Origin of the sequence: Methanofollis liminatans DSM 4140 (genome assembly GCF_000275865.1) — an archaeon.
In the GTDB taxonomy this organism is placed as follows: Archaea; Halobacteriota; Methanomicrobia; order Methanomicrobiales; family Methanofollaceae; genus Methanofollis; species Methanofollis liminatans.
In genome coordinates, this window is record NZ_CM001555.1 from 781,299 (window position 1) to 827,605 (window position 46,307).

Genomic DNA, 46,307 nt, shown 5'->3' on the forward strand with positions numbered 1-46,307 from the left:
CGCTCCAGCCTGGCGGCGAGATCGACCCGCACCTCTTCACGGTGGGCGAGGTCGCGCCGCTTTCCGGCAAGGTCCTCCCTGAGAGCGGCGCACCGCTCGGCGGCCCGCCGTCCCTCCTCCTGCACCGCCTGCAGGACGGCGGGATCGAAGCCGAGGGCCTGGATCTTCGCCACAATCTCCTGGAGCCGCTCCTCTGCCTCATGAAGCGCACCCTTTACCGCCGCCAGCTCCTCCTCCCGTGCCGGCAGGTGCCCGGTGGCGATCTTCACCTCGACATGGCGATCACGCCGCGCCCTGGCGGCCCCGGCCTCCTTCCTGAGGAGGGAGTGCCGCTCCTCGTCGTGGCCGATCTCCTCCATTGCGGTGCTGCACGCCTGCATGGCACGGCGCTGCTCCTCGAAGCGGGAAAGTGCAGCGGCTCTCTCCTCCTCGATCGCCGCTCGCCCGGCAAGGCGCGTCTCGGCCGCCAGGTACTCCTTCCACACCGCCTGGAGCCTGTCTTCCTCCTCCTGGAGAGCGTGCAGATTCCCGGCCTGAAAACCGAGGGCTGCACGCATGGCCAGGGCGCGCTCGATCGCGGCGCGGGCCGCCTCTGCCTCCTGGACGAGCCCTTCGCGCTCCCTGATCTTCTCCGGCAGGGCGGCGCACTCGCCAGAGAGACGGTCAAAGCGCCCCTTCATCGCTTCAAGGTCGGCGCACCGCTCCTTCACCAGCCGGTGCCGTTCAGTGTCATAGCCCGGTGACCCGAGGGCGGCGAGCCCCTCCTCCTCTGCGTCGACGGCCTGCTTGAGGGCCCTGATCCGCTCGCCCCTGGCTCGTACGCCCTCTTCGAGGACGGCGATCTCCCTGGCGCGCTCCCCTGCGGCCCGGGCCGCCGCGGCGAGGACCTTCTGGCGGGCCGCGAGGCGATCGCGCTCCCCTGTCAGGTCCCGGGCCCGCGCATCCAGGGCCCTGATCTCGGCGAGGGTCTCCCCGGCCTTCCCGTTAAGGTCGGCGAGGAGGCGGTCGTAGTGGTCGTGGAGTGGGCGGTGGCAGGTGGGGCAGGGCGAGTCGGGACCGATCGCCCTGAGGGCTTTGATCTCCCTGGCCAGGTCCTCGTGCGCCGCGTTGAGCCTCTCACTCTCGGCCACCGCCCTGGCCATTTCTTCGGAGACGGTGCCGAGGGCAGCCTGCACTCCCTCGATCGCCGCCTCGATCTCGCCGGGTGCCTCTCCCTCCCCCTGCAGCCTGCCGAGGTCCTCCCTGAGCCTTGCGATCGCCTGCTCCTCGGCCCCGATCTCGGGCAAGAGCCTGGCGATCTCCTGCATATGCGCCGCTACGGCGGAAAGATCCTCGTAGTCCGCAATCTGGGGGATCAACCGTTCGAGTTCGGTCTGCTTCCCGGCAAGGGCCGCGATACCGGCCTCGAGCGCGGCAAGGGAGTGCTCGATCCTGCGCACCCGCTCTTCTGCGGCACCGATTCCGGCCTGGAGATCGCGGTCCTGCGCCTCTCTCCCCCGCTCCTCCTCAAGGCACCGCCGCACCTCGCCCAGCCGCTCCACCGCGGGGCGCAGCCTCTCGAACCTCTCCCTCTCGACATCGAGCCGCGCCAGGGCGGCATCGAGCCCCTCGAGCCGCTGCTTCGTCTCCCCGGCCGCGGCGAGGAGGTTCTGGAACCGTTCGGCACAGCGCTCGTAGACCTGCCGCCGCTCTTCGGCGGCGTCGAACGCCTCCAGGATCTCATGGTCCCTCTCTTCCGCGGCGGCGAGCGTCTCGCACTCGGCAAGGAGTGCTGAACAGGCGCTGATCTCTGCCGAACGCCGCTCCTCATCACCCTTAAACCTCGCCACGTCGCGCTCTGCCGCCTGCCGCCCCTCACTGAGGCGGAGGTGGAGGCGCTCCTCTTCTTCGAGGGTGCGGAGGCGCTCGACGAGCACCCTCGCCTCCTCCTCCGCGCGGGAGAGGGCGGCGTCTGTCTCTGCAATGGCGACGACGGCCTCGCGCACCTGAACGCCGGTCTCCTCCAGCCGCACGGCCGTCGCCTCCTCGTCGACTTCGGCCAGCCGCCCGCCGATTCCGTCGAGGTCGCGCTCGACCAGATCGAGGCGCTCCTTCAGGGCAGCAAGCCCCTCGTCCCTGAGGTGGTCGATCCCGAGCACGCGCATGAACCATTCCTTCCGCTTGCCCGGCTGCCGGTCCAGGAGGGAGAGGAGGTCTTTCTGGGCGGCGAAGACCGTGTGCCTGAAGTCCTCCGGCCCCATCCCCAGGATCCGCCTCACCTGGAGGGCGACGTCGCTCACCCCCTCGGCGAGGTGCGCCCCCTCCATGAAAAGGGCGGCGTCGTGCTGGACCGAGGTCTCGGTCCGCCGGTAGGTCCGCGTCACCGCATACTCCACGCCGCCGACCGAGAAGTCCAGGCGGACCTCGCAGCGCTCCTTTTTGCCGGCGAACGAGGAGACGATATAGGCCCCCCCGCTCCCGCCCTGGAGGCCGTACAGGGCGAAAACGACCGCCTCCACGATCGTGCTCTTACCAGCCCCGTTGTTCCCGACGATCCCGGTGATCCCGTCGGCAAACCTGAGTTCCTCCTCGCGGTAGCGCTTGAAGTTGCGCATGACCAGCCTATGCAGGAGCATCGTCGCCCTCCGCGTGCCTGAGGATCGCCCGTCTCAGCGCCTCCCCGCCGGCCTTCAGGACGTAGTCCTCGGCCTCCTTCGGGAGGCCCTTTTCCCGCACGAACCGCCCGAACTCGCCCACATAATCGACCCCGATCAGGTCGTCCCCGGCGAACCGCCGGCGGTCCTCCTCCTGGGCGACCACCCGCAGCCTCAGGTCGAGGAGGCGGCCCGCGCACCCGGCCCGCGCCCGGCGGCCCAGCTGCCGCTGGCTCTCGCGCCGCATGCCGTCCAGGGTGAGTTCGCACATCGCATGCTCCTCCCTGACGCCCTCGACCCGTCCGGCGACGGCGTCGGCGATCTCTTCGGGCGAGAGATCGGCGCAGGCGATCGTACCGAGGTCGAGCATCGACGTCTTCTGCAGGTCGAGGTGCTCCACGCCCCCGGTGGCGGTGTCCACGATCAGAGCGCCTTTCACGTCCTTTCGTTCGCCGTAGGTGCAGTGCTCGATGGAGCCGCTGTACCAGGCGTTGTCGGCGATCTGCACCTGGCCGTGGTAATGGCCCAGGGCGATGTAGTCGAACTCGTCAGAGATCATCGCCGCGTCGATCTCGTGCTCGGCGACGGTGTGGAGGCGGTGCTCCTTCAGCATCGAGGCGAGGCCGTGGGTGACCAGGACATTCGCCGTTCTGGGGCGGCGCTCGATCCCGTCGAACGCCCGCCGGTAGTCGGACGTCTCCAGCATATTCGGGATGAGGTGGAAGGTCGCATCCCCGACCTCGACCGTCTCGTAGCGGTAGCGGTATGCGGCATGGACCTCGGCGCCGTGGTACTCCAGGACCGCGAACGGCGACTCGGTGTAGCGGGTCTTTGCCATCGAATGGTTGCCGGCAATGACGATGAGGGGAACTCCGGCATCCTGCAGGAGATCGAGGGCCGCAAGCACCGTCGTATAGGCGCGGGTCTTCGGCTTGACCGTATGAAAGAGGTCGCCGGCATGGACGACGGCGTCGGGCCGCTCCTGTATGATCCGCTCGATCCCCGCAAGAAAATTCTCATATATCAGCCGCTCCCTGAGGTTCATCCCGGTGGCGTCCAGTTTATTGAAGGCCGCAAGGCCCAGGTGCGTATCGGCGATATGGATGAATTTCATCTGATCGATCTCTCATCAGGCCTTATATAAAGGGCGCTCCGTGCGCCCCGAAAGTGAAGCGTCACCACTATCTATGGTTGGTGCGCACTATGAGGGTGGTGATTCTCATGACACAGCGGTCCGTGGATGCAATCTTCCAGGCCCTGTTCCTCCTGACCGATCTCCGGGCGCTGATGCGGGAGACGGCGCCCCTTCACGATCTCAACGAGGAACAGCGGGCTAAAGCCGCAAAGGCGGTAGAGAAACTGAAAAAGCAGATCGGGATCCTGGAGCAGGAGCTGGCCCGATGAAGTGCACGCCAGATATCGATCTCCGCGACGTCGAGGAGATGAACATCAATATCGACCCGATCCAGGCGGCCGGCCGCCTGACCGCCGACGCGATGAAGGCGGTGATCGCCTACGGCGACGGCTACTCGGTCTGCGACAACTGCCGGAAACCCTTCCGCCTCGACTATATCGAAAAACCGCCGATCGCAACCTTTCACGACGATCTCGCCGCCTTCGTCGGGATGGACGAGGCGCGGGTGGTCCCGGGGGCGCGCCGGGGGTTCCAGGCGGTCGCCGGTACCTATGTGCAGAAGGGCGACCCGGTGATCCTCACCGCCCTCTCGCACTACACCGAGTTCATCGCCGTCGAGAACGCCGGCGGGATCCCGCACGAGATCCCGAAGGACACAAACAACATCATCAGGGCCGATGCCGCCGCGGAGCGGATCGAGGAGGTGACCCGCGCCTCAGGACGGCCGCCGGTCCTGCTCTTCATCGACCACGTCGACTACCAGTTCGGCAACCTCCATGAGGTGCAGGAGATCGCGCGGGTGGCGCACGGCTACGACATCCCGGTCCTCCTCAACGGCGCCTACACCGTCGGGACGATGCCGGTGGACGGCAAAGCCCTTGGCGTGGACTTCGTTGTCGGCTCCGGGCACAAGAGCATGGCAGCGCCCGCCCCTTCGGGCGTGCTGGCGACGACCGCCGAACGGGCGGAGGAGGTCTTCAGGACGACGCAGATCAAGGGCGATCTCACCGGTCGGACCTTCGGGATCAAGGAGGTGGAGATGATGGGCTGCACCCTGATGGGCGTGACCCTCATGGGCATGATGGCCTCCTTCCCGCACGTGCGGGCGCGGGTGGGCCGCTGGGACGAGGAACTGGCGAACGCCCGGATCGTCCTCGACGCCCTGCGGTCGATCGAGGGCACGGTCGTGAAGTCCGAGATGCCCCGCCGCCACACCTTAACCCGCGTCGATACCTCGGCGTCGTTTGATCGGATCGCCGAGACGCACAAAAAGCGCGGCTTTTTCCTCTCCTCGGCCCTGAACAAGAAGGGGATTGTCGGCGTGATCCCGGGGGCGACGAAGGTATGGAAGTTCAACACCTACGGGATCTCCCGGGCGCAGGCGGAGTACGTGGCCGCCGCCTATATCGAGATCGCAGAGGAGAACGGGCTTCCGGTCGTCTCCCCCTGAAGGGGGTCTCTTTTTTGGGCGCCCCGCCGTGCCCGCGGCAGGGCCAACGATAATATACCGGTATGCCGTCCCATCATGCCATGGGAATTATGACCGTTCCGGCTGATTCCGGCGACCTCCTCCGGCTCAAAAAGGAGCAGATCGGCCCTGCCGCCGAGATGCTCGCCCGGGCATTCGGGCAGGACCCGAAGATGGGCTATTTCGTTCCGGACGAAGGGAAACGCCTGGAGATCACACGCCATCACTTCGAGTTCCTGCTCAGGTACGGCCTGATCTACGGGGAGGTCTATGCGACATCGCCGCGGCTGGAGGGTGTCGCGGTCTGGCTCCCGGCAAAAAAGGTGGAGATCACCCTCTGGAGGGCCCTTCGGGCCGGGCTCTTCCAGTTCAGGAAGGGCGTCGGAAAAGAGGCCCTGGAACGCATCCTCTCCTTCTCAGACTACCTCGACACCCTCCACCGCCGGCATATGCCCGGCCCCCACCACTACCTCTTCTTCATCGGCGTCGACCCGGCCTGCCAGGGAAAAGGATATGCGAGCCGGCTGATCCGCCCGGTGCTCGCCCGCCTGGACGGGAAGGGGCTCCCCTGCTATCTCGTCACCCAGAACGAGCAGAACGTGGCGCTGTACGAGCACTACGGCTTCCGGGTGATCGAAAAGAGTCTCGTCCCCGGAACAGAGGTGGAGAGCTGGGCGATGGTGCGGGAGGCAGGACTCAGCCGGTCCTGATGATCTCCCCGTTGATCGCCCTGACGAAGCGCAGCGATCCAAGGGCTCCGGCGACGAGGCCGTCGAGATCGATTTTTGCCTCGTTCTCTTCGATCGCCGCGATATCGGCCTGTGTCGCCGGGCGTTTCGGCACGGCACGGCAGGAGAGGTCGCCCGCGGCCTCGTCGAAGGTGCCGATCCGCCGGGCAATCTCGACCGCCTCGGCCTTCTCGTAGGTGATCAGGGGGCGCAGCACCGGCATGGTGGCGGCCGACTCGATCACGCCGAGGTTCACCAGGGTCTGGGAGGCGACCTGCCCCAGGTTGTCGCCGGTGACGATGGCGAACGCTCCTTCACGCCGGGCGACGGCGTCGGCGACCCTGAACATGAAGCGCTTGCAGAGGAGACAGCGGTACCTGGGCTCGGCCACCGCGGTCATGGCGTCGAAGAACGGCTCCATGTCGGCGACGATCAGGTCGAGGGGGTGGCCCATGCACCAGGTCGAGAGGGTGGCGTGGTGCCTGAGCACGGCGTCTCTCACCTCCTCGCCCTGCCATCGCCCGGCGTCGAGGGTGAGGTGGGTGAGGGTGCAGCCCCGGCGCATCACCAGCCAGCCGGCCACCGGCGAGTCGATCCCCGCGGAGAGGAGGGAGAGCACTCGCTCCTGCGTCCCGAAGGGAAGGCCGCGCGGCGCCGGGATCCGCTCGTCGTAGACCAGGCCGCCGTACGGCCTGGCCTCGACAAAGACCTCGTAGTCCGGGTGCGTGAGGTCGACGGAAAGCCCGGGGATCGCCTCGTAGATCACGCTCCCGACCTCGGCCCCGATCTGCTGGCTCGTATACCCCTCCACACCCTCGCGCCGGGCCCGGACCGCGAAGGTCATCCCCGCCCGCAGGTGCCGGCGCGCCCGTTCGAGGGCCGCCTCTCCCATCTCCTCGATGCTCGTCCCGGTCCGGGTGCAGACGGCGACATCGACGATCCCGAAGGTCCTGGCGGCGACGCCGGCGATCCCCTCGGGGTCCGGGCCATGGACCAGGACCCGGTCCCGGCGCACCTCGACCTCGTGTACAATATCTGACGCCGCCAGCGCCTTTTCCAGGTTCCTCCTCAGCGTCTCCATGAAGATCCGCCTGACGCTCTCGCTCTTTAAGAACAACTCCCCGAACCGCAGCAGCACTGTGCCCATCTATCCACCTCCAATTGTTATGTCGTCAAAGCCGAGCGCCTGGATCCGTGGAACCAGCGCCCTCGCCCGCTCCTCGAAGCCCGCCGGCACCTCGACCCGCGCCGTTCGCCCCACGACCCTGACCCGCACCCGCCCGGGCACCTCCTCCCTGAGGATCGCCTCGGCAAGGGCGACCTGCCGCAGCGCCGCCGGCGTCACCTCGACGCCTTCGGGCAGGCGGGTCGCAAGACAGGACGATGAGGGGCGGACCGGAATCTCCCATGCCCGGGCGAGGGCGACGATCTCCTCCTTTCCCATCCCGCAGGCGGCAAACGGGCTGACGACGCCGAGTTCCCGTAGCGCCCGGACGCCGGGCCGCTCGCCGGGATCGTCGCCGGCATGCGTCCCGTCGGCGACGAAGGCATAGCCGTGCGCGCGCGCCCACCCGGCGACCTCCTCCATCATCCGCCGCTTGCAGACATAACAGCGGTCAGGGGCGTTGAACCGCACCGCCGCTGTGGCGAGCATATCGACGTGCAGGAGAGTGTGCGAAACGCCGAGCGCCGCCGCAATCTCCGCGGCCTGCACCGCCTCCTCTGGCGGCGCAAGCCCGGTCTCCACGGTCACCGCCGCCACCCTCGCCCCGGCCCTCGTCGCCGCCGCCAGCAGGACGGCGCTGTCCGTCCCTCCCGAGAGGGCGACGACGATCGGAGCGTGTGCGACGAGATAGGCCCGGAGGCATTCGGGCATCTGACCTGGGATCATGCACCTTTCAGATGTGCGAGATACCGCTCCACCGCCTCTCTCGCCGTCACCTTCGGGATATAGACGAGGTCGATCCCCTCCTCTCTGAAGATCTCCTCTCCATGGGGGCCGAAGTGGCCGCCGGCGACGGCGTCCACTCCCTCCTCCAGCACCTGATCGGCGGCGGCGATCCCCGCGCCCTGTGCCATACGCCTCCCCTCGTTTGCGACGACCCGCACGGCGGCGATCGCCTCTCCCTCGACCTCGACCAGGGTGAAGGTCTCGCCCCGCCCGAAGTCCGTGGCCACAATCGCATCAAGCCCCCCCTCCCCGTCGGTGGCGACTGCAATCTTCATGCGTACCTCATTTCTGTCCATCGGATAAAGGGGTTGTGCCGCCCAAAGCCCGGGAAAACCATCTGTGCTCGCCGATCCTGTATAGAAAATTCTTTAATTCGAGGTATTCAACCTCTATGTCAATGGCGAAGAAGAGCGCGAAAGCAGAAGAGCCGATGAAGCTATTCTATATTTTTTACAGCGAAGAACGCTGGAATAACTGGCTTTCCTCCCTCAGGGAGGCGGACTTCGAGGGCGATCCGGACGCAGAAGAGATGCCGCCGGGCTTCCAGACCCTCCAGAGTTTTGCCGAGGACATCACCATCTCGGTGCTGAAGATCGTCAAACTCTACCAGAACGAGCGGTTCTCAAAGGAGGAGGCCCTCGAAAAGCTCGGCGTGGTCGAGGGGATCGTGATGCGGGAGCTCCCCGAGGACGACGACCTTGCCGAGTTCGTAGGTGGGGTGCAGATCTCCCTGCTCGCGCTCTTTGCCTCGTGCCGCTCCTATCTCGAGGGCGGTTATGAGGGCGATCCAAAGGCCCTGGTGAAGGAAGGAAGAAAAGTCGCCGAGGACGATCCCGAGGCGGCGCTCGAGGCGGCGGCAAAACTCGGCGCCCAGATGATCGCCGGCGGCAAGTGGAGCGCCACCTTCCTCAAGAGCAAGGACGACCCGACGATCTTCGACGAGTGGCTCGCCGAGATCGAGACGATCTCTGAGGCGGTCGCCTCCCTGAAGAACTTCGACGAAGAGCCCGGTGAAGTATAGTGATCGCCGATCGGGCCAGGTTCAGATCCTCCCGCAAGATCGAGAGGGTCACCGGCCTTCGCCTCCCTGACCGGGTCTTCAATACCGCCTTTCTCGAAGCCGTCGCCCCGGCGATGGGCAACCGCTCCCTCGACGCCCACGTGCGGGAGCAGCTCCTCAATATCCATCGCGATTTTCTCGCCTGCGCATGCCGGGACAACCCCAACTGCGGCTGTCCCGAGCGGAAATTTGCAAAGACGATCGTCGAGTACCGGGAGACCGGGCTCGACCACCGTCAGATCTCTGAGACGATCCTGGAGGAGTACGGGATCGAGGTCTTCCCCGCCGATATCCTCTCTTTCCTCGAAGAGTCGGTCCACGTGCTCGAGGTGATCAGGGAGGTGGCCAGGATCGAGGGCCGCACCGACCTGATGAAGGAGACCGACCGGCACATCAAGAACGTGGAGCGGTGATCTGCCCGCGGTCACTCCCCCAGCACCCGCTCAGAGCAGCGTCTGAGAATGTGAGAAAAATCCAGATATCTGCTGATGGTCCTTCCCTTCATCCTCTGCAATTGCATCTCGTCACGGCAGAAGAGCACCTTCCCGTCCCTGAACACGCGGTACTGGATGACGAGGGGCAGGTCCTGGAAGAGGGAGAGGTCGAACCCCGGCGCACTGTTGCTGAAGAGATCCTCTTTCTCCTCTCTCTGGAGGGGGCGGGAGGCGATGATGCAGAGATCGATGTCGGAGAACGGTCGCCGGTTCCCGGTTGCCGTGGAGCCGAAGAGGACGATGGCAAGGACCGCGGGATGATCTGCAAGCGGCCCGACCACGTGGGGCCATGCCTCTGCTGCTGTTTCCATGCTCTTCTCACTCCCTTTGCGTTGAGATGGGGATCATATGCACATATACCTTCTGCGTTATCCTCTCACCGGGCAGATCCCGAGGTCGGCAAGGTCCCAGACGGAGAAGCCCTCCGCCCTCAGTTTCTCCTTCCCCTGGACCGTGCGGCCGGCAATCCCCGTCCTCACCGGCCCCGAGAGTCCCTTCACCAGAGTGATCTTCTTTTCGAGGGCGGAAAGGATGCCCCGCGCCTCCGAGAAGGTCAGGTCACGGTTCTTGATCTCCACCGCAAGGTCTCCCTGCTGGCCCAGGGCAAGGAGGTCGATCTCGTCTCCGCGCCTGTTCCACCAGGCGCCGGCCCGTTCATACTGTGCGGTCGTCTCCCGCACGAGGAGGGCCCGCACCATCTCTTCGAAGGCCCGGCCTGAAAAGCCCTTCCACTCAGAGAGGATCCTGCCCTTCAGGAGGTCATAGCGCCCTCCCTCGTACAGGCTCATATTCCGGTAGATATAGCGGGCATAAAACCGGAAGAAGTTGTCGGAAAAGACGTACCGCCCCATCTTCGACCGGTGCCTATCCTCGGTGACCGGGACGCGATACTCGAGGATCCCGAGGAGGTCGACGAGGTCCCGCAGGTACGGCGGGAGGGAGGTCGGTGCACGACCGGTGAAATCGGCGATCTCCTTCTGGGCCATCTTCCCCTCTGCGATGGCGGCGAGGATCTCGTAATACGTCGCATGTTCCCTCCCGAACTCCTCGATCATCACCTCGCTCATCTCCCGCCTGAGGGGGGCGAGGTCGTTGAGGACGAGGCGGTCAAGAGCGCTGGACAGGTCGGTGCAGCCGTACTTCTCCAGGAAGGTATAGTAGTAGATCGTCCCGCCAAAGAGGAGATAGAGGTCGAGCTGCGCCGCCGGCTCCTCCACCCCGAGGTCTTTGAGAATGGCGAGACAGTCTCGCGGCTCGAAGGGGCGGAGCGTGAGGATATTGTCGGCCCGCCTGAAGAGGGGTGCATCGCCGTCAAGGAAGATCTTCCGGATCATCCCGACCGACGATCCCGAGACGATGAGAAAGAGGTTTGACTCCCGGCCTTTGAGGTCCCAGAACCGCTGCATCTGCGAGATGAACGAGGGGTGGACCTTCTGGAAGCGCTGGAACTCGTCGAAGACGACAACCAGGGGGCGTTCGTAGGAGAAGAGAAATTCGAGGAAGGCCTCCGGGGTATCGGTCCTGATGTAGCCGGGCAGGTCGAGGGTTTTCGTCATCAGTTGTCCGAATTCCTCGATCAGGGATTTGATGCTCTTGTTCGCGTCCACGTAGAAATAGAGGGCCTGCTTGTCCCTGCAGAACTCCCTGATCAGTTCGGTCTTCCCGACCCGCCGTCTGCCGGTGACGACCAGGAAAGAGGGCGCGGCGGCATAGAGGTGTTCCATCAGTCCGAGTTCTGCCGTCCTGCCGTAGAAGCGCATAGTGATTATTGTTATAATTATTATGGATATAATCATTATCCCTGGGAGGGTTCTGTACGGATGCCATCCGGGGTGGGGAAGGATTATACGGCGGCCGCGATCCGTGACATTATTGCAGAAGGGTGGAGAACTCTTCAGGGCTGATATCAGCATCTCTCAGAAGTTTTCGGAGCAGCCCTTTTCCGAGAACTTCATGCCGGGGAATTGTCAATGGTTTCTTGCTCTGGTCTGGATGGACCAGACGGACATGGCTGCCTCTCTGCCTCACAACCTGATATCCGAGTTTTTCAAAAGATCGTATCGCACTATCCCCTGAAATAACAGGCAATCCTGTCATATCTCTACCGAAACGATATGATAACTGAGATCCTGAATCGATTTCAGATGTCTGATGGCCTCTTCTGTCTGTTCTTCGAGACAGAGTTCGAGGACTTCGTGGATGTTCTTCAACGCTTCATCCAGTGTCTTCCCCTGCGTATAACACCCCGGAAGAAGAGGGCATTCTACCACATAGAAGCCATCTTCGTCTTTCTGGACAAGAACCGGAAGGTTAATCGGATCTGTTCTGGTCATTCTACCCCATCCTGTTAGTTTTTATCTATTCTCCCTGTCATCAAAAACTTATCTCTCACCTAACTGACAGTCCACGCAAAACCACCCTTCAATCCTCCATCTGCCCGATGACCGCCGCGATCGCCCTTGCCGCCTCGCCCTTCCCGAAGACGTCCGACCGCTCCCTCTCGGGCGCGAATGTGCGGGCGGCCCGCACGATCGCGTCGTAATCACTCCCCACGAGCACGTTCCAGCCGTCCTCGACGGTCTCGACCCACTCGGTCGTCTCCCGCATCGTGATGCAGGGGACGCCGAGGACGTAGGCCTCCTTCTGGACGCCGCCCGAATCGGTGAGGATCGTTTTTGCACCACTCTCCAGGGCGAGCATCTCCAGGTAGCCGACCGGCGGGATGAGCCCGATCCTCCTCTTCGCCTCTTCGTACAGCCCGGCGTTTTTGAGCATCTTCTCTGTCCTCGGGTGGCAGGGGAGGACGACGTCGCCGAGGTCGCCGAGCGCTCGCATGATCGCGGCGAGTCGTGCCGGGTCGTCGGTGTTCTCGGCGCGGTGGACGGTGGCCAGGCGGTATTGGTCAAGCCCGAGGTCGGCGAGGACGGAGGACGCCCGCGCCACCCCGGCGTGCTGGAGGAGGGCGTCGACCATCACGTCGCCGGTGAGGTGGACGCCCGCGGTGATCCCCTCTCTCTGCAGGTTCTCGACCGCCGTTTCTGTCGGGCAGAGGAGGAGGTCTGAGATATGATCGGTGAGCACCCGGTTGATCTCCTCGGGCATCTGCCGGTCGAAGCTCCGCAGGCCGGCCTCGACGTGTGCCACCGGCACATGGACCTTCGCCGCCGCCAGGGCGCCTGCCAGGGTGGAGTTCGTGTCGCCGTAGACGAGGACGAGGTCGGGCTCCTCGGCCAGGATCACCTCCTCGATCCCGGCGAGCATCGCCCCGGTCTGTCGGCCGTGGGGGCCCGATCCGATCCCGAGGTTGTAGTCGGGCCGCGGGATCTTGAGCTCCTCGAAGAAGAGGTCTGACATCTCCCGGTCATAGTGCTGGCCGGTGTGGACGAGGACCTCCTCGTGCTCTTTTCTGAGTTCCCTAGAGACGGGTGCGCACTTGATGAACTGCGGGCGGGCGCCGACGACGGTGAGGATCTTCATGCTGGGAGTGGTGGGAAGGGGGAGGAGATGAGGGTTTGCGATGGGGGGATGAGAGGGTCGGGTGGAGGGTCATCCTGATAACAGGAATTCGGAGAGGTATCAGTAACCCCGGAATATTACTCACATTCTGAAGGCTTCAGAGTGCGACGCATCTTCTCAATCTGCTCTCTCAGTTTAGGGAGTTGCCTGGTGATGATGAACCAGACCGTTTCAGGGTCGACACCGAAGTAATGATGAATGACAACATTCCTGAGGCCGACAATCTTTCGCCAGGGGATCTGGGCGTACTGCTCCCTGAGAGTGTCGGGGATATTGCTGCAGGCCTCGCCGATCACCTCAAGGTTCCGGATCACCGCATCAAAGGTCTTTCGATCGCTCTCGAACTCCTCTTCAGAGAGACCATAGATATAGCCCTCAATGGCACCGATACCTTCCAGAATATCGTCGAGAAAGAAGGTAATTTCACGCCTAGACCTAGACGAGGTCCCGGGAAATGGATCTCCTCAGATTTTTGCGCCGGTCGATTCCACCTTTCAAGACGAGGTCGACCCTGAGACCAAGAAGATGTTCCAGGTCGTCCCGAAGGTCCACGACATCCCATCCAATAGGATGTGCGAGATCGACCAGGATGTCCACATCACTCCCTTCAACCTGCTCATTTCTGGAATAGGACCCAAAGACCCCGATCTCTCTGACGCCATATTTTTTCAGGAGATCAGGCTTTGCCTGCCTGAGAATCTCAAGGACCCGTTGCACCTCCCAGGTTTCAGGGATCGTCTCGACCGTTCCAGCCATGCACTCCATTCAGTTCCTGGAATATTAACGATGCCGGTTGTGTCGGGGATTGTTCCACAGTTTTTTCGAACCGCTCTGGAGAGAATAGCCTCCTCTCGCCGTCCGCCGACAGCCGCGAAGGTTATATGGTGGCAGACGAGAGAGGTGCTATGATGCCGTCTGAGGAGAATGTTCTGTCAATGCAGGAGCGCGACCAGATCCTCTCGCGGCTCTCCGCGATCGAGGGGTTTGAGCGTGTCCGGTTTATCGTCCTCTACGGTTCGTATGCAGAGAGGCGGGCGACTGCTGACTCGGATGTCGATCTGTGTATCTCCTATGATGCTTCCCCTGAGGATTCCTCCGCGTTCAGGTTCAGAGCGCTCTCAGAACTCTGCAACGATCGCTATGACATTCAGATCTTTGAGCAACTGCCCCTGTACATCAGGATGGACGTCCTGAAAGGGTGCGTGCTCTATTGCCCTGATGAGCGTTTTCTCTATGACATTGCCCTGGAGACGATCCGGGAGTTTGACGACTTCAAACACCGGTTGTACGATTATATCGGCGAGAGGGTGATGAGTTGACCGCGTTCTTCAGGAGGGGCGCCATAGTGATCAGATGGACCGGAGTGTTGCCCTGATCACGATTCTGCTGCTGGCACGAGGAGAGGAATGTCATATAAATACACAATCGAGATCTTCTACAGCGACGAGGATGGGGGTTTTATTGCCGTTGTTCCTGAACTTCCCGGGTGCTCAGCCTTTGGTGTGACCGAAGAAGGTGCACTGGAGGAGGTGAAGGTCGCTATCGAACTCTGGGTGACGGTCGCTCGCAAGGAGGGAAGAGATATTCCTGAGCCCTTGGGTCGGGAGCGGCTGAGAGATCTTCTTCTGGATAAAAGCGCTCCATGCGAGCCGCGTGAAATGGCCTGAATATTTGCCTGCTCTTCCCCTCTTCTGTGCAGGTTGCATAACGCCCCCGCCATCTCTGTTCGATCGTGATGGGGCCGGGAAACAGCGAAGAGCCAGGGATCACGATTGCCGGCGATAATCTTGCGCCGGGAACATTGAACAGCATCCTGAAACAGGTTGGAATGGAGGAGAGGAGAAGTTAATGTATCGGTTTCTTGTCATTGTTGAAAAGGCGGACGGTAATTATTCGGCATATTCGCCCGATCTGCCCGGCTGTGTGGCCACGGGAAAGAGCCGCGAGGAGGCGGAGGAGCGAATGCACGAGGCGATCGGCCTTCACATCGCCGGCCTCCGGGAAGACGGCCTTCAGATACCGGAGTCCCGGTCTTCGGCCATCTATGTTGCGGTTCTGTAGGGGTTTCTTCTCCCCCACAATCTGCGTGGAGCAGGCCTCCTTGTGGGAATGTTCCTCTTACTTATGATATCCTGGGCTAATCCTGGGCTAATCCTTCAGACCATCCCTGGCAAAAACCTGCAACGGGATCTCCACGAGCTCTTCCCCTTCCTGGAGCCGCCTGATATCCTCCACGAGGCGCAACTTCTTTTCACGCTCGATCATCGTCTCGATCAGTTCGGAAAATGTCATGCCCGGCTCTTTCATCCCGGAGAGGTCGGCCCATACGGCTTCTGTGACAGTGATGCGCTTTGTGGAACTCATGGCATTCCTGCCATAGGGGGCGGCCATACAATTGTGTTTCGAGAATGACCACTCACTGACCATGGACCCCTGAAAAATGGGTTATCTGGCGGCCGTCTCCGATCGCCCACGGATTATGTGCTGCTCCTTATCCCGACAGATCCCACCATCACAGCCACCGCGGCCACGGCGCCCCGAGCTGCGCCACAAGGTCCCTGATCTCGTCGTGGAGCCCTCTATCCACTCTCAGGAGCACGAGCCCGTAGACGATCCCCCCGAGACCGACGGCGCCCAGGACGACGAAGACGTTTGAAAGCGGGATCGTGAGGCGATAGAGGAGGATCACCAGGGCCATCGCCCCCGCGGCGAGGAGGATATGGAGGACCGGCCCGCGCTCGATCTCTACCGGGATCTGTCGTGCGAGGTAGTGGCGGGCGATCGCCACGTTGACGAGCATCGTTGCGAGGGTCGCCACCGCCGCCCCGACGATCCCGAGGAGGGGGATGAGGGCGAGGTCGAGGAGGATGTTCACGACCGCCGCCGTCCCGGTGGCATAGAAGGATTCGCGTGGCCGGTCGATCGCGTTGAGGCACATCGTCTGGAGGTACATGAAGACGTTGACCACCTGCACCAGGAGAAGGACGGCGAGGGCCGGGGCGCCCGCGGCAAAACCCGCGCCGTAGAAGAAGTAGAGGAGGCGGTCGCCCAGGATCCAGCCGCCGACGGCGACCGGGACGGCGAGGAGGAGGGAGTAGGTGACGGCGCGGGCGAGGGAGAGGGTGACGCGGTCGAGGGCGCCGTCGGCGTGCCAGCGGCTGATCTTGGGGTAGAGGGTGGTTTGGAGGGCGACCGTGGTGAAGGTGGCAGCTGTGGTGAACTGGAAGGCGATCCGGTAGACGCCGACGTCGGCTGAGGTCATGTAATAGCCGAGGAGGATCGTGTCGGCGTACGAGAAGACGATGGCGCCGCTGGTGGAAAGGAAGATCCAGACGGAGAAGGTGAAGAGATTTTTGAGGTGGGCGGTGGTGAAGCGGGCGAGGCGGAGGCGGAGATAGCGGAGGGAGAAGAGGCCGCCGCCGATCATTCCGGCGATGAATCCTCCTACCAGGCCGGCGGCGCCGTAGCCGAGGAAGACGGCGATGACCTGGATGAGGACTTTGGCGATGCTGTTGAGGAGGCCTGCAGTCTGGCTGACGCCGACCATTCCCTCGCCGTAGGTACCGTTCATCGTGACGCCATAGAAGATGCCGACTACCAGGGCGAGAAGGAGCCAGGGGATCATGCTGGCGGTCCCTTCAGAGGTGAGGTATTCTCCAAGGGCGAGCACCGCCACCACCGAGGCGGCGAGGAGTGCGAACCTGAGGAAGAGAAACGCGGTGAAGTAGGCGTTCTGCTCTTTTCCCTCGGAGATCCGTTTGACTGCCGCCCCCCCAAAGCCGCCGTCGCCGATCAGGTTGAAGATCCCAAAGTAGGCGAGGAAGAGGGAGAAGACGCCGTAGGCGGCCGCCCCGACGGCATGGGCAAAGTACATCGTGGCGATGAAGCCGACGGCGGTGAGGATGAGGGTGGTGCCGAGGCTGATCAGGCTCTGCCGGCGGACAGGGTCGATGTTCATGAGGCGGGTGAGGGGGATGGTCAACGGCACTGGCATACTTTGGGAGAGGAAGAGATTAAACCCTGTCGTCTCGTCTGTAGAAACAGTGTGACGGTCTGAATTCTCAGTTCTGTTCTGGTAACCCACAAGATCTTAAGGGAGTCTGCTCCTGCCCCTTAACATACGCGAAAATACGCGAGAGAAATCTGGCAGCCTAGGTCAGCGTCCCAGTACGGCCGTGGCCAGAACCTGTCTGAGTTCATGATCTCCTCGATGAGGGCGTGGCGTCCATCTTTCATCCATATATTTTCGAGTGTTACAAAACTCATCTTGCCCATCTGGCACCTGATGTTTTAAGGCATCAGACCATGGATCGCCTATATCAGGACGCGCTTTGTCACTCTATGCCTGATCTTCTGGTCGAGTGGGAGGGAGGCGAGGTACTCCGCAACCGGGTAGTCGAGGAAGGGGGATATGTGCTTCGATACCGAAGGCTCTCGAGTTCCTTTCCTTCGTAGTGGAGGAGGGAAGGGAGGTTTGTGGATCTAATCTCCCAGTAGAACACTTCTGGAGGATGCTGCCATAATTGTTGATCACAATGGTATTCCCGCGGAGAAGGGACCAGGGCTCGGAATGCGCGGCGATTTGCTTCATTGCATTCAGAAAGAAACGGCGGTAACGGAGGCCACCATGCAATCTTTTACTGAGGGGGACGAAAGGATGGGTTTTTAGGATCCTGAAATAGGGAATGATATGCCAGGATCGCTGCCGCCGGGATGTTCGTCCTCACCCTGTACGGGGCATAGATAGAGAGAGCAGAAGGGTCATCTTGGAGATAGACGAGTTTTTCCAGATTGTGTTTAAACTCCTCTGCCACCTGAGAGGCAGTTGCCGACCGGTACGTCGCTCCTGAGGCGGAGGTGGACGACGTCGAGAAGGAGAATATGGGGACGAGCAGTGCCCTTTTTATCGTCGGCTCAAGTCAGGGCGTCTGAAATCCTGAGATCCCCGTAATGGGCCGGAGACCTCTGATACCTCCTTTTTGACGAACATCAAGGGGGCAGGAGGGATCTGAAAGACTTTCTCTCAATGATTGTTTTAGGCGTATGGTCGAGCACACCCCATGCAAGATAGTCCATCAGCCGCGCATCATTGGGCTGTTTTTCGACACCCGACTGGGCGAACAGCGCTTTGATCTCTGAGATGAAGAGGAAGGCGCCGTCGAAGATTGTATAATAGAGGGGTTTGATCCCTAATCTATTTCACGAGCAGAAAAGGAGGTATTCTCTCTGGCCTTAGAGGGCAAAAGCCCACGTACTATTGAACCTTTCGACAAATGTCGGCTATCAATCTTCATAGACATGGAGGATCACCTCGCTATCTGTCTGCGAGTGGAAGATGTGGCTAGCGTGGAGCAGATCCTCCTTGATCTCATGGTAGTTTTAGATATCCCCGTTGAAAGCAAACCAGAGGGTTTGTCCTCATTGGCCATTGTGTTAATTCCTATTAACATACGTGAACATATGATGATATATACAATATCCGCTTTCTAATGTGATACATAATGCTCAAACGTAAAATTTCAAATATAAAACAACAGAATAACTAAAGGATCCGATTCCCTGGAAAGTAGGTGCATATGATCATAGGATCTATAAATAAATACATTCAAGAAATCTTCTTGGAAGGAAAAAAAAACAGAATAAAAAAGGAATATGGTGCCATATCTAACATTTTTGAGATAGGCGAACAAAATACATTCATTGAACAAAGACTCAAAAATCTTTTGCTTCACGCTTACGAGCATACCAGATATTATCACACGATATTTAATCAAATCGACTTAATTCAAGATGGCAATGTAGATTCATCGCGAATTTCAGATATACCCATTTTAACAAAAGATATTATTCGAGAGAACTATAATGATCTCCTCTCTGACGATTATCAAACAAGAAAATGGTATTACAATTCTTCCGGGGGATCGACTGGCGAACCTCTCCGATTAGTACAAGATCATGTTTATTTAAAATGGGGAAATGCAACAAATTATTATTACTATAAGCATATTCTCGATATTGATGAACCGAATGTTAAAAAAATATTGCTGTGGGGTTCTGAAAGAGATATCTTCAAGGGAAGTATAGGATTTAAAGCAAAAACTATTAATCAACTCTCGAATACAAAATTTCTAAATAGTTTCAGAATGACGGAACAAGATATCGAACGGTATATTCATACTATCAATTCATTTAAACCGGAGATCATAAGGGGTTATGCAGGATCACTTTATACGTTATGTAGGTATGCAGAAAAGAAAAAATTGTCCCTATATGCCCCAAAAATTATCGTAAGCGCAGCAGAGACATTATCAGACAATATGCGGAGTACGATTGAATCCAATTTTGGGACAAGAGTATATAATTTCTATGGGTCGAGAGAAGTCAGTAACATAGCAGGTGAATGTAAAGAGGGGCTAATGCACCTATTTATGTTTTGGAATTATTTAGAACTCTTAGATAGCCAAAATAGACCCGTTAGTTGCGGTGAAGAGGGAAAAGTTGTCATAACAAATCTTTTCAATTATTCAATGCCTTTAATTAGATATGAAATAGGCGATACTGCGATATTAGGTCCAGATGTGTGCTTTTGTGGAAATCTATTACCTACATTAAAAAAAATAGTGGGGAGAGTAACAGATCATTTTGTTTTAAAAGATGGTACCACTATCCATGGGGAATATTTTACACACTTATTTTATCTTAAAGATTGGATTGAAATGTTTCAAGTAATACAAGAAGATTATAAAACAATACGTATCCTTATAGTAATCTCGTCCGAAAGAAACCAAAAAGATCAAAAGGACATCGAATCAAAAATTAAACTAGTCATGGGATCAGAGTGCAAGGTGATCTGGGATATAGTTGACGATATTCCCAAAACATCAAGTGGGAAATATCTGTATACAAAATCCTTGGTGTGGCGATAAATAAATGGAAGACGTAGCAGTCGTACAGGATTCAGGTATAGACTATTGCCGAGAAGCACCCTTCCATCCTTCAGTTAAATACTCAGAATATCCCTTTCAAAATTATAGCAGGGTAAATTTGGTATACAATGCAGTCCGAATGCTATTTCTCCGCTTGGGTCTAGATAGGGAGCATTACAACACTAAAGACTGGAATCCACTGGGTCAACTGATCTCACCAGGAGATGCTGTAGTCATAAAACCCAACCTAGTCCGCCAATATAATCCCAAAGGCAGTATGGATGCACAGATCACCCATGGATCAGTTATCAGAGCGGTCCTCGACTACGTTTATCTGTCTCTCAAAGGGGAGGGATCCATCACTGTTGGCGACGCCCCTGTTCAAAGTTGTAACTTTGAAGACGTCGTAAAGATTGCCGGAGTTGATAAAATTGTTGAATATTATAATTTAAATGCAGAGGTGAAAGTTAGGTTAATCGATTTTCGGAAATATACGGGGTATCCTCAGATCTCTGGAATGATGGCGCGAACCGAACTTCTTGGGGACCCAGAAGGCTATACACTCGTCGATTTAGGTAAGTTTTCTGAATTTTCAGGTAAGGATGATGACTGGAAGAAATTCCGAGTTACAAACTATGATAGTGAGGCAATGCAAAAATATCATAACGACAATAGCCATAGTTATCTTGTCGCAAATAGCGTCCTTCATGCCAATGTTATAATCAATCTTCCCAAGTTGAAAACACATCGGAAGGCTGGTATGACCTGCGCTCTGAAAAATATGGTAGGGATCATCGGGTCAAAGGACTGTCTACCGCACCATCGAATAGGGGCGCGAAACGATGGAGGGGACGAGTACTTACACAAAGATCCACGGAAAAGCGCACTCACCAGGTTACATGAAATTCAGGACACGACGAAAAATTCAGTAGTTGGAGCACTCGGACGGGTAGGAGAATATGTCATTCGTGGAACACAGTGTATCATCCCCTCTTCTGATATTTATAATGAAGGAAGTTGGTACGGAAATGATACAATTCCTCGAACAATTGTGGATATAAATAAAATTCTATTATTTGCTAATAAAAATGGCTTATTAGAAGTGAATCGTCAGAGAAAGGTATTTACTATCGTTGATGCTATCGTCGCTGGTGAAAGAGAAGGCCCCTTGGAGCCTAGCCCAAAATCTATTGGAACATTGGTTGTCGGAGAAAATTCTGTTGCTGTTGACCTTGTGTGCAGTCAGATTATGGGCTTTGACTACCACATAATTCCAACTTTAAATTATGCACAGTCATCTCAAAAGCTCAAGATCTGCGGAGATCTGGCTGATACTATTCAGGTCCATGGGGATGAAGTCATTAAACTGAGCGAAGTATTTGAGCGCTATGGGCATCAATTCTGCCCAACATCAGGATGGAGGGGGCATATAGAACATGAATCTATGGAGGACTTAGATTAACCTCCCATCTGAGATGCGCCATTTATAAACCATTTATATCTGGCTGGTATTGATCGAGTGGTTTTTTGAAGTCTTCTATGGAATATTGAGGATCCTATGCCGGAGATCTGGTTTCAGATGAGATTCTACGACAATCTAAAGGTTATATTGGAAAAAAATCCTATATACTGGCGCAGGCTCTGGAACTCTATTGGGGAGACTTCCCCGAGCGATAGCAGTATAACAAATTTAAATATTTTTGGATCATTCTTCAGAAAATGCATTATATAAAGTCGAATTACTTATTCATAACGTGTACAAAAAAATGAGAATTGCACTTCTTGTAATGATGTTCCCTCCAAAAAACCTTGGAGGCACAGAAATAGCATCATATAATATAGCGAAACATCTCGCTCGAAGAAATCATGAAGTCCATGTGATTACATCTTCTGATCCCGGAGTTCCTAATTATAAATCTGAATCCGGTTTTTTTATTCATCGCACAGTTCTAAATCATACGAAATATATTGGAATAGTATTATTTGCTATTACTAGCATGATTCAAGTTACAAAGATCCGTCCTGATATAATTCATGCACAGAACATAACCATGGGCATGATCGCATTTTTTGGAAAAAAATTTTTCAAAATACCATATGTTGTATGGGGAAGAGGATCTGATGTCCACTTACAATGGAAGTTTAAAAAATATGTATCAAAAATAGTACTAAACAATGCAGATGTAAGTATCGCACTCTCTCAAAATATGAAGGACGAGATGCAAAAACTCTCAAAAAAGGACATATATGTTATACCAAATGGGATTGATCCAGCAATATTCAAAGAATCAAAAGTCAAAAAAGATTACACTGGAACAAAAATAATCTATGTGGGTTCATTATTACCTATAAAAGGAGTTAAATATCTCATCAAAGCAATGCAGATTCTTCATCCAACAAATCCAGATATTCATCTTACAATCGTTGGAGATGGTAGTGATCGTAGATCTCTCGAACAAATGGTACATGAATACGCCCTTGTGCAGAACATCAGTTTTGTGGGCAAATTACCTCACAAAGATATACCACAGTGGCTATGCAACAATAATATTCTTGTTTTACCAAGTAATTCTGAAGGTATGCCGAACGTCCTTCTTGAAGCTATGGCAGCAGGACTCCCCGTTGTTGCCACAAATGTAGGCGGTATACCGGATATCATCAAGAATAAAAGAAATGGATATCTTGTTGAACCTAAAAACCCACAAGAAATTGCAGAAAAAATCCAATATCTGATCAATAACTCTCAGATGCGCAAGATCATATCCGAACAAAATAAAATGGACAGTCAGAGATACAACTGGAACAATATCGTTCAAAATTTGGATTCTCTCTATTCGAAAGTATTAAAAACAGATTAAGTCTATCCTATGCCAGATCGCCAACCTATATTCCGTTATCCTCCATCTCGACTACATTACAGACGACTAAACTCCTAAACTCTGCAGTAACAACAGTGATGACATTCATCGTTCAGACTCTCTGATAATAATATCCAGCACGAACCGCTATCTCACCATTGAATATCCCTCGGACATCAATAAGAACAGGGCTTTCATTCATGAAACTCCCTATATCATCCAGAGACATCTTCCTGAACCGGTCATGGGCGACGACCACAATGACACAGTCCATTCTGATATTCAAATTGTCCACAGTCTTTACACCAAAGCCCTCAATCTGATCGTCTGACAGAAGTGGATCATAACCATAAACGTCCACATCGAACTCCTTGAGTTCGTGGATCATCTCGCTGACCGGGCTCTCCCTGGTGTCCGGGACGTTCTCCTTGTAGGTGAGGCCCATGATCAGTACCTTCGAGTCCCTGATCACCTTGCCAGCCCGGTTCAACTCCTTGATCGCCATATCGGCGACATGCCCGGGCATGGAGTCGTTGATCGCACGCCCGGCCAGGATCACTTGGGGGTGGTAGCCGAGTTCCTGCGCCTTGTAGACGAGGTAGTAGGGGTCGACCGGGATGCAGTGGCCGCCGACGAGGCCGGGGCGGTACTGGTGGAAGTTCCATTTGGTGCCGGCAGCCTTTATGACCTCCTGGGTGTCGATGCCCATCTTGTGGAAGATGAGAGAGAGTTCGTTCATAAGGGCGATGTTCAGGTCGCGCTGTATGTTTTCGATCACCTTCGCCGCCTCGGCAGTCCTGATGTCGGGGGCGCGGTAGACGGTGGTGATGAGGCCGTAGAGGTCGGCCAGGGTGTCGCCGGACTCGGTGTCCATGCCTGCGACGATCTTGGTGATCTTCGCGAGTTCGTGGGCTTCGTCTCCGGGGTTGATCCGCTCGGGGGAGTAGCCGACCTTGAAGTCCTTCCCGCAGACAAGGCCTGACTCCTGTTCGAGGATTGGCCTGACAATCTCGTCGGTGACACCGGGGTACACCGTCGACTCCAGGACGACGATCGCACCGGGCTTGAGGTTATGGCCGACAGTGTGCGCCGCCGACTCGACAAAGTATAGGTCCGGCTCCTTGGTCTTCTTCACCGGCGTCGGGACGCAGATGGAGACGAAGTCCGCCTTTTTGATCTCTTTTGGATCTGAGGTCACGTGCAGCGGTGCCTTGGTAGTCTCGGCGATGTGCCGCGCTTTTTCCTCGACGATCTCGTAGCCGATGGTGTTGATCTTCTGTGCAAATGCTTCTGCAAGGGGCAGGCCTACATAGCCGAGCCCGACGACGCAGACGGTCTTATCCTTCAGTGATTCCTGAACCATGCGATTGTCTCCTTGAGTCCTGCTTTGAGGTCATACTGCGGTGCATACCCGAACGCTGCCTGTGCCCGGGAGATGTCGGCGAGGGAGTCCCGCACGTCGCCCGGTCGGGGCGCTTCGTGGACCGGTTCGACGTCTGTGCCCACGATCTCCATGATGGTGCGGGCGAGCGTCAGGAGGTCGATCCGCTCCCCGCAGGCGATGTTGAAGGCGCCCTGCGCATCGTTCTCCATCGATTTTATGTTGGCCTGGACGACGTTTTTGATATAGGTGAAGTCGCGGGTCTGTCCTCCGTCGCCGTAGATCACCGGCGGCCGGCCGGCCAGGATCTGCTTCACGAAGTTCGGGATGACCGCGGCGTACTGGGAGTTCGGGTCCTGGTGCGGGCCGAAGACATTGAAGTACCTGAGGCAGACGGTCTGGAGGCCGTAGAGGTCGGAGAAGACCGACGCATAGTACTCGTCGGCGATCTTCGAGACGGCGTACGGGGAGAGGGGGCTCGGGATCATGCCCTCGTGCTTCGGGAGGGTGGGTGTGTTGCCGTAGACCGACGAAGAGGAGGCCATCACGACCTTCCTGACGCCTGCGTCGCGGGCCGCGAGGAGGACGTTTAAGGTGCCGGTGACATTTGCCTCATGCGTTGCCATCGGGTTCTTTACGGAGCGCTGGACGCTCGGGAGGGCGGCCTGGTGGAAGACGCCGTCGGCGTCCGTGAAGAGATTCTCAAGGAGGGGTGTGTCGTTGATGTCGCCCCTGACGAATGCCACATCTCCCCTCTTGATGAGCCCTTGGAGATTCTCCATCCGCCCAGTGGAAATATTGTCAAGGATGATCACGTCATGGTGTTGCGCAAGTTCTTCAGAGAGGTTTGAACCTATAAACCCGGCGCCTCCGGTGATTATATATTTCATATGTACCTCATAATTCACGGAATTATTATACATACTATGCTAGTTACTCATTTAATATGCATTGCGAATTAGGCCAATCAAACGAAATATTGGCTGGTATGAAAATAATCCTATGAATATGTAGAGCATCCTCTAGAACAGCATGCTTCTCTTTGATCCCGGTCATCACTCGGCGTTCAACTTCCTGATGATATATACTGCCTGAGTGAGGATTTGAATCTGATATTCCGCGGTTCTTTGATCACAAATAGTAATTTTCGTACTCCTTCCCAAGCAACCGGAGTATCTCCCACAACTCTGGAGTCATATTGGTAACAAGCACTGTCACGCCCTCCGCTGCCCGGAACCTCAGTTCCCTGACTCCCTGGAAGAGGAAGAACGTCCATTTCAGGGTCAGGTTCTAGGTCTACTTCTTCGTCTGTCCGATCACTTTTTCACTGGATTTATGCAGTTTTATCCTCAAACTGAACTCTTTAATCGAATAGATAAACAGACCGAGAACTATGATCATCGCCAGTGCCTAGATCCGGGATGGCTTCTTGAGAAAGATCTCCGCCAGCATGAACGAGAGATCCTTGAGAAAGTGGAATCCAGTTCTACCGCGCCCTGCTCCTTGTAGTTTTTCAGGAGTTCATCGTTACACCGCTGATGACATGAGTCACCGGCAGAAAATATTTGACGATGGAGAAGGAATGGTCAGCCAAGGAGACAGGGCACAGACAAATTATAGAAGATCTGAAACACTACAAAAAGTATTTCCTCGAAAGGAAAGAACGCATCAGCAAACAGACACAATGGATTCAAACCAGATTATCCTTCTCTACGTTATGCCGCCCGACAAACGGGTAGTGAAATGCGCAAGCCATATGCGTGAAAAGGCGCACGTGTGGTTCCTGGAAGGGGGGAGGAGGCAACATCCTCTCCCTATTCGACGAAGGAATGATCAAGCAAGGGGACAGGGCTCAGACAAATTACAAAAGATTTGATACACTCCCGATTAGTGCGAAAGGTGGGATTCATACTCCTGACACGTACGTGATTCAACAGAGCGGATTTTATATACGACCCAACCCGATGGGTGAATTATATCTAGAATTTCGTATTTAGATTCTATATAATTTATAATGTGTTCTAAATCGTAAATCCAAGAGTATGTCGAGTCAGCTCTTTGATTTATCCACTTTTCTCTCTTTGTATTATTAATTGGGGGAACTATTGCATTTGTGTGTGAAGTATCAATTATTAGTAGTGGCTTGTTTATAATTATCTCTCTGTAAAATTGTTCGATCATTTCTGGCTTTTGATAGTGTGCTGTAAGTAATGGATATTGATAGACATATTTTGAAGGCGATTCCCTTTTTGAGAGGAAATTTATTGTTGTTTCGGCGCCCCAAACTAGAACATAATCATTATCATTAGTATTATTCAAAACAGTTGTTATTATGTTAGATCCACTGATTTTGTCTGGTTTATAATTGCAGTGAATAGATACTATCGGAGATGTGAGGAGTGCTGTAATTAGTATTATGTAGTACATATTGTTTATATTAAATGAATATTTTTTAATAGGATTTATATCCTGGTGGGATTTATCTTGTGATAACAGTGTGTAAAAAAAGTATGTCGTGAGTATTGCGAATGATGGTAAACAACTCATGAAATAATGCCCATATCCCCTACCGGAATATCCAATTAATACTAATTCTAGGGGCAAATCTATTAGGGCAATGATAAGTATTATCCTTATATTTTTGATATTTTTTTTTAGAATCATTGTTTGATAGAGTCCATAAACCCAAATTCCAGTTAATATTATTAGAAAAAGTTGATTTATAGTGGAGCCATAAATAATCGATTGAAATTTTGTCAATATTGGAGTTGCTGAGTAACATGCATTATAGATTACTACAGCATCATATAATTCATAAAATGCTTGTTTATAGGAGAAGTAGATACTCATGATGATTATTGGAATAAAAGTTCCAAATGAAATTAGTATGGAATACTTACATCCTTTAGTTATTTTATCTGCTGGCGGTAACAGGATAAATATGGCGGCAATTACTGAAACTGTTATACCAAATAGATTTGGCTTAAGTAACATTAAAATTCCTGAAAATAAACCAATAATGAAATAGAGCCCTATGATATTCTTTGAATATGCATAATAATATATTAGTAGGATCAGAAATTGAAGTGGTAGCGCATATTCTGTTGTAAGATTTCCACCTTGTATAAGTGTCGAAAAGCAAGATATCCACAATACCGAGCCGAGGAGTGCACATTTAATATTAAATATATGTATAAGTAATTTAAAACAGACTAAACTTGCAATAAGCAGGGATATTAGTTCAACAAACCAAACTCCCCAAAGAGAGCCTTGTCCTATTAACAATCCGAATGCATTAATATAGAATATTGCAGGGGGTTTATGATCCCAGATGTCTAAATAGGGCGTTTTTCCTTCCAAAATTTGTTGGCCGATATACAGGAAGACACCGGAATCTCTGCTTGGAATTGGATGTAAGGGCGGTGTCAGGGGAATCAGTATAGATACAATAATTGCTATTATTACGATTAATGATGCCAATAATGGCGTCTTTAGTATATTGTTTGATTTTTTACTACGTTTTGTAGGCATATGTCACATCTAGTCTTGCTTTTTTAAATCGATAATCCTCTAGAAACTGCTAAATATTTGTGAATATCCTTTAACCAGTGATAGACACTTATATTGTTAATTTATTCAAACATGTCAATATTTCTTCGAATCGATCCATGGTAAATATTAATTATTTTTTGAGATATAATTTGCCCTGAGAACTGGTTGCTATATTTGATGATGGATTGTGGTTTCCATGATCTGTCAAGGGTAAAAATTATTTTTTCAGCCAATTCTCTGGAAGAACTTGAGGAGCATACCAATCCATAGTCATTAGATATGATAATTTCTCGAACACCCCCCACATCACTCCCCACAAACGGCCTCCCGCACCCAAGGCACTCAAACATCACCGTCGGGTTCCCCTCATTCAAACTCGGCAGCACAAACACATCGCATGCATTCATCCATATCGGGATCTCCTCATGCGGCTTCCCCCCCACAAAGCGAACATGCTCCTCCAGCCCGAGAGCCCGGACCTGCCTCTCAAGCCTTCCCCTCAGCGGCCCTGACCCCACGATCACGCAGAGCACATCCTGCCGCTCCTTCACCACCTCAGCCATCGCCTCCACAAGGTAGCGGTGCCCCTTCACCTCGACAAGGTTGCCGACCGCAAGCAGGATCTTTCTGTCCGGAGGGAGACCCAGCGTCCGCCGGCACTCTGCCTGATCGCGCGGGTAGAAGAGGTCTGACCTGAAGCCGTTGGGGATGACATGGACCTGCTTTGTGATCCCGAGGCTCCTGATGCACTCCTCGTTCTTCCTGCTCACCGTGATGATCGCATCGGCGGCTTCGAGTGTCCGAACGATTCGATCTCTCCACTCCTGATCCCTGAAGGGGAGATCATAGATATCGTAGCCGTGGGCGGTTACCACAAGGGGTATGCCATACTTCTCCTTCAGGAGCGCCCCGGCATACCCGTTCGGCCAGAGGAAGTGGGCATGGATAAGGTCGCACTCGATCTGTTTCTTCTGTATCAAATCGTCAACCGCCCTGAACAAGCGGTCTCCAAGAGACTTTTTCATCAGATCAAGGGGGAGATAGGGAAGGTTACAGGGATGTACAAAAATATTCTCCGGCAAATGCGATAGGTCCAGGATCGAACGCAGCCTGAACGGTTTCAGGCGCTGTACAGGCAGATAGTCTGCAATCTCGGCAAGCGTATTGTGGCAGACACAGACATCCACCCGCTCAAACTCTGGTGCGATGCCCTCGGTCTGATCTTTTACAAAGGTGAGATAGTGATCTGACAGCACCATCAGAGAACTTTTCTTGCCATCCATCTTCCGCCCTCTAGAATGAGAGATATAAATTCCCCCTTCCTTATGTGTCCGATGACCTGACTGGAACAGATATCCCACGTACTGGCATATCTGGTGCAGAGTGTCTCTTTCAAGATCCAGGTATCGTTTGTGTACGTCGCCTTTACGTTTCCGATCTCCCGAAATAGGTGGGCATCACTCCCAATGAGGCCTCTTTTCCCGAGATTGGATGCCAGCTCCAGGGCCTGAGCATTCTGATCAGGGGTGCTTCGTGCGTTCCAGACCTCGACCAGATCGACAGCTTCCGCAAGATCCTGAATAGAACGGTGACTCCGGTAAGGATGAGGCAGGACTGCCACCCCACCCTGCTCTCTGATCTCGTCGATCACCTCTTCCCACACGCGGGTTCTGATCTCCTCCTGTATCCCGAGCCCTATGATGTCACCGGCATCGGACTTCACCTCCGAGCCGACAATGACCCGGATACCGGACTTCTCTTCATACTTTCTGCCTTCAAGTCCTCCTTGAATGGTGTCGTGGTCGGTGATCGCCACAGCATCCAGCCCCTTTTTCTTTGCGACAGAGAGGATCTTCTCCGGGTGCATAAGAGAATCATGAGAATACCTGGAGTGGATATGAAAGTCAGCGACGAACCTGTCCATGAGCCCTCCAGAACCTGCCCTGCGCCACCCTGAGGAGGAACTCTGCGCCGGTCATCCCGATCTCCACGACATTTGGTACGATATCAGCCGGTTCAACATCCGAACGCGTACGGCCATCGAAAAATTCCCGCGCAATCTGGGGTATCGCGCGGGGATTTGTCATCGCATGGAACAGTTCCCCAGGAAAGAGCCACCTGAACCTCGTGCCAACCTGATACTCAAAGACAGGTTTGATATCCCCGTCCAGTGCCATCTTGCACGCAAGATAGGGAAAGTCCACACTGGAAGCAATGGCAAGGTCCAGAGATCCCCAGAACTTCGGGTTGATCTCCATCAGCACGTACTCCCCATTCTGTGCATCCTTTTTGAACTCAACCATGGCGACGCCATGCCACCTGAGTTCGTCCAGCATTGCCAGTCCGCATCGCTTCAGCTCCGGGTCGAAGATACTCTCCGCGCAGGTGCTCGGCCCACCGGTGACGGGGTATTCCCTGATTCGCCGGTGCATAAATATCGCCCGCGGCTCTCCATGATTATAGAGGGCAAAGAACCCATAGCCATCGCCAGGGATGTATTCCTGCACGATCGGCAGGTACCTCGATATCGATGAAAACCGGGAGATCAGTTCCTTCGGCGTGTTTGCATAGCCGACATACCCGGCCTCCTCAGCACCCTTTACAACAACAGGATATCGTAGTTCTCGCGCAAGTTCCCGAACTTCGGGAACACTGCGGGGATAATAGGTTTTTGGTACACGCACACCTACTTTTTCCGCAATTTTAACAGTCTCGTCCTTATGACCGGCTAGATCTAGAGCAGCAGGATCAGCTATGGGAAGGTGTACGTGGTCTTCCAGTTCATCTCTTATCCCGGAAAGCTGCATGACAGCGGCGTAACTGATAGGGAGGAGCACGTCATAATGATCCTTTTTAACGATATCAAGAACTTTTTGCGCATAGGAAGGGTCTTTTTTTGGGTCCGGAGCAGAATGGCGAGATTTACAGTATCGTGAATAGAAAGATATACTGCAGGAAATGTGTGACACGACACCGACGTCCACCCCCTGTTTGCCAAGGGATCGAACTGCAGCAAGGGTATGTTTATAATTCCCGTCAGTCAGAAGTACTTTCATTCACGTTCACCAGAATTTCCTGAGATGAAAACCGTAGATCAATATATCCTGCTCCTTCGATATAATCCCCCTTTATTTTACCAATATTCACAGCATCGGTGTGGATCCGTATCATCATTTCAGGGCGAGGAAGATCCGGTCCGATTCCGGACATTTGGATTCTAATGCCGCCAGGTACGCGCTTGGTTTGGAGGACAACATCAGAACGAGCGGTGAACCAATGCGCCGCCTCTCTTGCGGGCACCACCCACGCCCCGTCCTCAACCGCCCTCTCCACCAGCATACGATAGAAGCCGCCCCACCTTTTTGGCGCCGCCATGCTCACCTGGTGCCACAGAAGGGTGACGACCCCCCCATACTTCTTTGCATACGCCAGCACCTCCTCGCACCGGCGTATCGCCTCCTCTTCTGAGAGGCGAAGGCACGTCCCGCGCCCCCCATCGTCAGACGAATTCCAGGTCTTCCCCCCGAACAGCCCCCCGTCCTGGGTGATCAGGGGCACCTCCAGCAAACGCCTGCACCCGCGCGGTCGGTAGGGCTGCATCGTCCCGGCCCTGAAGCCCACATCATCGTTATACCCGATGGTCGAGTCATAGGCGTATCCCGCCTCGTCGAGTATCTTCCAGGTGTCCTTATTGAAGAGCAGCCAGTGGACGCGCGTCCCTGCCTCCGCACCAGTAAGGCCTGACACGCGCAGCAACTCCTCCCGCGCCGCCCCGGCATCCCGCCAGTTGTCGAGCCCGTGCACACCGACCTCCCAGCCACCGTCGGTCAATGTCTTGATCAATCCGGGGTTGAGATCATAGTAGCCGGCCCGGATTGCGGGTGCACTCTCGCCTGCCTTCCCCTCCTCAGGCAGGAAGAACCAGGTCGAGCGCACGCCGAGTTCTTCCTCAAGCTGCATCCACTCCTCGAAGCAGTTCCAGGGATCCTTCCCGACCCCGCACTTTGCCCCGAGAATCTGGGCGGCGTCCTTCACCATGCCCTTCCGCAGGCATTGGTACACCGCATACCCGACCGAGACCCAGCGCCTCTCACGCGCCGAGGTGATGTCCACGTCATGGGTGAGTGCGACGATGTACGGGTGGCCCCAGGGCACCGGCGGGATCTCCACAAGGAGGGTGTGCTCCTTTAAAATCTGGCGCAATTCATCGATGAGGATATCGACCACCGGTTCGTGGCAGTGAGGCAGGCCTTCATTTAAAATCCGCGCAATTTCGGCAAAATAGTCCTTCTCAGAGAGATCCACGAGGAAGGCACCAGCCGCATCGACCCCACCCTTGCGGGCGATGACCACATCATAAGTGTGCGCAGGGTCGTACCACTCCCATGGGATCTTGAGGAGTCGGAATGTATCTTCGACGGGGGAGGGATCAAGATAACAAACACCAATCATTCACTTCCTCTGTTCCTGAATTCTGGCGTATATTCCATTTTAGATCACGTAGTACCATACATGTTTGCAAATTGCAAACCATTATTTCATTTGAACTATGCAAAAATAATTTGCACCCAATCCAGATATCAGCCCGGACACACATCGATCGAGATCTAATAGTCGCTGAATACAAGATTTTCCCAACATTGATTCTATTTTATTGGAAAAAACAAACAGAATACCATTTGTCTGCCAAGAAACTATATGCGATTCCTCATTCTCAAAACTTTTTTGATAGAAATAATATGGGATCCTGTAATGCCAGTCAATCTCTGGAATTTTTCCTAGGAGGAAAGGAATTAAACTCTTAATGAACCCTCCAGAGTAAAATAAAGAGATGCAATTTGGACCACTGAATAGAATTGTCCCTCCAGGATTCAGGGACTGTTTTATTTTTTCTATGAATATCTCACGAGAATTTGGGGAAATATGCTCGTATACCTCAAAGAAAAGAATAACATCGTACGTCTTGTCTGACTTCCATTTTAAAAAATCAGCCTTATGATAGACTACATTAGGATGATTTATTACCCGATCAGAGCGGAGGTCAGGATCAACAGCATCAACCTGTGCACCAAGATCCCCAAAAATTGCAGAATAATACCCTCGATTACATCCAATATCTAGACAACTATGTATCGGAAAATCATGGTTCAGAAGATATTTAATTGCATCTTGAACCATTACAACCCGGAGATAATGGTAATATCGGGTCATAAAGGCATCAACATTATTTATATTATTCAGATATGATTTCCAGGATAAAGATGATAGATCGATGTTTGAGATTTCTTTCTCATTAAGAGGAGTCAATTACAGCACCCCCATCTCACTCAACCTTGCCGGCAAATACTCCCTCGTCACGAAATCCAGCCCCCGCGCCGCGAACGCCTGCTGTTCAGACTTCAGCCCCATCTGCAGCTGCAGCGCGATCTGCTCCCGCCAGTAATCCGTCGCAAACCGCGGGTCGGTCAGCTCCGCCTTCAACGCCGCCACGTCCTGCTCGGAAAGATGATCCGCAGGAAGATCATAATCCCGAATATCAGAGGGCTGCACCCCGATGAACTGAGCCTGCGGCGTCGCCAGCAACTCCGACATATGCGCTGCCTTGATCGAGCCGTACGCCACCGAAGCGTAGATCCGGTACGACCAGGGGTCGCCGTCGGTGAATACGACGACCGGCAGCCCGAACTCCTCGTGGATCCGCTTCAGGAGCCGCCTTGTGGACCGGGCAGGCTGTCCCTTCAGGTGGACGAGCGCTGCCCCGTACTCCTCGTCGAAGCCGTTCTCGATCAGGCGGGCGTACATACCGCCGGTCTCCAGGGCGATCACGAACTTTGCGTCGTGGTCCAGAAACTCAAGGGCGTCGACGTTGTTCGGGATCTGGTAGCCGGTCTCGCCGACGTTGTCCTGGCAGTGGATCTCCTGCACGCCCCGCCGGGTCTTCTCCCGGATCCTGATCGGCCCGAAGATCGAGGCCCCGTCCTCTTCCGGGCGCAGATGATAGATCTCCCGCTGGATGTCGGTGAGGATCTCCAGGTCCTCGACGACCCTGTTGCTCTCGTCCTGGGCGCCGAACTTCGCCCCCTTCCAGCCCTCGGAGATGTAATACATCTCTCTTAAGGTCGAGGAGCGGTTCTCGGCGAGCTGCTGCTTCAGAAATCCGATCACGTACGCCATCTTCAAGAGGTGCGAGGCGCCTTTTGCGGTCTGGGCCGAGCGCACGCTCTCGCGGTCGCCGTACTTCCAGACCTCGGAGGCGTCGTCGTACTCGATGTTGTGCTTCGTTCGCGTGGGAAGGCTGATCGAGGGGATCTGGCCCTCCACGAGCTGGTCGTACCAGCGCTCCGCGATCCCCATCAGCCGCGCACGCCCCAGCGCCTCCATCTCCTCCTTTATCGTCATAGGTGCATCACCACTTTCTTCGCTTCATCGACGCCGCGCACGTCCAGCATCCCGCCGCCCCGGCCAGGGTAGGCGGCGTGCCAGCCCTCGCCGGGCCCGAGAGCGCAGTTCCAGACGCGCGTGAACTCCCCGTCGAGTTCGCTCGCAAAGTCGGGCTTCGGCTCAGCCCCCTCGCCGGCGTCCGAAGAAATATCATAGATCACCAGGGCGAGGTTCTCGTGGGTGTGGTTGTGGACGTCGATCCGCACCACACCGTCCTTAACGCTCTTGCGCGCCACCAGCCGCCGCATGATCCGCCCCTCGATCGCCGAGATGTCTGGCACCGGCCGCTCCACAATCTCCGCCACCTTCTCAGCGATCGCCGGCATCACGGCGCAGACCGCCCGCGCCCGATCCTCCTGCTGCCGGTTCCGGTCCCGGCGCGAGAGGTAGGCCTTCAGCTCGCGCCCGAGGTCCTGAAGGGCGAGGGTGATCTCCTTCTCGACCTCGGGGATGGAGGCCACGGCGTCCTTGCTCTCAGAGGTGAAGGGCACGTTCGTCGAGGCCACGTGGACGAGGACGAGCACCGGCCCGTTCGGGAGGCCGGCCTGAGAGAGGCCGTAACTCTTCCAGTTCACGTTCGAGACGGCGCTCGTGATCGCGCAGGCGCCCTGCTGGTAGATCAGGGGCACCCGGTTTGCAAACCGCATCACCTGCGCCGTCCCGTCGGCGGTGAGTTTGCCGCCGTAGCCGATCGCTGCCTCCACCACGAAGGGGTGGCCCGAGAAGACCGAGGGCGGGCGGGTGCGCGCCTTCACGAAATCGAGCTGGAACTCCTTCTCGAGCCCCTGCGTGATCAGCTCCTCCCCGATCGGGGAGAGGCACTGGCTCATCGGCGGCGCCGGAACATGCACCGACTGCATCGCCGCAAGCAGGGCCTTCTGCGCCTCGGCGCCGAGGGCCGCCATCCGGGCCTTGATAGGGAGGCCGGCCGCCCCGGCGATCTCCTCGGCGGTCTTCTTCCCGACGCGCGAGAAGCTCTCGACCAGGAAATCTTCGAGCGTCGCCTCGGGCATCGCCGCCGCCATCCGCTTCAGGGTGCCGAGCTCGATCCCGTGCGGGTGAGGCTTGATCGCCTGCGGCGACCTGATCACCTCGTCGGAGACCCGCTCGAAGGTCGTCGCCTCGCCGTCGATCTCGACGCGGATACGGGCGTGCGGGTTGACGACCGCGGTGTACTTCAGGTAGTCGATCAGGCGCTTTCTCGCCGCGAGGGAGCTGGTGAACTCGAGTTCGATCCTGGTGCCGTGCGTCCGGTCCCAGGCGACCTCCTCGTGCTCCAGCACCTGCGGCTCGTTCGTCTCGGTCTGGATCATCAGGGAGAAGCGGTGGGCCGGGACTTTTGCCGAGGTGCGGGAGACGACCGCCGCGGGCGTCCCGGTGGTGAGCTGCGCATACAGCACCGCCGCCGAGATCCCGATCCCCTGCTGCCCGCGCGACTGTCTGATCTGGTGGAAGCGGGAGCCGTACAGCAGTTTTCCAAAGACGTACGGCACGTTCTCCGGGACGATCCCGGGGCCGTTGTCCTCCACGGCCACGCGGTATGCATCCGGAGAGACCTTCCGCACCGAGACGAAGATGTCGGGGAGCACCTCGGCCTCCTCGCAGGCGTCCAGGGCGTTGTCCACCGCCTCCTTGATGGTGGTGATGATCCCCCTCACCGGCGAGTCGAAGCCGAGGAGGTGCTTGTTCTTCTCGAAGAACTCCGCGACGCTGATGCTCTTCTGCTGCTTGGCCAGGTCTTCAGCGAGCGCCACTGCCCGTCACCTCAGCGATGGCACTGGCGACCGTTATCTCGCGCTGCTCCCCTGCGTGCAGGTCTTTGAGGGTGACCGTCCCGGCCTCGGCCTCCCGCTTGCCCACGATGCAGGCATAGTCCGCCCCTTTTGCGGCATGGGAGAGCTGCGCCCCGATGCCGCGTTCGAGGAGGTTCACCTCGGCCCGCACCCCGGCGGCGCGGAGCTCCCGCGCCACCGCGAAGGCGTGCACCTGCATCTCTGTCTGGGCGAGGACGGCGACCACCGGCAGGCTGGGCGCCTCGACCGCGCCCAGGGAGACCATCACCCTATCGAAGCCGATCGCAAACCCGCAGCTCGCCGTGTCCTCGCCGCCGAAGAGGTGGGTGAGGCGGTAGTTCCCGCCGCCAACCACCTGGTTCTCGGCCCCGAGGTTGTGGGCGAAGCCCTCGAAGACCATGCCGGTGTAATAGTCGAGCCCCCGGGCGATCCCGAAGTTCACGGCGTAATCGATCTCCTCGCCCTCCAGGATCGAGAAGATCCCGCGGATCCGGTCTGCCTCAGGGATCTCTCCGCAGATCTCGAATGCCTCCTCGGGATCGGCGCACGAGACCAGGCCCGAGAGGGAGGACTCGAGGTCTGCCTGACCGCAGGACTGGAGGCAGGCCGCGAGCCCCTCAAGGTCCCGTTTGTCGAGGTGGCCCATCACCTGGCGCTGGAGGGCGGGATCGACCCCGGCGAGGAGGTGCTTCATCGGGGCGAGGAAGCCCACCTTCAGGTCGTAGTCGAGGCCGACCGAGCGGAGGAGATCGTCTGCCACCATGATCACCTCGGCATCGGCCGCCGCCGAGTCCGCCCCGATCAGCTCCACGCCGAACTGCCAGAACTGGCGGTACCGCCCCTTCTGCGGCCGCTCGTACCTGAAGCAGTCGGCCACATAGTACCAGCGGACGGGTTTCGGGATCGACCGCCCCTCGTTGACGAACATCCGGGCGACCGATGCGGTCACCTCGGGCCGCAGGGTCATCTGGCGCCCGCCCTTGTCCTCGAAGGTGTACATCTCCTGCCTGATGTTCTCGCCCGAGCGCATGGTGAAGAGCTCGACGTGCTCGAAGGTCGGGGTGCAGACCTCGCCGTAGCCCCATCTTCCGGCCGCCTCGCGCATCCTCGCCTCCGCGGCCCGCCGCTGCGCCATCTCGTCAGGCAGAAAATCCCTGGTCCCTCGTGGTTTCTGAAGCATTCACTCGACTCCTTGGTGTACAGGTTTGGGGCGCCTGTCTTATCTTACCTGCGCCGGGCCTTCCCGAGAAAGCGGGTCGGCGCGCTCTCGTTCCCCTGCCAGACCTGCTCCTTCTGCACCCGCCCCTGCAGGTACAGGGCGAGCAGCACCGCCCCGAGGGCGAGGAATTCGAGGTCCGGCGAGGTGTACGCCATCAGAAAACCCGCGAGGGCGAGTGCCGTATAGAGCACCCCGCGGTACGCCGCCTGCCGGTAGCCCGGGAGGGCGGTGCGGTAAAAGATCCGTGCGTCCCGCAGCCAGAGGAAAAAGGTCGCCGCCGTCCCGAACCCGGCCACGTAGAGAAGATATGTCATCCGGGTGGAGTTTTAATTATCCGCCCACATAATACTGTAGTATCTGACCATGACCGCGGAGAAAAGCCTGAAGGAGGTGCTTGCCGCCCATGCCGCCGGCAGGCTCTCCACTGACGACGCACTCGACCTGATCTCGGGTCTGCGGATCGAGCAGGTGGGGGAGCTTGCACGGATCGATCTCGGCAGGGAGATGCGCTGCGGCATACCCGAGGTGGTGCTCGCCGAGGGGAAGGAGACGGCCGATCTCGTCTCGATCATGGAGCGCCACTGCGCGGCGGCCGGCCGCTGCCTTGCGACCAGGGTGACGCCGGCGCAGGCAGAGGAGGTGGCACGGGCCGCCGGCGCCGCCGGGCTCTCCTGCCGCTACGAGGAGCGGGCGCGCACCCTCGTCCTCTCGAACGGACGGGAACCGGCGAAGAGCGGCGGCATCGTCGGGATCCTCACCGCCGGGACCGCCGATATCAGGGTCGCCGAGGAGGCGCGGGTCGTCGCCGAGGAGATGGGCTGCGAGGTGCGGACCGCCTACGACGTCGGGGCGGCCGGCGTCCACCGTCTCTTCCCGGCGCTCAAGGACCTCTCGAAGGCGCATGTCTTCATCGTCGCCGCCGGGCGCGAGGGCACGCTTCCGGCCGTCGTCGCCGGCCTCGTGGACAGGCCGGTGATCGGCGTCCCGGTCTCGACCGGCTACGGGTATATGGGCCAGGGGCAGGCGGCGCTTGCGAGTATGCTCCAGTCCTGCGCCGTGCTGACGGTCGTGAACATCGACGCCGGTTTCGTGGCCGGGGCGCATGCGGCGCAGATCGCAGCCCTCGCGGGGCGACGATGACGCGGGCGTTTTACATCGGGCGGTTCCAGCCCTATCACAACGGCCACCACTCAGTGCTGGAGCGCATCGCTCCCCTGGTGGACGAGATCGTGATCGGGATCGGCAGTGCGCAGCTCTCCCACGAGGTGGAGAACCCGTTCACCGCGGGCGAGCGGCTGATGATGATCGCGGCGGCCCTCGAGGAGATCGGCGTCCCCTATTATGCCGTCCCGATCGAGGACCTCCGCAGAAACGCCCTCTGGGCCTCGCACGTCTTTTCCATGACGCCGTACTTCGATATCGTCTACTCGAACAACCCCCTCGTGATCAGGCTCTTCGACGAGGCCGGCATGCGGGTGAAGACCCTGCCGATGTACCGCCGGGACACCCTCTCCGGGACCGAGGTGCGCCGGCGCATGGTCGCCGGGGAAGAGTGGCGGAGCCTGGTGCCAGCCCCGGTCGCCGCGGTGATCGACGAGATCAACGGTGTCGAGCGGCTGAAACAGATCTCTTCCTCAGATTGAGGGCGGCCTGAAACCCTTTATATTAACGCGCCGATAGATCGATGATGTTCAGGTTTCTCAGGGGTCTTTTCGAGAAGGAGGAGAAGCCCTTTACCCTCACCGTCAGGGAGGCGGGGGGATGGCTTGAGGAGCGCGAGCGAGAGGTGGAGGAGGGGCTGCGGACAAAGACGGCAGAGACCCGCACCACCGTCGCGGACTGCCTCCAGGGCCTCGAAGAGGTGCTCCGCGACCTCGAGGCTGCAGAGGGGCGGGAAGATATCCACCCGAAGCTGCGGAGCGTCACCGATCGCTCTCTGCCAGTCTTCATCCCGGCGATGCGCCAGCAGATCGCCCGGCACCTGCCCGACGACCCCGACGCCTTCTATGCTGCGGCGGCCGATCTCCTCGCCGCCCTCTTAAAGGTCCAGAAGGGGCAGGGCCGCTACCTCTCCGGGGTCTTTCCCGAGGAGATGAAGGAGGCCAAACACCTCACCGCCGGGATCGGCCGGTCGCTCAACGACCTCACCGGTATCGTGAAGGAGGCGCGGGAGGCGCAGGGCCGGATCGACGGCGCACGCGCGGCGCTGGCGGATCTTGAAGCGGGAGGGAACGATCTCCGGTCGGCCAGAGCGGCGATCCCCGCTCTGAAAAGCCGCATCTCCCGGGCAACGTCCACGATCGCCGAAAAAGAGGAGCTGGTCAGGATCCTCAGGGACGATGCAGATTATCTCCGCTGCCTCGACCTCAGGGAGCAGGTGGAAACGCTCTCTGCCGGTGCTGCGAGGGCAGACCAGGACCTCAGGAACCTCGGCGCCCAGGCGGCCCGCGTGCTGCGCAAGGCCGAACGGATCGCAGAGCGTGCCGGCGCGAAAGCCGATGCAAAGGCGCTTGCCGGATGCACCGCCCTCCTCGACGACCCGGCCGCCGCCGGCTCGGACGCCGTGCTGGCCGCCCTCCCCCCCGCGGCGGCGATGGTGAGGGCGCAGATCGCCCGCGGCGACCTCGCCCTGAAGGGGAAGGAAGATCTCGCCCTCTTCGGCGAGGACGACCGGATCGGCCAGGCCTTTCTCGACGCATTCAGCCGGTGCGCCCTGATGAAAGAGCGGCTCTCGGCCGCGCAGGAGGAGGTGCGGTCATGCAGCCTTCCGGGTGAGATTGCAGACCTTGAAAAGGAGATCGCGGCGCTCTCCGCGGGTATAGAAGCCGACAGCACAGATCTTCGGGCAAAAGAGGAGGAGATCCTCCGCCTGGAGGAGCGTCTCCCTGCCCGCGCCCGCACCCTGCACGATGCCCTTGAAACCGTCGCGGGTCGTCCTCTCTCCCTTGAGGGGGAAGGCTTTGTCATAGTCGCAGAAACGAAAACCGCTCGAAATCGGTGACGGCGAACTCGGGGTGCGGCCCCATGCACGCCCCGACCCGAAGAATGGCCGGACGGTCGAGGGCGACGGTGTCGGAGGCCGGCAGCCCTTCCCCGCCTTCGTACCTGATCCGGCGGTTTACAATCGCATTTCCCTCCAGCAGGCAGCAGATGGGCGTGTGCTGGTGGCCGCAGCAGAGGTGCCTGAGCCCCCGGCGTTCGAGTTCTGCAAAGGCCATCTCCGGCGTGTAATGGTAGCCCGAGAGCGACGGCCCGGGCCGCTCTGCGAGGCGCTGCCAGAACGGCTGATCGGTGAGGGCGTCGCCCAATCTGAGCGGCCCGCCGTGCACGAAGAGGGTGCGGTCGATCACTGCCTCTGCCGGGAGGTCTGCGATCCCGCCGAGAAGGGGCGACCCCGCGAGGGGCGCGTGCGCGCGGATGCTTGCGGCGTCGCTCCCGCTCACCGGGATCCCGTGCACAAAGGCATGGTCGTGGTTGCCCAGGAGCGAGATGACCCGGTACTCCGTTTTGAGCCGTTCCATTGCCGCAAGGGTCTCGGCCGGCGCGCAGCCGCGCCCGAGCAGATCGCCAAGGCTGACGATGCACTCGATATCCCCAAAAAGTCCGGCGAATCTTCGGCCCTCCAGGAAGGATGCCACCTGCTCAAGTGCCCGGGCATCGGCATGGACATCTGAGAAGACGACGACGACCACACCTACGATCTACCACACCTTCATTTAAAAGTGCGGCGCACTATTGTGTGATGACAACAGGGCAAGGGGTTCTGGATCGGCTCTGGCTTGCCGTTCCGGTCGTATCGTTCGGCGGCATCCTGGTATCGGCGCTTGCAATCTTCACAGCGGGCGACCCGATGTATGTAGATCACCCGATGTGGGCGATCGGCCTCTGGGCGAACATCGCGGCGTCGTTTATGCTCTGTGCCTATGCCTACACCAGGCCGAGAAAAGATTTCGTGGCCCTGCTCGCTCCGATGTATGCGGTGATCATCTTCCTGGCCGGCGACTTTTCCACCGGTCCTATCATGCAGGTGCTCTTTGCCGCCTCGATCACCATCCTTGCAGTCAGGGTCGAGAAAAAGTTTCAATGATGGGAGAGGAGGATTAGCATATGGGACGGGTAGAGAAATATTTCGAGGCGTATATCGAGAGGATCAGGCCGGCATTTGAGGGGATGGACAGAGAGACCGCGCACGCCGTGGCCTCGGCGCTGCTTGGCTTCAAGTTCGGCCTCTATGGCAATGCGGTGACCCGGGCCGACACGGCGCTCGAACAACTGGCCGCCGCCGCTATGCCGCAGGCGCTGCTGGCGGCCCTGCGGATCCTGAGGACGAGGGCCGCCGACCTCAAAAGCGCGGTCATCGTCTCAGCCTCCCTCCCCGACTTCGCCCCTGAGGACCGGGAATACCTCGCGATGGACCTGCCCGCCGACCTGATCGAGGACGCACCGACCTACACCCTCGACAACGCCCTCCTCCTCCTCTATGCAGTCGGGTTGATCGCCTCGCCCGACGACGAGCAGGCGCTCGATGAACACCGGGGCTTTCCCCTGCAGATCCTCGGTTCATACAGGAAACCGCTCGATCTGTGAATAAATCTTTTTTTGGCACTCATGTCCTGAAAAAATGGCTTTGTAGAAATCATCACTTTTCCGGATGCGAGCGTAATTCATTCGCTTTCCCCCATCTTCGCGCCGGGGGTTCTTAACCCCGGACCCCCCGCGTGCAGTTGTCCTGGATAGGGGAGGAGGGGCCGGGCGGAGCATCTCTCGATGAAAAATGATGGATGGGCGTGCCGGCGAGGTTTGCCCATCCCTGCCCCAATCGCAACCGGCGGGGGGACCGGGGGGCAGCAGGCCCCCCCGGCAGAGGCGTACCCTGATATCCCATACAGTCACATAACGCCCGCACCGCGCCGGGGGTTGCACCCCCGGACCCCCGCGCACGATTGCCCCTGGATATGCAGGGGCAGGGAGGGCAGATTATCTACCGGAAAAAATCCTGATGGCCTGTCTGGAGTATTTTTCTCGTCCCCGCCCCGCAGTTTTGAGGGGCACTGATCCCGCATCTGCTCTCGGAAACTGCCGGGCAATGGCTTCGTCCAGACCATCTCGTAGCCTGGTTCCACGATAAAGGGCAGATCTATCATACCCTTACCAAAGCACCTTCAAGCGATCTCGATTGTTTTTGTAGTGGGGCATTTCAACAAAGCCGAAAAAATAGCACGATTGGACCGGGAAGGCGCAACGAGATCTCCGGAGAGAGCGATCCCAAGCCCTATCGCAGTTTAGCAGGGTGGCATCAGCCAAACGCGCTGCCCATTCCCCTACGAAAGATCCTGGGATCCGGGGGTGAACACTCCGGCGGCAGCGTTGGGAAGGCGTTTGATCGGTACGCTGGTGGCGGGGTGCCTTTAGCAGATGCGATAGGGGGCGGAACCGCCATCTCTGCAGGCCCCGTTGCGCCGTCCAGATCTTATCTGCAAAAGACTGGTGAGACCCCAGGCACCCCGGGGGGTGAACCGGGGTATGGCATCAGACGGTGGCCCTCATGAAACGGGCGGAAAAATGATTATAACGAGTCGACCGAGATCCCTTCGAAGGACTCGGCGATCTCCCTGATCTCCCTGACGCCGAAGGCCGTCTGGACCGAGACGAGGTCGATCTCGGCGGCGCACGAACACATGTAGTCGAGAATATCGACTGAGAGCTCCTTGTGCTGCTGGCTCTTCCTGAGCTGGTCCATCAAAAACGACATTTTCTCAGGTCGTTCCGCCCGCAGTTTCGCAAGGGAAACGACGCACATAAAGATGCGGCTGAGGTTGCGGTCGCTGCCGGTGATCGTGTCGAAAAAGTTTCTGAGCACCTGCGCCTGATAGACCTCGCCGCCCATGGATATCAGACCTTCATCGCCGCTGTTAAAAAAGGTATCTTTTTTCTCTCACTTCCGGGTGCTCACGATCTTGATGATGTCGCCGTCCTTCAGTTCGGTGCTCTCCTTGATCCGCATCCCGCTCCGGGCGTCGACGGCGTAGAGGAAGCCCTCGCCGATCTCGGTATGGACGCGGAAGGCGAGGTCCTTCGGGGTCGAGCCCCGGCGCATCAGGAAGGCGTCAGGGAGGACACGCCCCTGCTTGTCGGTGCAATGGTGCTCGTCCTCCACCGGGTAGACGACGATCTGGTCGAGGAGTTCGAAGACCGCCCGGTTGATCGCCTGCTGGACGCCGGTGCCGCCATGCTTCTGCATCAGGAGGCCGAGCCGCTCGATCCCGGTCCGCTGCGCAGCGGTGAGTTTCGCGTCCGCCCTGATCGTAAACGAGAGGTCGCCGGGTATATAGTCGATGAACCCGCCCTCGGCCGCCATCCTGAGGGCGAGTTCTGCGGCGGCGCTTGCGGGCATGCAGCCGACGCCCTTCAATGCGTCGAGCATCTCGTCCGAGGCGGTGTCCATCTTGTTGCCGACGAAGAGCATCGGTTTGGTCTTCTGGAGCAGGAGGTCGCAGAAGGGGGCGAGGTCTTCTTCAGAGGCCCGCCTGAGGTCGATCCCGACCTCGTCGGCGGCGTCCTTCACGTCTTCGTAGGTGATCGCAAGGCCCGCGAGCACCCCGGCGACCCCGTCGTAGACGTCGGAGAGCTTCGACTGGGCCTGCCGCTGGAGGCGGGGCCAGTGCTTGGCAAGGATGCCGACGACCCACATCGTCATCTCATAGCGGAGGAAGGCGATGTCTTCCCTGGGGTCGTGGCTTCCGGCGTCCACCGGGTTGCCCTCGGCATCGGTGGCCCCGCTCGCGTCGATGATATGGAGGATGGCGTCGGCCTCCCTCAGGTTGTCGAGAAACTGGTTCCCGAGCCCCTTGCCCTTATGGGCATCGGGCACCAGCCCGGCCACGTCGATGAAGGCGACAGGCACGAACCTGACGCCGTCCTTGCAGGCGGTGCAGCCCGAGAGACCGAGGGTTTTGCACGGGCAGGTGGTGCGCGCGTAGGCGACGCCGTGGTTGGCGTCGATGGTGGTGAAGGGATAGTTGGCGATCTCGACCTGTGCCATGGTCGCGGCCTTGAAGAAGGTGGACTTACCGCAGTTCGGTTTGCCGGCGAGTGCGAGCGTAATCATAACAACTCTCTTTTACGTCTGCACGCTTATTAATCTGGTACCATGGGCTACATCACGCGGAATACCTATTACTTCGATACGCCGGGCGAAGCGAACACCGCGGACGCCGCACGCTTTGCGGTCGAGCGCGCGCGGGAGGCCGGGATCGGGACGGTGGTCGTGGCCAGCACCTCGGGCAGCACCGCCCTTTCGTTCCTCGAAGCGATTGCGGGCACGGGCCTCCGCCTCGTCGTGGTGACGCATGTGGTCGGTTTCTCGACGCCGGGTGTCAGGGAGTTCGACGAAAAGGCGGCTGAAACGCTTCAGGGGGCCGGGGCGACGATCGTCACCGGCACCCACGTCCTCTCCGGCCTCGAGCGGGCGATCTCCCGCTCGCCAAGACTCGGCGGCGCTTCCCGGACCGAGGCGATCGCCGAGGCGTTGCGGCGCACCGTCGCCGTCGGCCTGAAGGTGGCCGTCGAGTGTGTGCTCATCGCCGCCGATCAAGGGGCGATCCGGGTGGACGAGGAGGTCGTCGCCGTCGGCGGGACGATGAGCGGCGCCGACACCGTCTGCGTCATCAGGCCGGCCCACACAGCAACGTTCTTCGACCTGCAGGTGCGCGAGATCGTCGCCATGCCCAGGAACCGGTGATTATGGTCTTCGCATCGTTCAGGAAGGCCCTGAGCCTCCTCGTTAAAATGCCGCTGATCTGGACGGCCGGCATCGTCGTTGGCATCACCGCAGGGCTCGACATCTATCTCGAACTCTCAGGAGAGACCTTCTTTGCCGGAAAGGTCCTCCTGCTCGGGCTCCTTCTCCTCCCCTTCTTCGTCGCCGGGAGTATGGGTGCGATCAAGCGGGACGACGGCAGTCCGGCAGTGTTTCTGGAGGAAGGGAAGAAACACTACTTCCGGGTCCTCCTCCCGGCAGTCGTCCTCCTGTTTGCGGCGATCGTGACCATCTTCCTGGTCGCCGTCCCGCTCTCGCTCATTGCCGGGGAGAACGCCGTCGAGGCAGCGGGTTCGACGGCACTGGGCGTGATCCTCTCGTTCGCCCTCTTCGCCTACTTCTACGACGTTGCGGCGGTCCGGGACGAACTGGGCGTCTTCGCCTCCCTCCAGCGGAGTGCGGCCTTCGTGCTCACCGCCTTTACACGGACTGTTCTTTTCTATGCGGCAAATGTTGCGGCGCTCCTCCTCGTAGGGTTCGGGGCGATCTTCCTCTGGACGGCGCTCCTCTACGACCGCCTCGCCCCCCTGGCCGAGAGCGGGGAACTGGCCCTCATGGAAACCGCCAACGCCACGGCGGTGCAGGCGCAGTTTGCCGCCCTCCTCGGTCCCGAAGGGGTCTGGGCGACCGCTCTCGTCTACGCCGTCGTGATCGCCCTCTTCGTTCCCTTCGCCATCGCCTTCAAGGCCGCCTTCTATGAGAGCCGCGGTGCCGTGGAGGCCGCCGCCTCTCAGGTGGGGGAGTACGACGAGAAGGGGCGGTGGTACCGCTACTGAGCGGTGCCGTCAGAATATACTCTTTTTCTGGTCGCTGCCCTCTCACGCGGGGATCCCGGGTTGACCCGCGGCCCCGGTGTAGTTGATTTTCCATCACTCACGCGAAGGCGCGAACCATCCTTTCCCCTGCTCCCTCGTTCCTCTCCTCCCCGCGCTGGGAGTTCTTACCCCCGGACCCCGCGCATGATTGCCCTGGATGTGCGGGGGACGGGCCGGGCGGTACGGCTCTCGATGAAAATTCTGGGTGGTCGTGCTGGAGGGTTTTGTGGGTTCCTGCCCCCAATCGTATCCTGCAGGGGTGTGTCGGGGGGGCAGCGGGCCCCCCGGGTGGTGTCTGCCCGGGTTTTCGGGAACCTGTATGTTCTCGGCGCGAGGATGTGGATGTCGCTCTGATGGGTGGAGTGGACACTGCCCGGGGGTTGCACCCCCGGACCCCTGCGCATGATTGCTCTGGATGTGCAGGGGACGGGCAGGGTGGTACGGCTCTCGATGAAAATTCTGGGTGCTCGTGCTGGTATGGTTTTGTGGGTTCCTGCCCCAATCTCATTCGGCGGTGT

At 57.7% G+C, this 46,307-nt stretch carries 48 protein-coding genes and 1 pseudogene (1 of these 49 only partly in view); 18 read left to right on the top strand and 31 right to left on the bottom strand.

Annotated features, from left to right (window positions below; genetic code table 11):
- Together METLI_RS03940 and METLI_RS03945 are read right to left on the bottom strand one after the other, a co-directional pair.
- Nucleotides 1-2,615: the 5' portion of an AAA family ATPase gene (locus tag METLI_RS03940; protein ID WP_004038258.1), read on the bottom strand. The gene continues 535 nt to the left of window position 1, outside the view; 2,615 of the gene's 3,150 nt are visible here — the first part of the coding sequence; it begins with the start codon at nucleotides 2,613-2,615; its stop codon lies off the left edge, out of view.
- Entirely contained in the window at nucleotides 2,602-3,747 is a 1,146-nt protein-coding gene (locus METLI_RS03945; protein WP_004038260.1) for a metallophosphoesterase family protein, read from the bottom strand. Before METLI_RS03945 ends, METLI_RS03940 begins: the two co-directional genes overlap by 14 nt.
- Before the next feature lie 107 nt (nucleotides 3,748-3,854).
- Here METLI_RS03945 and METLI_RS03950 point away from each other — a divergent pair, with 107 nt between their 5' ends.
- The 3 genes from METLI_RS03950 to METLI_RS03960 all read left to right on the top strand — a co-directional run bounded on the left by METLI_RS03950 (nucleotide 3,855) and on the right by METLI_RS03960 (nucleotide 5,946).
- Entirely contained in the window at nucleotides 3,855-4,037 is a 183-nt protein-coding gene (locus METLI_RS03950) for a hypothetical protein (protein ID WP_048104050.1), read from the top strand.
- Nucleotides 4,034-5,218, top strand: coding sequence for an O-phospho-L-seryl-tRNA:Cys-tRNA synthase (pscS, locus tag METLI_RS03955; RefSeq protein WP_004038265.1), 1,185 nt, complete (start codon nucleotides 4,034-4,036; stop codon nucleotides 5,216-5,218). The genes METLI_RS03950 and pscS overlap by 4 nt, the downstream gene beginning before the upstream one ends.
- An 80-nt stretch (nucleotides 5,219-5,298) precedes the next feature.
- A complete protein-coding gene (locus METLI_RS03960) occupies nucleotides 5,299-5,946 on the top strand; it encodes a GNAT family N-acetyltransferase (protein WP_004038266.1) in 648 nt (215 codons plus the stop codon).
- Here METLI_RS03960 and thiI read toward each other — a convergent pair.
- Genes thiI through METLI_RS03975 form a run of 3 tightly spaced genes read right to left on the bottom strand, consistent with a single transcriptional unit; the run spans nucleotide 5,933 to nucleotide 8,190 of the window.
- The gene (gene thiI, locus METLI_RS03965; RefSeq protein ID WP_004038267.1) at nucleotides 5,933-7,111 is read right to left on the bottom strand and encodes a tRNA uracil 4-sulfurtransferase ThiI; all 1,179 of its coding nucleotides are present in this window, start codon (nucleotides 7,109-7,111) and stop codon (nucleotides 5,933-5,935) included. The two genes, METLI_RS03960 and thiI, sit on opposite strands and share 14 nt — an antisense overlap.
- Nucleotides 7,112-7,840, bottom strand: a complete 729-nt coding sequence (gene larE / locus METLI_RS03970) for an ATP-dependent sacrificial sulfur transferase LarE (protein WP_048103618.1) — start codon at nucleotides 7,838-7,840, stop codon at nucleotides 7,112-7,114.
- A gap of 11 nt (nucleotides 7,841-7,851) precedes the next feature.
- Complete coding sequence (locus METLI_RS03975) at nucleotides 7,852-8,190, bottom strand: NifB/NifX family molybdenum-iron cluster-binding protein (protein WP_004038269.1); 339 nt, start codon at nucleotides 8,188-8,190, stop codon at nucleotides 7,852-7,854.
- A 122-nt stretch (nucleotides 8,191-8,312) separates the two neighbouring features.
- On the opposite strand from METLI_RS03975, the gene METLI_RS03980 reads away from it, so the two are divergent.
- Both METLI_RS03980 and METLI_RS03985 read left to right on the top strand, forming a co-directional pair.
- Nucleotides 8,313-8,936, top strand: a complete 624-nt coding sequence (locus METLI_RS03980; protein WP_157203208.1) for a DUF2150 family protein — start codon at nucleotides 8,313-8,315, stop codon at nucleotides 8,934-8,936.
- Nucleotides 8,936-9,388 (top strand): DUF5814 domain-containing protein, encoded by a 453-nt coding sequence (locus METLI_RS03985; RefSeq protein WP_004038271.1) that lies wholly within the window; start codon nucleotides 8,936-8,938, stop codon nucleotides 9,386-9,388. Before METLI_RS03980 ends, METLI_RS03985 begins: the two co-directional genes overlap by 1 nt.
- 11 nt (nucleotides 9,389-9,399) lie before the next feature.
- Here METLI_RS03985 and mntA read toward each other — a convergent pair whose 3' ends face one another.
- From mntA to METLI_RS04020, 7 genes are all read right to left on the bottom strand, one after another.
- Nucleotides 9,400-9,780, bottom strand: coding sequence for a type VII toxin-antitoxin system MntA family adenylyltransferase antitoxin (gene mntA / locus METLI_RS03990; protein WP_004038272.1), 381 nt, complete (start codon nucleotides 9,778-9,780; stop codon nucleotides 9,400-9,402).
- Between the two features lie 57 nt (nucleotides 9,781-9,837).
- On the bottom strand, nucleotides 9,838-11,229 hold the full coding sequence (locus METLI_RS03995) for an ATP-binding protein (RefSeq protein ID WP_004038273.1): 1,392 nt from the start codon (nucleotides 11,227-11,229) through the stop codon (nucleotides 9,838-9,840).
- A gap of 109 nt (nucleotides 11,230-11,338) precedes the next feature.
- Nucleotides 11,339-11,566 carry a type II toxin-antitoxin system HicA family toxin gene (locus METLI_RS13620; protein WP_083838655.1) on the bottom strand — a complete coding sequence of 76 codons (228 nt, stop codon included), beginning with the start codon at nucleotides 11,564-11,566 and terminating at the stop codon, nucleotides 11,339-11,341.
- A complete protein-coding gene (locus METLI_RS04005; protein WP_004038275.1) occupies nucleotides 11,563-11,802 on the bottom strand; it encodes a type II toxin-antitoxin system HicB family antitoxin in 240 nt (79 codons plus the stop codon). The genes METLI_RS13620 and METLI_RS04005 overlap by 4 nt, the downstream gene beginning before the upstream one ends.
- 88 nt (nucleotides 11,803-11,890) lie before the next feature.
- Nucleotides 11,891-12,946: a non-hydrolyzing UDP-N-acetylglucosamine 2-epimerase gene (gene wecB, locus METLI_RS04010; RefSeq protein ID WP_004038276.1), complete on the bottom strand. Its 1,056-nt coding sequence runs from the start codon at nucleotides 12,944-12,946 to the stop codon at nucleotides 11,891-11,893.
- 116 nt (nucleotides 12,947-13,062) lie between these two features.
- Complete coding sequence (locus METLI_RS04015; RefSeq protein ID WP_004038277.1) at nucleotides 13,063-13,407, bottom strand: HepT-like ribonuclease domain-containing protein; 345 nt, start codon at nucleotides 13,405-13,407, stop codon at nucleotides 13,063-13,065.
- Nucleotides 13,408-13,420: 13 nt separating this feature from the next.
- A complete protein-coding gene (locus METLI_RS04020) occupies nucleotides 13,421-13,741 on the bottom strand; it encodes a nucleotidyltransferase family protein (protein ID WP_157203209.1) in 321 nt (106 codons plus the stop codon).
- A 149-nt stretch (nucleotides 13,742-13,890) separates the two neighbouring features.
- Between METLI_RS04020 and METLI_RS04025 the strand changes: the two genes are divergently transcribed.
- The 3 genes from METLI_RS04025 to METLI_RS04035 all read left to right on the top strand — a co-directional run bounded on the left by METLI_RS04025 (nucleotide 13,891) and on the right by METLI_RS04035 (nucleotide 15,046).
- On the top strand, nucleotides 13,891-14,304 hold the full coding sequence (locus METLI_RS04025) for a nucleotidyltransferase domain-containing protein (protein ID WP_245529397.1): 414 nt from the start codon (nucleotides 13,891-13,893) through the stop codon (nucleotides 14,302-14,304).
- A gap of 87 nt (nucleotides 14,305-14,391) precedes the next feature.
- Nucleotides 14,392-14,652, top strand: a complete 261-nt coding sequence (locus METLI_RS04030; protein WP_004038280.1) for a type II toxin-antitoxin system HicB family antitoxin — start codon at nucleotides 14,392-14,394, stop codon at nucleotides 14,650-14,652.
- A gap of 181 nt (nucleotides 14,653-14,833) precedes the next feature.
- Nucleotides 14,834-15,046, top strand: a complete 213-nt coding sequence (locus METLI_RS04035; RefSeq protein WP_004038281.1) for a type II toxin-antitoxin system HicB family antitoxin — start codon at nucleotides 14,834-14,836, stop codon at nucleotides 15,044-15,046.
- Between the two features lie 87 nt (nucleotides 15,047-15,133).
- Here the strand turns inward: METLI_RS04035 and METLI_RS04040 are convergent, their stop codons facing one another.
- The 3 genes from METLI_RS04040 to METLI_RS13625 all read right to left on the bottom strand — a co-directional run bounded on the left by METLI_RS04040 (nucleotide 15,134) and on the right by METLI_RS13625 (nucleotide 17,467).
- Complete coding sequence (locus METLI_RS04040) at nucleotides 15,134-15,349, bottom strand: antitoxin VapB family protein (protein WP_048104054.1); 216 nt, start codon at nucleotides 15,347-15,349, stop codon at nucleotides 15,134-15,136.
- Between the two features lie 148 nt (nucleotides 15,350-15,497).
- Entirely contained in the window at nucleotides 15,498-16,979 is a 1,482-nt protein-coding gene (locus METLI_RS04045) for an oligosaccharide flippase family protein (RefSeq protein WP_004038283.1), read from the bottom strand.
- Nucleotides 16,980-17,299: 320 nt separating this feature from the next.
- Nucleotides 17,300-17,467: an asparagine synthase-related protein gene (locus tag METLI_RS13625; protein ID WP_157203302.1), complete on the bottom strand. Its 168-nt coding sequence runs from the start codon at nucleotides 17,465-17,467 to the stop codon at nucleotides 17,300-17,302.
- Nucleotides 17,468-18,603: 1,136 nt separating this feature from the next.
- On the opposite strand from METLI_RS13625, the gene METLI_RS04055 reads away from it, so the two are divergent.
- The 3 genes from METLI_RS04055 (at nucleotide 18,604) to METLI_RS12720 (ending at nucleotide 22,769) form a co-directional block, all read left to right on the top strand.
- On the top strand, nucleotides 18,604-19,911 hold the full coding sequence (locus tag METLI_RS04055) for a phenylacetate--CoA ligase family protein (RefSeq protein WP_217178706.1): 1,308 nt from the start codon (nucleotides 18,604-18,606) through the stop codon (nucleotides 19,909-19,911).
- Between the two features lie 4 nt (nucleotides 19,912-19,915).
- The gene (locus METLI_RS12715) at nucleotides 19,916-21,373 is read left to right on the top strand and encodes a DUF362 domain-containing protein (protein WP_004038286.1); all 1,458 of its coding nucleotides are present in this window, start codon (nucleotides 19,916-19,918) and stop codon (nucleotides 21,371-21,373) included.
- Between the two features lie 292 nt (nucleotides 21,374-21,665).
- Nucleotides 21,666-22,769 (top strand): glycosyltransferase family 4 protein, encoded by a 1,104-nt coding sequence (locus METLI_RS12720; protein WP_083838656.1) that lies wholly within the window; start codon nucleotides 21,666-21,668, stop codon nucleotides 22,767-22,769.
- A 112-nt stretch (nucleotides 22,770-22,881) separates the two neighbouring features.
- Here the strand turns inward: METLI_RS12720 and METLI_RS04065 are convergent, their stop codons facing one another.
- The 13 genes and pseudogenes from METLI_RS04065 to METLI_RS04110 all read right to left on the bottom strand — a co-directional run bounded on the left by METLI_RS04065 (nucleotide 22,882) and on the right by METLI_RS04110 (nucleotide 37,469).
- Nucleotides 22,882-24,132, bottom strand: coding sequence for a nucleotide sugar dehydrogenase (locus METLI_RS04065; RefSeq protein ID WP_004038289.1), 1,251 nt, complete (start codon nucleotides 24,130-24,132; stop codon nucleotides 22,882-22,884).
- Entirely contained in the window at nucleotides 24,114-25,040 is a 927-nt protein-coding gene (locus METLI_RS04070) for an SDR family oxidoreductase (protein WP_004038290.1), read from the bottom strand. Before METLI_RS04070 ends, METLI_RS04065 begins: the two co-directional genes overlap by 19 nt.
- 241 nt (nucleotides 25,041-25,281) lie before the next feature.
- Nucleotides 25,282-25,676, bottom strand: a pseudogene (locus METLI_RS13640) (IS1634 family transposase); the annotation flags it as partial.
- A gap of 361 nt (nucleotides 25,677-26,037) precedes the next feature.
- A complete protein-coding gene (locus tag METLI_RS12725) occupies nucleotides 26,038-27,681 on the bottom strand; it encodes an ArnT family glycosyltransferase (protein ID WP_004038291.1) in 1,644 nt (547 codons plus the stop codon).
- 101 nt (nucleotides 27,682-27,782) lie between these two features.
- Nucleotides 27,783-28,985: a glycosyltransferase family 4 protein gene (locus METLI_RS04075; RefSeq protein WP_004038292.1), complete on the bottom strand. Its 1,203-nt coding sequence runs from the start codon at nucleotides 28,983-28,985 to the stop codon at nucleotides 27,783-27,785.
- Nucleotides 28,961-29,626, bottom strand: coding sequence for a PHP domain-containing protein (locus METLI_RS04080; protein WP_004038293.1), 666 nt, complete (start codon nucleotides 29,624-29,626; stop codon nucleotides 28,961-28,963). The genes METLI_RS04075 and METLI_RS04080 overlap by 25 nt, the downstream gene beginning before the upstream one ends.
- The gene (locus METLI_RS04085) at nucleotides 29,607-30,758 is read right to left on the bottom strand and encodes a carboxylate--amine ligase (protein ID WP_004038294.1); all 1,152 of its coding nucleotides are present in this window, start codon (nucleotides 30,756-30,758) and stop codon (nucleotides 29,607-29,609) included. Before METLI_RS04085 ends, METLI_RS04080 begins: the two co-directional genes overlap by 20 nt.
- A complete protein-coding gene (locus tag METLI_RS04090; RefSeq protein ID WP_004038295.1) occupies nucleotides 30,739-32,154 on the bottom strand; it encodes a polysaccharide deacetylase family protein in 1,416 nt (471 codons plus the stop codon). Before METLI_RS04090 ends, METLI_RS04085 begins: the two co-directional genes overlap by 20 nt.
- An 81-nt stretch (nucleotides 32,155-32,235) precedes the next feature.
- Nucleotides 32,236-32,880 carry a class I SAM-dependent methyltransferase gene (locus tag METLI_RS12730; protein ID WP_169313798.1) on the bottom strand — a complete coding sequence of 215 codons (645 nt, stop codon included), beginning with the start codon at nucleotides 32,878-32,880 and terminating at the stop codon, nucleotides 32,236-32,238.
- A 129-nt stretch (nucleotides 32,881-33,009) separates the two neighbouring features.
- Nucleotides 33,010-34,101 (bottom strand): DNA topoisomerase IV subunit A, encoded by a 1,092-nt coding sequence (locus METLI_RS04095; protein ID WP_004038297.1) that lies wholly within the window; start codon nucleotides 34,099-34,101, stop codon nucleotides 33,010-33,012.
- Nucleotides 34,098-35,897 (bottom strand): DNA topoisomerase VI subunit B, encoded by a 1,800-nt coding sequence (locus METLI_RS04100; RefSeq protein ID WP_004038298.1) that lies wholly within the window; start codon nucleotides 35,895-35,897, stop codon nucleotides 34,098-34,100. Before METLI_RS04100 ends, METLI_RS04095 begins: the two co-directional genes overlap by 4 nt.
- Nucleotides 35,884-37,116, bottom strand: a complete 1,233-nt coding sequence (hisS, locus tag METLI_RS04105; RefSeq protein WP_004038299.1) for a histidine--tRNA ligase — start codon at nucleotides 37,114-37,116, stop codon at nucleotides 35,884-35,886. Before hisS ends, METLI_RS04100 begins: the two co-directional genes overlap by 14 nt.
- A 44-nt stretch (nucleotides 37,117-37,160) precedes the next feature.
- Complete coding sequence (locus tag METLI_RS04110; protein ID WP_004038300.1) at nucleotides 37,161-37,469, bottom strand: hypothetical protein; 309 nt, start codon at nucleotides 37,467-37,469, stop codon at nucleotides 37,161-37,163.
- Nucleotides 37,470-37,518: 49 nt separating this feature from the next.
- Between METLI_RS04110 and larB the strand changes: the two genes are divergently transcribed.
- Genes larB through METLI_RS04125 form a run of 3 tightly spaced genes read left to right on the top strand, consistent with a single transcriptional unit; the run spans nucleotide 37,519 to nucleotide 40,156 of the window.
- Nucleotides 37,519-38,295, top strand: a complete 777-nt coding sequence (larB, locus tag METLI_RS04115; protein ID WP_004038301.1) for a nickel pincer cofactor biosynthesis protein LarB — start codon at nucleotides 37,519-37,521, stop codon at nucleotides 38,293-38,295.
- Nucleotides 38,292-38,798 carry a nicotinamide-nucleotide adenylyltransferase gene (locus tag METLI_RS04120; protein WP_004038302.1) on the top strand — a complete coding sequence of 169 codons (507 nt, stop codon included), beginning with the start codon at nucleotides 38,292-38,294 and terminating at the stop codon, nucleotides 38,796-38,798. Before larB ends, METLI_RS04120 begins: the two co-directional genes overlap by 4 nt.
- A gap of 41 nt (nucleotides 38,799-38,839) precedes the next feature.
- A complete protein-coding gene (locus METLI_RS04125; protein WP_157203211.1) occupies nucleotides 38,840-40,156 on the top strand; it encodes a coiled-coil domain-containing protein in 1,317 nt (438 codons plus the stop codon).
- On the opposite strand, the gene METLI_RS04130 is transcribed toward METLI_RS04125, so the two are convergent.
- Complete coding sequence (locus METLI_RS04130; RefSeq protein ID WP_004038304.1) at nucleotides 40,119-40,847, bottom strand: metallophosphoesterase family protein; 729 nt, start codon at nucleotides 40,845-40,847, stop codon at nucleotides 40,119-40,121. The genes METLI_RS04125 and METLI_RS04130 overlap by 38 nt on opposite strands.
- A 50-nt stretch (nucleotides 40,848-40,897) precedes the next feature.
- On the opposite strand from METLI_RS04130, the gene METLI_RS04135 reads away from it, so the two are divergent.
- Both METLI_RS04135 and METLI_RS04140 read left to right on the top strand, forming a co-directional pair.
- Nucleotides 40,898-41,242: a hypothetical protein gene (locus METLI_RS04135; protein WP_004038305.1), complete on the top strand. Its 345-nt coding sequence runs from the start codon at nucleotides 40,898-40,900 to the stop codon at nucleotides 41,240-41,242.
- Nucleotides 41,243-41,262: 20 nt separating this feature from the next.
- Nucleotides 41,263-41,742 (top strand): hypothetical protein, encoded by a 480-nt coding sequence (locus tag METLI_RS04140; protein WP_004038306.1) that lies wholly within the window; start codon nucleotides 41,263-41,265, stop codon nucleotides 41,740-41,742.
- A gap of 979 nt (nucleotides 41,743-42,721) precedes the next feature.
- On the opposite strand, the gene METLI_RS04145 is transcribed toward METLI_RS04140, so the two are convergent.
- Complete coding sequence (locus METLI_RS04145) at nucleotides 42,722-43,042, bottom strand: hypothetical protein (RefSeq protein ID WP_004038307.1); 321 nt, start codon at nucleotides 43,040-43,042, stop codon at nucleotides 42,722-42,724.
- A gap of 48 nt (nucleotides 43,043-43,090) precedes the next feature.
- Complete coding sequence (locus tag METLI_RS04150; RefSeq protein ID WP_004038308.1) at nucleotides 43,091-44,263, bottom strand: redox-regulated ATPase YchF; 1,173 nt, start codon at nucleotides 44,261-44,263, stop codon at nucleotides 43,091-43,093.
- A gap of 42 nt (nucleotides 44,264-44,305) precedes the next feature.
- Between METLI_RS04150 and METLI_RS04155 the strand changes: the two genes are divergently transcribed.
- Nucleotides 44,306-44,896, top strand: a complete 591-nt coding sequence (locus METLI_RS04155; RefSeq protein ID WP_004038309.1) for a pyruvate kinase alpha/beta domain-containing protein — start codon at nucleotides 44,306-44,308, stop codon at nucleotides 44,894-44,896.
- A 2-nt stretch (nucleotides 44,897-44,898) separates the two neighbouring features.
- A complete protein-coding gene (locus METLI_RS04160; protein ID WP_004038310.1) occupies nucleotides 44,899-45,750 on the top strand; it encodes a DUF7847 domain-containing protein in 852 nt (283 codons plus the stop codon).
- Nucleotides 45,751-46,307: the final 557 nt, after the last annotated feature.

Bases quoted from the DNA above. Each gene is read 5' to 3' on its own strand.
- METLI_RS04110 (WP_004038300.1), bottom strand. From the start codon at position 37,469: ATGACATATCTTCTCTACGTGGCCGGGTTCGGGACGGCGGCGACCTTT.
- METLI_RS04025 (WP_245529397.1), top strand. From the start codon at position 13,891: ATGATGCCGTCTGAGGAGAATGTTCTGTCAATGCAGGAGCGCGACCAG.
- METLI_RS03945 (WP_004038260.1), bottom strand. From the start codon at position 3,747: ATGAAATTCATCCATATCGCCGATACGCACCTGGGCCTTGCGGCCTTC.
- METLI_RS04070 (WP_004038290.1), bottom strand. From the start codon at position 25,040: ATGAAATATATAATCACCGGAGGCGCCGGGTTTATAGGTTCAAACCTC.
- METLI_RS04145 (WP_004038307.1), bottom strand. From the start codon at position 43,042: ATGGGCGGCGAGGTCTATCAGGCGCAGGTGCTCAGAAACTTTTTCGAC.
- METLI_RS12725 (WP_004038291.1), bottom strand. From the start codon at position 27,681: ATGCCTACAAAACGTAGTAAAAAATCAAACAATATACTAAAGACGCCA.
- METLI_RS04020 (WP_157203209.1), bottom strand. From the start codon at position 13,741: ATGGCTGGAACGGTCGAGACGATCCCTGAAACCTGGGAGGTGCAACGG.
- METLI_RS04120 (WP_004038302.1), top strand. From the start codon at position 38,292: ATGACGCGGGCGTTTTACATCGGGCGGTTCCAGCCCTATCACAACGGC.
- METLI_RS04075 (WP_004038292.1), bottom strand. From the start codon at position 28,985: ATGGATGGCAAGAAAAGTTCTCTGATGGTGCTGTCAGATCACTATCTC.
- METLI_RS04005 (WP_004038275.1), bottom strand. From the start codon at position 11,802: ATGACCAGAACAGATCCGATTAACCTTCCGGTTCTTGTCCAGAAAGAC.
- METLI_RS04045 (WP_004038283.1), bottom strand. From the start codon at position 16,979: ATGCCAGTGCCGTTGACCATCCCCCTCACCCGCCTCATGAACATCGAC.
- METLI_RS03950 (WP_048104050.1), top strand. From the start codon at position 3,855: ATGACACAGCGGTCCGTGGATGCAATCTTCCAGGCCCTGTTCCTCCTG.
- METLI_RS04030 (WP_004038280.1), top strand. From the start codon at position 14,392: ATGTCATATAAATACACAATCGAGATCTTCTACAGCGACGAGGATGGG.
- METLI_RS04035 (WP_004038281.1), top strand. From the start codon at position 14,834: ATGTATCGGTTTCTTGTCATTGTTGAAAAGGCGGACGGTAATTATTCG.
- larB (WP_004038301.1), top strand. From the start codon at position 37,519: ATGACCGCGGAGAAAAGCCTGAAGGAGGTGCTTGCCGCCCATGCCGCC.
- METLI_RS04090 (WP_004038295.1), bottom strand. From the start codon at position 32,154: ATGATTGGTGTTTGTTATCTTGATCCCTCCCCCGTCGAAGATACATTC.
- METLI_RS04135 (WP_004038305.1), top strand. From the start codon at position 40,898: ATGACAACAGGGCAAGGGGTTCTGGATCGGCTCTGGCTTGCCGTTCCG.
- METLI_RS04040 (WP_048104054.1), bottom strand. From the start codon at position 15,349: ATGAGTTCCACAAAGCGCATCACTGTCACAGAAGCCGTATGGGCCGAC.
- METLI_RS04065 (WP_004038289.1), bottom strand. From the start codon at position 24,132: ATGGTTCAGGAATCACTGAAGGATAAGACCGTCTGCGTCGTCGGGCTC.
- METLI_RS03975 (WP_004038269.1), bottom strand. From the start codon at position 8,190: ATGAAGATTGCAGTCGCCACCGACGGGGAGGGGGGGCTTGATGCGATT.
- METLI_RS04140 (WP_004038306.1), top strand. From the start codon at position 41,263: ATGGGACGGGTAGAGAAATATTTCGAGGCGTATATCGAGAGGATCAGG.
- METLI_RS04095 (WP_004038297.1), bottom strand. From the start codon at position 34,101: ATGACGATAAAGGAGGAGATGGAGGCGCTGGGGCGTGCGCGGCTGATG.
- METLI_RS12730 (WP_169313798.1), bottom strand. From the start codon at position 32,880: ATGGTTCAAGATGCAATTAAATATCTTCTGAACCATGATTTTCCGATA.
- mntA (WP_004038272.1), bottom strand. From the start codon at position 9,780: ATGGAAACAGCAGCAGAGGCATGGCCCCACGTGGTCGGGCCGCTTGCA.
- METLI_RS03980 (WP_157203208.1), top strand. From the start codon at position 8,313: ATGGCGAAGAAGAGCGCGAAAGCAGAAGAGCCGATGAAGCTATTCTAT.
- METLI_RS04155 (WP_004038309.1), top strand. From the start codon at position 44,306: ATGGGCTACATCACGCGGAATACCTATTACTTCGATACGCCGGGCGAA.
- METLI_RS04150 (WP_004038308.1), bottom strand. From the start codon at position 44,263: ATGATTACGCTCGCACTCGCCGGCAAACCGAACTGCGGTAAGTCCACC.
- METLI_RS12715 (WP_004038286.1), top strand. From the start codon at position 19,916: ATGGAAGACGTAGCAGTCGTACAGGATTCAGGTATAGACTATTGCCGA.
- hisS (WP_004038299.1), bottom strand. From the start codon at position 37,116: ATGCTTCAGAAACCACGAGGGACCAGGGATTTTCTGCCTGACGAGATG.
- pscS (WP_004038265.1), top strand. From the start codon at position 4,034: ATGAAGTGCACGCCAGATATCGATCTCCGCGACGTCGAGGAGATGAAC.
- METLI_RS04085 (WP_004038294.1), bottom strand. From the start codon at position 30,758: ATGAAAGTACTTCTGACTGACGGGAATTATAAACATACCCTTGCTGCA.
- METLI_RS04080 (WP_004038293.1), bottom strand. From the start codon at position 29,626: ATGGACAGGTTCGTCGCTGACTTTCATATCCACTCCAGGTATTCTCAT.
- METLI_RS03995 (WP_004038273.1), bottom strand. From the start codon at position 11,229: ATGCGCTTCTACGGCAGGACGGCAGAACTCGGACTGATGGAACACCTC.
- larE (WP_048103618.1), bottom strand. From the start codon at position 7,840: ATGCCCGAATGCCTCCGGGCCTATCTCGTCGCACACGCTCCGATCGTC.
- METLI_RS04160 (WP_004038310.1), top strand. From the start codon at position 44,899: ATGGTCTTCGCATCGTTCAGGAAGGCCCTGAGCCTCCTCGTTAAAATG.
- wecB (WP_004038276.1), bottom strand. From the start codon at position 12,946: ATGAAGATCCTCACCGTCGTCGGCGCCCGCCCGCAGTTCATCAAGTGC.
- METLI_RS13620 (WP_083838655.1), bottom strand. From the start codon at position 11,566: ATGACAGGATTGCCTGTTATTTCAGGGGATAGTGCGATACGATCTTTT.
- METLI_RS03960 (WP_004038266.1), top strand. From the start codon at position 5,299: ATGGGAATTATGACCGTTCCGGCTGATTCCGGCGACCTCCTCCGGCTC.
- thiI (WP_004038267.1), bottom strand. From the start codon at position 7,111: ATGGGCACAGTGCTGCTGCGGTTCGGGGAGTTGTTCTTAAAGAGCGAG.
- METLI_RS04125 (WP_157203211.1), top strand. From the start codon at position 38,840: ATGATGTTCAGGTTTCTCAGGGGTCTTTTCGAGAAGGAGGAGAAGCCC.